This window comes from Streptomyces sp. NPDC057438, assembly GCF_042802995.1.
Taxonomy (GTDB): domain Bacteria; phylum Actinomycetota; class Actinomycetes; order Streptomycetales; family Streptomycetaceae; genus Streptomyces.
In genome coordinates this window covers 1-57335 of sequence record NZ_JBHVDD010000046.1, presented here as the reverse complement: position 1 = coordinate 57335, position 57335 = coordinate 1, and the positions used below count along the sequence as shown (strand labels likewise).

Annotated in this window: 42 protein-coding genes and 7 pseudogenes (1 of these 49 running past the window's edge); 30 read left to right on the top strand and 19 right to left on the bottom strand. The window is 70.7% G+C overall.

Going from position 1 to position 57335, the window contains the following annotated elements:
- The 4 genes from ACFU5F_RS24180 to ACFU5F_RS24165 form a co-directional block, all read left to right on the top strand.
- A protein-coding gene (locus ACFU5F_RS24180) for an ATP/GTP-binding protein (protein WP_383890827.1) crosses the window boundary here: on the top strand, positions 1-559 show its 3' portion. 56 nt of this gene lie to the left of the window's left edge; 559 of the gene's 615 nt are visible here — the last part of the coding sequence; its start codon lies beyond the left edge, outside the window; it ends in the stop codon at positions 557-559.
- A gap of 69 nt (positions 560-628) precedes the next feature.
- Entirely contained in the window at positions 629-985 is a 357-nt protein-coding gene (locus ACFU5F_RS24175; RefSeq protein ID WP_383890824.1) for a hypothetical protein, read from the top strand.
- Positions 986-1076: 91 nt separating this feature from the next.
- A complete protein-coding gene (locus ACFU5F_RS24170) occupies positions 1077-2495 on the top strand; it encodes a M1 family metallopeptidase (RefSeq protein WP_383890822.1) in 1419 nt (472 codons plus the stop codon).
- A gap of 65 nt (positions 2496-2560) precedes the next feature.
- On the top strand, positions 2561-3160 hold the full coding sequence (locus ACFU5F_RS24165) for a hypothetical protein (protein WP_383890819.1): 600 nt from the start codon (positions 2561-2563) through the stop codon (positions 3158-3160).
- A 408-nt stretch (positions 3161-3568) separates the two neighbouring features.
- Here the strand turns inward: ACFU5F_RS24165 and ACFU5F_RS24160 are convergent, their stop codons facing one another.
- Together ACFU5F_RS24160 and ACFU5F_RS24155 are read right to left on the bottom strand one after the other, a co-directional pair.
- Positions 3569-4156 carry an SMI1/KNR4 family protein gene (locus ACFU5F_RS24160; protein WP_383890816.1) on the bottom strand — a complete coding sequence of 196 codons (588 nt, stop codon included), beginning with the start codon at positions 4154-4156 and terminating at the stop codon, positions 3569-3571.
- Positions 4157-4266: 110 nt separating this feature from the next.
- Positions 4267-7920, bottom strand: a complete 3654-nt coding sequence (locus ACFU5F_RS24155) for a LamG-like jellyroll fold domain-containing protein (protein ID WP_383890814.1) — start codon at positions 7918-7920, stop codon at positions 4267-4269.
- Positions 7921-8424: 504 nt separating this feature from the next.
- Between ACFU5F_RS24155 and ACFU5F_RS24150 the strand changes: the two genes are divergently transcribed.
- From ACFU5F_RS24150 to ACFU5F_RS24120, 7 genes are all read left to right on the top strand, one after another.
- Positions 8425-9441: a LacI family DNA-binding transcriptional regulator gene (locus ACFU5F_RS24150; RefSeq protein WP_383890811.1), complete on the top strand. Its 1017-nt coding sequence runs from the start codon at positions 8425-8427 to the stop codon at positions 9439-9441.
- A 256-nt stretch (positions 9442-9697) separates the two neighbouring features.
- Positions 9698-10945, top strand: coding sequence for an extracellular solute-binding protein (locus ACFU5F_RS24145; RefSeq protein WP_383890808.1), 1248 nt, complete (start codon positions 9698-9700; stop codon positions 10943-10945).
- A 21-nt stretch (positions 10946-10966) separates the two neighbouring features.
- Positions 10967-11950: a carbohydrate ABC transporter permease gene (locus ACFU5F_RS24140; protein ID WP_383890805.1), complete on the top strand. Its 984-nt coding sequence runs from the start codon at positions 10967-10969 to the stop codon at positions 11948-11950.
- On the top strand, positions 11947-12771 hold the full coding sequence (locus ACFU5F_RS24135; RefSeq protein WP_383890803.1) for a carbohydrate ABC transporter permease: 825 nt from the start codon (positions 11947-11949) through the stop codon (positions 12769-12771). Before ACFU5F_RS24140 ends, ACFU5F_RS24135 begins: the two co-directional genes overlap by 4 nt.
- A gap of 80 nt (positions 12772-12851) precedes the next feature.
- Entirely contained in the window at positions 12852-14609 is a 1758-nt protein-coding gene (locus tag ACFU5F_RS24130; RefSeq protein ID WP_383890802.1) for an amylo-alpha-1,6-glucosidase, read from the top strand.
- Positions 14610-14934: 325 nt separating this feature from the next.
- Positions 14935-15159 (top strand): hypothetical protein, encoded by a 225-nt coding sequence (locus ACFU5F_RS24125; RefSeq protein ID WP_383890799.1) that lies wholly within the window; start codon positions 14935-14937, stop codon positions 15157-15159.
- A gap of 100 nt (positions 15160-15259) precedes the next feature.
- Positions 15260-16237, top strand: a complete 978-nt coding sequence (locus ACFU5F_RS24120; protein ID WP_383890797.1) for a trypsin-like serine peptidase — start codon at positions 15260-15262, stop codon at positions 16235-16237.
- 247 nt (positions 16238-16484) lie between these two features.
- Here the strand turns inward: ACFU5F_RS24120 and ACFU5F_RS24115 are convergent, their stop codons facing one another.
- Positions 16485-17054 carry a TetR/AcrR family transcriptional regulator gene (locus ACFU5F_RS24115; RefSeq protein WP_383890794.1) on the bottom strand — a complete coding sequence of 190 codons (570 nt, stop codon included), beginning with the start codon at positions 17052-17054 and terminating at the stop codon, positions 16485-16487.
- A 28-nt stretch (positions 17055-17082) separates the two neighbouring features.
- On the opposite strand from ACFU5F_RS24115, the pseudogene ACFU5F_RS24110 reads away from it, so the two are divergent.
- Positions 17083-17379, top strand: a pseudogene (locus ACFU5F_RS24110) (DNA-binding protein); the annotation flags it as partial.
- Between the two features lie 87 nt (positions 17380-17466).
- On the opposite strand, the gene ACFU5F_RS24105 reads toward ACFU5F_RS24110, so the two are convergent.
- On the bottom strand, positions 17467-17931 hold the full coding sequence (locus ACFU5F_RS24105) for a cyclic nucleotide-binding domain-containing protein (protein ID WP_383890792.1): 465 nt from the start codon (positions 17929-17931) through the stop codon (positions 17467-17469).
- Between the two features lie 272 nt (positions 17932-18203).
- Positions 18204-19916: a SulP family inorganic anion transporter gene (locus tag ACFU5F_RS24100; protein ID WP_383890789.1), complete on the bottom strand. Its 1713-nt coding sequence runs from the start codon at positions 19914-19916 to the stop codon at positions 18204-18206.
- Between the two features lie 567 nt (positions 19917-20483).
- On the opposite strand from ACFU5F_RS24100, the gene ACFU5F_RS24095 reads away from it, so the two are divergent.
- The 3 genes and pseudogenes from ACFU5F_RS24095 (at position 20484) to ACFU5F_RS24085 (ending at position 22472) form a co-directional block, all read left to right on the top strand.
- Positions 20484-21389, top strand: coding sequence for a universal stress protein (locus ACFU5F_RS24095; RefSeq protein WP_383890786.1), 906 nt, complete (start codon positions 20484-20486; stop codon positions 21387-21389).
- Positions 21390-21477: 88 nt separating this feature from the next.
- Positions 21478-21588: pseudogene (locus ACFU5F_RS24090) on the top strand (zinc-dependent alcohol dehydrogenase); the annotation flags it as partial.
- Positions 21589-21593: 5 nt separating this feature from the next.
- Positions 21594-22472, top strand: a complete 879-nt coding sequence (locus tag ACFU5F_RS24085; protein ID WP_383890784.1) for a universal stress protein — start codon at positions 21594-21596, stop codon at positions 22470-22472.
- 17 nt (positions 22473-22489) lie between these two features.
- On the opposite strand, the gene ppk2 is transcribed toward ACFU5F_RS24085, so the two are convergent.
- On the bottom strand, positions 22490-23293 hold the full coding sequence (gene ppk2, locus ACFU5F_RS24080) for a polyphosphate kinase 2 (RefSeq protein ID WP_383890781.1): 804 nt from the start codon (positions 23291-23293) through the stop codon (positions 22490-22492).
- Positions 23294-23343: 50 nt separating this feature from the next.
- Here ppk2 and ACFU5F_RS24075 point away from each other — a divergent pair.
- Positions 23344-24338, top strand: a pseudogene (locus ACFU5F_RS24075) (LuxR C-terminal-related transcriptional regulator).
- 63 nt (positions 24339-24401) lie between these two features.
- A pseudogene (locus tag ACFU5F_RS24070) lies at positions 24402-24932 on the top strand (GAF domain-containing protein); the annotation flags it as partial.
- On the opposite strand, the pseudogene ACFU5F_RS24065 reads toward ACFU5F_RS24070, so the two are convergent.
- Positions 24899-25099 (bottom strand): annotated as a pseudogene (locus tag ACFU5F_RS24065) (DUF6325 family protein); the annotation flags it as partial. The pseudogenes ACFU5F_RS24070 and ACFU5F_RS24065 overlap by 34 nt on opposite strands.
- Positions 25100-25318: 219 nt before the next feature.
- Here ACFU5F_RS24065 and ACFU5F_RS24060 point away from each other — a divergent pair.
- Positions 25319-26638, top strand: a complete 1320-nt coding sequence (locus ACFU5F_RS24060; RefSeq protein WP_383890778.1) for a hypothetical protein — start codon at positions 25319-25321, stop codon at positions 26636-26638.
- 139 nt (positions 26639-26777) lie between these two features.
- On the opposite strand, the pseudogene ACFU5F_RS24055 reads toward ACFU5F_RS24060, so the two are convergent.
- Positions 26778-27164 (bottom strand): annotated as a pseudogene (locus ACFU5F_RS24055) (pyridoxamine 5'-phosphate oxidase family protein); the annotation flags it as partial.
- Between the two features lie 368 nt (positions 27165-27532).
- Here ACFU5F_RS24055 and ACFU5F_RS24050 point away from each other — a divergent pair.
- The gene (locus ACFU5F_RS24050; RefSeq protein WP_383890776.1) at positions 27533-27844 is read left to right on the top strand and encodes a hypothetical protein; all 312 of its coding nucleotides are present in this window, start codon (positions 27533-27535) and stop codon (positions 27842-27844) included.
- 320 nt (positions 27845-28164) lie between these two features.
- Entirely contained in the window at positions 28165-28902 is a 738-nt protein-coding gene (locus ACFU5F_RS24045) for a flavodoxin family protein (RefSeq protein ID WP_383890773.1), read from the top strand.
- A gap of 63 nt (positions 28903-28965) precedes the next feature.
- On the opposite strand, the pseudogene ACFU5F_RS24040 reads toward ACFU5F_RS24045, so the two are convergent.
- The 4 genes and pseudogenes from ACFU5F_RS24040 to ACFU5F_RS24025 all read right to left on the bottom strand — a co-directional run.
- Positions 28966-29172 (bottom strand): annotated as a pseudogene (locus ACFU5F_RS24040) (hypothetical protein); the annotation flags it as partial.
- A 631-nt stretch (positions 29173-29803) separates the two neighbouring features.
- A complete protein-coding gene (locus ACFU5F_RS24035; RefSeq protein WP_383890771.1) occupies positions 29804-30955 on the bottom strand; it encodes a hypothetical protein in 1152 nt (383 codons plus the stop codon).
- Positions 30952-32391: a hypothetical protein gene (locus ACFU5F_RS24030; protein ID WP_383890768.1), complete on the bottom strand. Its 1440-nt coding sequence runs from the start codon at positions 32389-32391 to the stop codon at positions 30952-30954. Before ACFU5F_RS24030 ends, ACFU5F_RS24035 begins: the two co-directional genes overlap by 4 nt.
- A gap of 58 nt (positions 32392-32449) precedes the next feature.
- Positions 32450-32932 carry a Tn3 family transposase gene (locus ACFU5F_RS24025; protein WP_383890855.1) on the bottom strand — a complete coding sequence of 161 codons (483 nt, stop codon included), beginning with the start codon at positions 32930-32932 and terminating at the stop codon, positions 32450-32452.
- 190 nt (positions 32933-33122) lie between these two features.
- Between ACFU5F_RS24025 and ACFU5F_RS24020 the strand changes: the two genes are divergently transcribed.
- Together ACFU5F_RS24020 and ACFU5F_RS24015 are read left to right on the top strand one after the other, a co-directional pair.
- Positions 33123-33695, top strand: coding sequence for a DM13 domain-containing protein (locus ACFU5F_RS24020; protein ID WP_383890766.1), 573 nt, complete (start codon positions 33123-33125; stop codon positions 33693-33695).
- A gap of 166 nt (positions 33696-33861) precedes the next feature.
- The gene (locus tag ACFU5F_RS24015) at positions 33862-34728 is read left to right on the top strand and encodes a universal stress protein (protein ID WP_383890764.1); all 867 of its coding nucleotides are present in this window, start codon (positions 33862-33864) and stop codon (positions 34726-34728) included.
- A 118-nt stretch (positions 34729-34846) separates the two neighbouring features.
- On the opposite strand, the gene ACFU5F_RS24010 is transcribed toward ACFU5F_RS24015, so the two are convergent.
- The gene (locus ACFU5F_RS24010) at positions 34847-36442 is read right to left on the bottom strand and encodes a TIGR03086 family metal-binding protein (protein WP_383890761.1); all 1596 of its coding nucleotides are present in this window, start codon (positions 36440-36442) and stop codon (positions 34847-34849) included.
- A 199-nt stretch (positions 36443-36641) separates the two neighbouring features.
- On the opposite strand from ACFU5F_RS24010, the gene tap reads away from it, so the two are divergent.
- Together tap and tpg are read left to right on the top strand one after the other, a co-directional pair.
- Positions 36642-38897: a telomere-associated protein Tap gene (gene tap / locus ACFU5F_RS24005; RefSeq protein WP_383890758.1), complete on the top strand. Its 2256-nt coding sequence runs from the start codon at positions 36642-36644 to the stop codon at positions 38895-38897.
- Between the two features lie 12 nt (positions 38898-38909).
- Entirely contained in the window at positions 38910-39467 is a 558-nt protein-coding gene (gene tpg / locus ACFU5F_RS24000; RefSeq protein WP_383890756.1) for a telomere-protecting terminal protein Tpg, read from the top strand.
- 158 nt (positions 39468-39625) lie between these two features.
- On the opposite strand, the gene ACFU5F_RS23995 is transcribed toward tpg, so the two are convergent.
- Together ACFU5F_RS23995 and sigJ are read right to left on the bottom strand one after the other, a co-directional pair.
- Positions 39626-40852 carry an NAD(P)/FAD-dependent oxidoreductase gene (locus ACFU5F_RS23995; protein WP_383890753.1) on the bottom strand — a complete coding sequence of 409 codons (1227 nt, stop codon included), beginning with the start codon at positions 40850-40852 and terminating at the stop codon, positions 39626-39628.
- 157 nt (positions 40853-41009) lie between these two features.
- On the bottom strand, positions 41010-41954 hold the full coding sequence (gene sigJ / locus ACFU5F_RS23990; RefSeq protein ID WP_383890751.1) for an RNA polymerase sigma factor SigJ: 945 nt from the start codon (positions 41952-41954) through the stop codon (positions 41010-41012).
- A 428-nt stretch (positions 41955-42382) separates the two neighbouring features.
- Between sigJ and ACFU5F_RS23985 the strand changes: the two genes are divergently transcribed.
- From ACFU5F_RS23985 to ACFU5F_RS23975, 3 genes are all read left to right on the top strand, one after another.
- Positions 42383-43495 carry a DUF5937 family protein gene (locus ACFU5F_RS23985; RefSeq protein WP_383890750.1) on the top strand — a complete coding sequence of 371 codons (1113 nt, stop codon included), beginning with the start codon at positions 42383-42385 and terminating at the stop codon, positions 43493-43495.
- Positions 43496-43548: 53 nt separating this feature from the next.
- A complete protein-coding gene (locus ACFU5F_RS23980) occupies positions 43549-44757 on the top strand; it encodes an MFS transporter (protein WP_383890747.1) in 1209 nt (402 codons plus the stop codon).
- A 123-nt stretch (positions 44758-44880) separates the two neighbouring features.
- The gene (locus ACFU5F_RS23975) at positions 44881-45477 is read left to right on the top strand and encodes a hypothetical protein (RefSeq protein ID WP_383890745.1); all 597 of its coding nucleotides are present in this window, start codon (positions 44881-44883) and stop codon (positions 45475-45477) included.
- A 142-nt stretch (positions 45478-45619) separates the two neighbouring features.
- Here ACFU5F_RS23975 and ACFU5F_RS23970 read toward each other — a convergent pair whose 3' ends face one another.
- From ACFU5F_RS23970 to ACFU5F_RS23960, 3 genes are all read right to left on the bottom strand, one after another.
- Positions 45620-47266, bottom strand: a complete 1647-nt coding sequence (locus ACFU5F_RS23970) for a glycoside hydrolase family 27 protein (protein WP_383890742.1) — start codon at positions 47264-47266, stop codon at positions 45620-45622.
- Positions 47267-47351: 85 nt separating this feature from the next.
- On the bottom strand, positions 47352-48764 hold the full coding sequence (locus ACFU5F_RS23965; RefSeq protein WP_383890740.1) for a non-reducing end alpha-L-arabinofuranosidase family hydrolase: 1413 nt from the start codon (positions 48762-48764) through the stop codon (positions 47352-47354).
- 163 nt (positions 48765-48927) lie between these two features.
- Entirely contained in the window at positions 48928-51234 is a 2307-nt protein-coding gene (locus ACFU5F_RS23960) for a beta-L-arabinofuranosidase domain-containing protein (protein WP_383890737.1), read from the bottom strand.
- A 560-nt stretch (positions 51235-51794) separates the two neighbouring features.
- Between ACFU5F_RS23960 and ACFU5F_RS23955 the strand changes: the two genes are divergently transcribed.
- The 3 genes from ACFU5F_RS23955 to ACFU5F_RS23945 all read left to right on the top strand — a co-directional run bounded on the left by ACFU5F_RS23955 (position 51795) and on the right by ACFU5F_RS23945 (position 56402).
- The gene (locus ACFU5F_RS23955) at positions 51795-53747 is read left to right on the top strand and encodes an RICIN domain-containing protein (protein ID WP_383890734.1); all 1953 of its coding nucleotides are present in this window, start codon (positions 51795-51797) and stop codon (positions 53745-53747) included.
- A 152-nt stretch (positions 53748-53899) separates the two neighbouring features.
- Positions 53900-54979: a homoserine dehydrogenase gene (locus ACFU5F_RS23950; protein WP_383890731.1), complete on the top strand. Its 1080-nt coding sequence runs from the start codon at positions 53900-53902 to the stop codon at positions 54977-54979.
- Positions 54972-56402 (top strand): aldehyde dehydrogenase family protein, encoded by a 1431-nt coding sequence (locus ACFU5F_RS23945; RefSeq protein WP_383890729.1) that lies wholly within the window; start codon positions 54972-54974, stop codon positions 56400-56402. The genes ACFU5F_RS23950 and ACFU5F_RS23945 overlap by 8 nt, the downstream gene beginning before the upstream one ends.
- 144 nt (positions 56403-56546) lie before the next feature.
- Here ACFU5F_RS23945 and ACFU5F_RS23940 read toward each other — a convergent pair.
- The coding region (locus ACFU5F_RS23940; protein WP_383890726.1) for a LysR substrate-binding domain-containing protein at positions 56547-57335 on the bottom strand (789 nt) is incomplete at its 5' end.

Below are 57335 nucleotides of genomic sequence, written 5' to 3'. Positions count from 1 at the left end.
GCCGCCGTTGCCGGTCAAGCTGGTCATCGCCGGCGGCTTCGGGGTCGGCAAGACCACCACCGTGGGCTCGATCTCCGAGATTCGCCCCCTCACCACCGAAGCCGCGATCACCGAGGTCGCGGCAGGCGTGGACGACCTCACGCACACGCCGGACAAGACCACCACCACCGTGGCGATGGACTTCGGCTGCATCACCCTCGACCCGACCCTCAAGCTGTACCTGTTCGGGACACCGGGCCAGGACCGCTTCGGCTTCATGTGGGACGACATCGTCGACGGTGCCGTCGGCGCCCTGGTCATCGTCGACACCCGGCGTCTCGACGACTGCTACGCGGCCGTGGACTACTTCGAGCACAAGCGCATCCCCTTCGCGGTCGCGGTCAACGCCTTCGACGGAGAGGTCGCCCACGACCTGGACGAGGTGCGGTGGGCTCTGGACATCGCCGAACACGTCCCCCTGACCGTCTTCGACGCCCGCCGGACGGGCTCGGTCCGCGACGCCCTGCTCGTCGTGCTCGACGTCGCCCTGTCCCGGGCCGAGGCGATCACGACGGCCTGACTCCCTGACTCCCTTGCCCCGCGGCCCGAGCTGTGGCTGACTGGCAGCAGTGCGAGGGGGAGTGGACACATGGGCAACTGGGTCGTGATCGCGCAGTACGGCCACAGCGAGGCGTACAGGACCGACTTCGTCCGTCGGGGGATCGGGACGAGGGAACAGGCGTTGGAGGCACTGCGTGCCGCCGTCCACACGTATGTGCCGAGCAAGCACATCGTGGAGAAGCGGCGCCAGGTGTACCGCTTCGCCGACCAGGAGTCCTTTCTGGTCGTGATCAAGGGCAAGTTGACCGAGTGGGAGTGCACCCTGCGCGTCGCGGAGCTGGTCTCGGACTCGGCCGACCCGGCCGTCGCCGAGCGGGCGGGATGGGACGGCGGCGCTCCCGAGGCGGGGGACGGGCCGCAGGACCGGATCCCGTCCGGCCACTGACGGGCGGACGACACCCCGGACTCGCGCGTTCCACCGCCGAGTCGCGTCAACTCGGCTCTGTTCGGGCCGAGTTGTGGCAGGATCCGATGGCATGTCGCTGTCGGTGATGTCCGTGAAGTCGCTGCCCAGGTCGGTTCGCCGTCCCACTGGTGTGGTGTTCGTGCTCCTCGTGCTGGTCGTGCAGCTCCTCGTGGCCGTCCCCGGCGCGCATCGGGCGGATGCGGCACAAGGAGCGGCGACGGCCGGGACCGCGACGCCGGATCGTGCCCGATACGACGTGTCCCTGCGCGCCGACACCGACGGCAGCCACTGGAAGGGACGCCAGAAGGTGTCGTTCCGCAACGCCTCCCCCCGGCCGCTGCGTGAGGTGTACGTGCGTCTGTGGGGCAACGGCGAGGACGGATGCGGCAAGCCCGGCGCGCCGTCCCCCGTCAGCGTGTCCAAGGTCGAGGGCGGCAGGCCGGACCGGCTCACCGTACGGTGCACGGCGCTGCGCATCGCCCTGCCCAGGCCCCTCGCGCACGGCGAGCGGACGTCCGTCGCCTTCGACGTCTCCCTCACCGTGCCCGACCGCACCGACCGCTTCGGCCGCGACGGCGCCCATCGTTTCCTGGGCAACGCCCTGCCCGTGCTCGCCGTCCGCGACGCGCGTGGATGGCACCTCGACCCGTACGTGGCCGTCGGGGAGAGTTTCTACGCGCTGGCGAGCGACTTCCGAGTCCGCCTCGACCATCCGTCGGCCCTGAAGGTCCCCGCCACCGGTCGCACCCGGGCGCTGCCCGCCGGCCGGGGCCGTACCGTCACGCTGAGCGTCGCGCACCGCGTGCGGGACTTCGCCTGGGCTGCGGGACCGTTCCGCACGGCGACGCAGACCACCCCCGGGGGCGTGCGCGTGAGGTCGTACTGGGCGGCCGACACCTCGGCCGAGGGAGTACGCGTCAATCGCGCCGACGCCGTCGCCGCGATCGACCGCTTCGGCAGGGAGTTCGGCCGCTACCCGTACGGCGAGATCGACCTCGTGATGACCAGTCAATTCGGTGGCGGCATGGAGTACCCGGGCCTGGTCCTGGTCGGCACCACCGAGGAGGGCGGTGCCGTCGTCCACGAGGTGGCGCACCAGTGGTGGTACGGCATCGTCGGCAACGACGAGTACGCCTCACCGTGGCTGGACGAGAGCTTCGCGCAGTACGCCAACGCCCGCTTCTACGGGTGGGAGACCCGCGACTGCTGGTCGGAGGTGGACTGGCCGGACGACAGCACCGCACTGACCAACTCCATGGCCTACTGGTCCCGGCACCGCGGCGAGTACCACCTCGTCTACACGGCCGGGTCGTGCGCGCTGGCCGATCTCGAACGCACGCTCGGCGCCGGCCCCATGGCCCGAATGCTCAAGCGGTACGCCGCGGACCACTGGTACGGCGTCTCCACCACGGCCGCGTTCAAGAAGGCCGCACAGGCGTCGACGGACCAGGACCTCGGCCCGTTCTGGAGGTCCCACCGCATCCGGTGACGGCCCTTCCCGGGCTCCGCGCCGCGTACGGCAGGATACGCGTACGCACGAGGGAGGGGACCACCATGGGAATCGGGTACAAGACGTCCTGGCTGGCTGTGCCCGGCGGTGACAACGGGGAGGTCGCCGACGCGCTCGGATTGCACACGCGCGTGACGATGGACTGGGAGACGGGGACGGAAACCGCGTACCGGCGCGGCGTCTTCGTGGCCTCTCCCGTGGCCGGCTGGACACTGGCCCACAGCCGGGTCCACCTTCCGGCCGGGGTGGCGGACAACGGTCCGTCCCTCCTGGCCTGGCTCCGCTCACTCGGCTCGCGCCTGGGTGATGTCCAGTTCTTCCACACCGATCGCATCGGCGAGAGCCACGCCTGGGCGAGAGTTGAGGCCGGCCGGGTCGTCCGTGCCTATTGCTACGACGGCGACGTGTCCCTGCGCATCGGCGAGCCGACCGAGGTCGAACACCGGCTCGGCGTCGGAGTCAGGGGAACCGAGGAGGGGATGGCCTCCTGGGACGACGCGGCATGGGACGACTGGTACGCCGACATGCCGACCGAGAGACATGTGATGGCCATCGCCGGGGAGTGGGGGATCTGTCCTCTCGCCATCCCGGAGACGCCGTCGCCGGGCGACGGCATCCACGGCCTTCCTCCCGGAGTCCAGTGACCTCAAGTTCCTTGCAGAGCAACGGAGTTGACCCACCGGTCCGCCGAAGCGGAGCGTGCTGTGCGACTTCGGGACGCCCCCCATGGGTGAGGGAGAACATGCGCAGGATAGGCAGCAGTGGCGGAGGCTGTCCGTAGGGGGAGCGGGGGGGCGCGTCGCCTTGACACCCGAGCTTTCCGGAAGGTGCGGGTGTGGTGCTCAAGGGGCGGGTCAGGGAACGGGAAACGCTCGATCGGTTCGTCGGGGAGTTGGCTGTTCCTCTCGGGCGGCTGGACCCCCTCATGCCGCCCAAGATCCAGCAGTCCAACGTCACTACAAGTCGAAGACCGTCACCCGGACCACGCCCTGTCGTGGGCCCTGTCCCACGCCCGCTGAGATCACTGCTCCGCCGCGCGTGGCGAAAAGCCACTACCGTCCCCTGGCGCGTGGGCCCCAGGGGGCGGTCGCGACGGTCGCCGGGGAGGTGAGTCCGAGGGCCCGGTCGTCCTTGCCCTCGCGCATGTGGTCCAGCCAGCGTTCGTACCAGGAGAGGAAGTCCGGGGCGGAGGAGACGTTGGGCGGCCAGAAGCCGTCCGCGTTGCCGGTGAGCACACGGCCGGTGAGCGGGCCTGTCACGCCGATGAGGCACAGATCGGTGCAGCCCATCTCGATGATGTGCAGGAACAGGTCTCCTTGCGCCGCGTCCGGGTGGAGCGCGTGGTGGAAGCCCCGGGGGGCGCCGTCCGGCGGCTGCCGGTCCATGGTGTACAGCCTGCACTCCTCCAGCGGAAGCAGACCGTGGAAGGGCCCGGCGCCGACGCCCAGTTCGACGAGGAACTTCCGGTAGGCCCACGGCAGCGCGATGTGGTGTTCGGCCTCGAAGGCGTCGACCCGGGCCGAACCGATGCGCGGTCCCAGACGGAACGCGTGACGCTCGGCGCCCGCGGAGTGGCTGCGTTGCGGCTGGTACGGGATCTTCGCCAGCTTGGCGCGGATGCGCGCGGTACGGGAGTCCATCGGAGGATCTCTTCTGTCGCCGGCCGCCACTGTACCGGCTCCACCGGGCACGCCCGGGTCCGTCGGCCTGACGGACCCGGGCGTGCGCGCTACGCGCCGCTCACCTCATCTCACCGCACCTGCCTCGCGTACGGCGCGACGGTGATCCGGTCGATCAGCGGCGCGTAGCGGGAGCGGAGCAGGACACCGGGGAAGGTGTCCGAGGCGTAGGTGGTGCCGTCGAAGTTCGGGAGTTCCTCGGAGCGGAAGGTGATCGTGTTCTGTCCCTTCTTCAGCTGGACGGGGACGGTCAGTTCCCAGAAGTTGTTCTGGTGGAAGGTGTGCGGGAAGGTGACCCGCCGCGACGCGCCGCCGTTGACGGTGAGGTCGGCGTGGCGGGCCAGCGGGTCCGGGTTGTAGTGGGTGGCGGGGGACTGTTCGGGGTTGGAGTAGCGGATGCGCAGCGCGTGCGTGCCCGCCTCGTCCGCGGTGACGGTGAACGTGGCCGTGTTGCCGTTGCCCGGGGCGCCGCCGATCCCGGTGATCGCGGTGCCGTCGGTGGCCAGGGAGAGCGGGGTGAGGGCGGCCGAGCCGGACAGTTCGGCGCTCTTGCCCTCGTAGGTGCGGGCCGGGAGCGTGCCCTCCGTCGGAGTGACGGAGAGCCGGTCGACCATGGTGGTGTGCGAAGTCCCGGTCACCGTCACCTTGTTGACGCCACCGGAGAGCGAGACCGCGACGCTGTTGCCACCCTCGTCCAGGCTCAGGACGTCCTGGCCGTTGACGGAGACGCGGGCGCCGGAACCCTTCAGGGTGTCGACCCGGAGGGTGGCCTCACGGTCGGCGGGGGAGTAGACCCAGAACGTGGCGGTCCCCTTCTTCGGCAGGCGGGCGGCGCCCGATCCGGTGGCCGCCCGCCGGGGCGGGTCGTAGGCGGTGCGCGCGCCGCCGCCGAGCCAGGCCAGTTCGCCCTCGTACACCTGCGTACGGGCGGAGGCGTCGGGCAGGGACAGGGTCAGCCGGTCGACGATGGCGTCGCCCTTGGTGGTGCGGTTGCCGTCGAGGCTCTTCGCGGCCAGCGTCAGGGTGTGCCTGCCCTTGGTGAGCTTCACCGTGGTGTCGGTGTGGTCCCACACCACCCACTTGTAGCCGAGCGGCAGGTACAGCTCCCGCTCGCTGTCCGCCTTGCCGTCCACCCGCAGGAAGACATTGGTGGGGCCCTGCTCCTTGACCTTGTCGAAGGTGTTGAGGGAGTTGGCGAAGACGCTCAGGTCGTAGGTGCCGTCCTCGGGCACGTCCACGGTGAAGTCGAGCGTCATGTCCGACCCGGTGCGCAGACCGCCGACGTCGTAGCCGCCGGAGGTGTAGAACTTCGACACGTCGCGCGGTGAGCCCTCGGGGCCGTTCTTCGAGTAGCCGGACCCGCTGTGGGCGGCGTCCTCGGCCTCGTAGGAGTCCTGCCAGCGCACGGGCGCGGTCCGGGTGCCCTGCGCCTTCCCGGCAGGGCTGAGGACGATCTCGTACGCCGAGGACTCCTTCAGCCGGGGCAGCGTGCCGTCGCCGAAGTCGACGGAGACCGTGCCGTCGGCACCGACGTCCAGGTTTGTCTCCGTGAGCAGCTTGGGGCCGGAGCTGTCGCCGAGCTGTCCGCTCCACTCGATCTCGCGGACCCAGGCGTGGACGCTCTTGCCGAAGACCTTCCTGGGCACGTCGGCGAAGGTGATGTGCCCCTTGCCGGTGGAGCCGCCGAAGATCAGGCGGGCCTGCTTCTTCTTCTCGTCGAGTGTGCCGACGCCCTGCATGGTGTAGTTCTCGCCGGGGAATGGCGGGTTCACCTTCACCGTGTGGCCGGTCATCGAGGCGTACGAGTTCAGCAGCCACCACTGGCCGTTGCCCCGGTTCGACTGCACGGCGGAGTCGGAGAGGTTGCCGTCGATGTTCCAGTACGCGATGTCGGCGTCCACCTTGGACTCCTCGATCGCGGAGACCCACTGGATCATCTGGCCCGGGACCGAGGTGTGGTAGTTGAAGGCGTATTCGTTGATGTTGATCGGGAGTCGGGTGCCCTCGCGCGAGGTGCCCTTGAACAGGTCCTTCTCCCAGCCCCGGTACGTGGCCACGCTGTCGCGGACCGCCTCCGGGTGGCTCAGCTCGTGCCAGGTGACGACGTCGGGGAGCGTACCGGCGGCCAGCGAGTGGGACATGAAGCCCTTCACCTGGTCGTACAGGATGCTGGTGTTGGGGCCCGCGATCCGGGCGTCCGGCATCCTGCCCTTGATCAGCTTGTACGCGGAGTCCCAGGCGGCGAAGAAGGCGTCGGGGTCGTCGAGCCAGCTGACCTTGTCGTAGCTCCACTGGCCGGTGCCGAACATGTTGCCCTCGGGCTCGTTGAACGGCACGAAGACGATGTTGTCCTGGTACCGCTTCGGCAGGCGGAGCACCTGGTCGACCTGTTGGGCGATCTTCTGCTCGTAGAGCCTGAGCTTCTCGGCGGGGGTGTCGCCCGGCCATTCGTACGGGAAGCCACGGTGGATGTCGGTCATGTAGATGTACACGTCGCCGTCGGTGGAGTCAGCCAGCGGCTTCACCACCTCCAGCGCGTCGGCGCCCGGGTGCTGCGGGCCGTCCTGCGCCTTGGTGGAGACCGTGCGCAGACCCATGCCCTCGATGAGGTTGTTGGTGGGCACGTCCGGTCCGTAGACGCCGTAGAGGGTGCCGGAGGCGCCGCCGTGGAACGCGCCGGTGTCCGAGCCCAGGTCGACGGTGAGCTGACCCTCGCGGACCACGGTGACCGTCGCCCTGACCGCACGCCCGGCCGCGGTGCCCGCCACGGTGAACGTTCCCGGCCGGTCGTACTTCCCGGCCGGTACGGCGTCCCAGGTGACGGGCGTGTCACGGTCGTAGCCGTCGGAGAAGGCGGCGCGGACGGCTACGGGGAGGGAGGGGGCGGTCCCGGTCGTCGTCCGGACCTCGAAGGACGTCTTCGACAGCTCGCTCAAGGTCGGCACGTCCGCGACGGTACCGGCCACCTGCTCGGGGCTGAGCGCCGCGTGCCACACGGTGAAGTCGTCGATCGCGCCCTTGAGCAGCGGATCCGGCCAGAAGGATTTGCCGATGTAGCCCGCCGCGGTCGCCGAACCGTCCAGCAGTTCCCCGGCCTTGACGCTCGTCGCGGCGGAGGAGACCGCCACGCCGTCGAGGTAGGTGGTGACGCGTCCGGCGGCGGTGTCGAGGGTGACGGTGACCGTGCGCCAGGCGTCGGCGGGCAGCGCCGCGTATCCGGAGACCTGGGCCTCCGCGCCTCCTCCGCCGGTGGTCACGGCGGTGCGCAGCAGCCCGCCGTTGTTCGACGGGGTGGTGAAGAGGTACTTGGTGGTGTCGGTGCCCAGGTCGAAGATCCGCTGCCAGGACGACGTGTCGCCGCCCCACTTCACGCGCGCGGACACCGTCAGGTCGGTCGCGCCGCCGAGCACCGCGGGGGGCAGCCGGACGTACGCCCCGTCGGAGGTGGGCGCCCCGCCGGGCAGGGCGAGCGCCGTGCCGCCGCCCGTGCCCTCGACGGACTTGGCGGTGGACGCGTTGACCAGACTCGCCGTCAGGCCGTTGCCGGAGCTGTCCGTGATCTTCCCGGACGCGAGATCGTCCTCGTCGAAGGTGTAGTGGGCCGTGGGCTTGGGCGTGTCGGCCGCCTGGGCGGGCGCGGCCGGCGCGACCAGCGCGCCCGCGCCGAGGGCCAGGGCGACGGCGGCCGGGGCCCGGCGCCGGGCTGGTCTGTCAGCGGATGACATGGAGTGCGTCCTCAATCCTTTGCGTAACGGGTCCTGGCCGGTCCCGCACCGGCCCCGGCTGCTCGTCGTGGGCCGTGGCGGGTGCGGCGGGTTCGGGGAGGTGCGAGGCGAAGCGGTGCGATCGCCGGCGCTCCGCAGCCGGGGTCGGTCGGTCCGGGTGGCCGTGGTGGCGCCCGCGACAGCACGGGCTGTGGGGCACGGCGCCCGGATCGGCCGGAAGGATCACTTCATCGAACCGGTTCGCAGGAAGCTAGCACCGCGGAATTCTCACAGCAATACATCTGACGCGGCCGAATCGACGACGGCGTGTGGATCGATCGGATTGCTGTTCTGTGGCGGGAAACCCCGTTTCAGGTGTTGACAGCCGTCCGGCTTGTTCCTACCTTCACTTCACGCGAACCGGTTCGACGACCGGAAGTCGCCCTCTCCTCACCCGACTACGTACGCTGGTCGGACGCACCGCCTGGTCGGAGCGTCGAACCGGTTCGAGCAAGGAGTTTCTCCGTGAACATCGGTGAGATCGCCCGGCGGGCCGGTGTCTCGCGGAGCACCGTGTCCTACGCCCTGAGCGGCAAACGCCCCGTGTCCGACGACACCCGCCGGAAGATCCAGCAGGTCATCGACGAACTGGGCTACCGCCCCAATGCCAGTGCCCGGGCCCTGGCCAACGGACGGACCAGCACGATCGGGCTGGTCTTCCCGCCGGCCGGTAACCACTACACAGGCATGCAACTGGACTTCATCGGCAGTGTGGTGGAGGCGGCTGCCGCCTACGACTACGACGTGCTGCTGTCGCCCAGCGGCGTGGACAGCGACCGTTCCTTCCAGCGGCTGCTGGGGGAGCGGCGGGTCGACGGCGCGATCCTGATGGAGATCAGACTGGCGGACGACCGGGTCGATCACCTGGCCGAGCTGGACTTCCCGTCCGTGGCCATCGGCCGTACGGCCCGGCCGGAGGGCAGCTGGTGGGTGGGCCTGGACCACACCGCGCTGGCGGAGGCGTGCGTCCACCATCTGGCGGACCTCGGCCACCGCAGGGTCGCCTTCGTCAACCGGCCCGAACAGCTCCTGCGGGCCGGGTACGAGTCCGCGCACCGGGGGCTGGACGGCTTCACCAAGGCCGCCGCCGAACGCGGACTGACCGTGCGGTCGTACACCTGCGGGGACGACGCGGCTTCGGGGCAGGCGTGCCTGGAGCGGATCCTGCGTGACGACCCGGCGACCACCGGCCTCGTCACCCTGAACGAGGCGGCGCTCGGCGGTCTCTACCGAGGGCTGGCCCTCGCGGGCCGCCATGTGCCGCGCGACTTCTCCGTCACCGGGATCGTGGCCGGCCGGTGGGCGGAGACGGTGACCCCGCAGCTCACCGCCGCGGACGTGCCGGCGGCCGAGATGGGCCGGCTCGCCGTCGACCTCCTCGTCGAGCGGCTGGACAGCCCCGGGGCACCCGCCCGGCACCACCTCCTCGTCCCGCCGATCTCCCTGCGCGCCAGCACCGGCCCCGCCCTCGGCGCCTCCTGACCCGCCCGAAGCCTCAACACCCGGCCCCCGCACTCCCTGAGCGCCACACACCGAGACCACCGCCCTCCCGACCCCGACTCCACCCCACGGGCCCGCCGCCCCCCCCATCCGCCCGGCGGGACCGACCACGCCCCAGAGCCTCCGCGTCCCGGCGCGCCGGGCACCCGAACCCTCACCGACGCCCTCGGTGTGCCCGGCTCTCCCCCGTATCCCTCCCTCTCACGGCACACCTGTGCCAAAAACGAAGGAACCCGACATGCGCAGCACCTCCAGACAGCGCCGTCTGACCGCCGCGGCCCTCACGGCCCTGGCCGTGGCCGTCAGCGCCACCGCCTGCTCCTCCGGCTCGGGCAGCACCGGCGCCAAGGACGAGGACAGCGGCACCTACACCGTCTGGGACCCGTACCCGCAGTTCGCCAAGGGTTCGGCCTGGACGAAGCTGCTGGACAAGTGCGGCACCGACGCGGGCGTGAAGATCAAGCGGACCGGCTTCGACACCAGCGACCTGGCCAACAAGACGCTGCTGGCGGCCCAGCAGGGCAACTCCCCGGACGTCCTCATCGTCGACAACCCGGTCGTCTCGACCCTCGCCGAAGCGGGCGTGCTCACCACGACCGACGACACCAAGCTCGACACCTCCACGGTGGACCCGAACCTGCTCGCGGCCGGCCAGTCCGGCGGCAAGACCTACGGCACCCCGATCGGCGCCAACACCCTCGCCCTCTACTACAACAAGGGGGTGCTGAAGAAGGCCGGCGTGGACATCGCCTCGGTCAAGGACTGGAAGTCGCTGACGGCGGCGCTGGCCAAGGTCAAGAAGGCCGGCAAGAAGGGGATCACCTTCTCGGCGATCGGCACGGAGGAGGGCAGCTTCCAGTTCCTGCCCTGGTTCTGGGGCGCCGGCGCACAGCTCACCGCGCTCGACTCTCCGCAGAGCGTCTCCGCGCTGTCCCTGTGGAAGGGCTGGCTCGACAAGGGGTACGCCCCCAACTCGGTCCTCAACAACACCCAGACCACCAGCTGGCAGGAGTTCGCCACCGGTGACTACGCGTTCGGCGAGAACGGCACCTGGCAGCTCGCCAACGCCGAGAAGGCCGGTTTCGACTACGGGGTGATACCCGTCCCGGCCGCCGGGGGCGGCAACGCGGCCGCCCCGACCGGCGGCGAGTTCGTGACCGTCCCGGCCCAGAAGGACACCGGCCGCTACGCCACCACCCAGAAGCTGGTCACCTGCCTCACCAGCACCGAGAACCTGTACGACACCGACACCACCCTCTCCTACGTCGCTCCCACCGCCGAGGTCCAGGACAAGCAGGTGGCGGCCACCGCCGAGCTGAAGCCGTGGGTGGAGGCGGTCAAGGCGGCCAAGGGCCGTACCAGCGACGACCTGGGGACCAAGTACCCCAAGATCTCCGAGCAGTTGTGGAAGGCCGTCCAGTCCGCGCTCAGCGGCGCCGAGTCGCCGAAGGACGCGCTGACCAAGGCCCAGTCGGCCGTCAAGTAACCAGGGATGCGCGGTCCGTCGATGAACGACACGAAACACGTCCCGGGCCGCCGGTCCGAGCACGACCGGGGCGGGGCGGCCACCGCCGCCCCGCCCCGGGCCCCCGCGCGCGAACGGCGCCGTCCGGCCTCCCCACAGTGGACGGCCTGGGCCTTCCTCGCCCCGGTCACCCTCTACCTCGCCCTCTTCTACGCCTATCCGCTCTACCGCAACCTCGACCTGAGCCTGCGCGACTACACGGTCCGCTCCTTCGTCCAGGGCGACGCGCCGTTCACCGGCCTGGCGAACTACCAGAGGGTCTTCGACGACCCGACCTTCGTGCCCGCCCTGCTGCACACCGTCGTCTTCACCGTCGTGTGCCTGGTCTTCCAGTACGCCATCGGCCTGGCCCTCGCGGTCTTCTTCCACCAGCACTTCCGGCTCTCCACCACCCTGCGGGCCCTGTTCCTGGTGCCCTGGCTGCTGCCGCTGATCGTGTCCGCCTCCACCTGGTCGTGGATGTTCAACAGTGATTCCGGCATCGTCAACGCCGCCCTGCACGCGGTCGGCGTCGGCCCGGTGAACTGGCTGACCTCCCCCGACTGGTCGCTGACCTCGGTGATCATCGCGAACATCTGGATCGGCGTCCCCTTCAACCTGGTGGTGCTCTACAGCGGTCTGCAGTCCGTCCCCGGCTCGCTGTACGAGGCCGCTGCCCTCGACGGGGCCAACGCCTGGCAGCGCTTCTGGCGCATCACCTTCCCCCTGCTGCGCCCGGTCTCCGCCATCACCCTGCTGCTGGGCCTCGTCTACACCCTCAAGGTCTTCGACATCATCTGGATCATGACCAAGGGCGGCCCGGCGGACTCCTCCACCACCTTCGCCACCTGGTCCTACCAACTCGGCTTCGGCAACCTCCTGCCCGCCTTCGGCCCCGGCGCGGCCGTCGGCAACCTGCTCGTGGTCGCCGCCCTGGTGTTCGGCCTCGTCCACGTCCGAGTCCAGCGAAAGCAGGCGCTGTCATGAACCGAAGTGCCTCCCGCTCCTGGTGGAAGACGGCCCTCGGCCTGCTGCTGACCGGGGTCATGCTGTTCCCGGTGTACTGGATGGTCAACGTCTCCCTCACCCGCGACCAGGACATGCGCAAGAGCCCACCGGACCTGTTCCCGGCCCACGGCACCCTGTCCGGCTACCGCACCGTGCTCGCCGAGCAACTGCCCTACCTCGGCACCAGCCTCGTCGTCGCCCTCGGCACCGTCGTGCTGACCGTGGCCCTGGCCGCGCCCGCCGGCTACGCCCTGGCCAAACTGCGCCCCCGCGGCGGCGGCCTGCTGAGCTTCGTCCTGCTGGCCGCCCAGATGATCCCCGGCATCATCATGGCGATGGGCTTCTACGCCATCTACCTCCAGCTCGGCCTGCTCCAGTCCGTCCCCGGCCTGATCGTCGCCGACTCCACCCTGGCCGTCCCCTTCGCGGTGCTCATCTTCACCGCGTTCATGTCCGGCATCCCCGGCGAACTGCTCCAGGCCGCGCAGATGGACGGAGCCAGGCCCCTGCGCGCCTTCTGGTCGATCGTCCTGCCGATGAGCCGCAACGCCGTCGTCACGGTCTCGCTGTTCGCCTTCCTGTGGTCCTGGTCCGACTTCGTCTTCGCCAACACCCTCGTCAACGGCGGCACCCACGAACCCATCACCCTCGGCATCTACCACTACATCGGCAACAACAACCAGGAGTGGAACGCCATCATGGCCACCGCCGTCGTGGCGTCACTGCCCGCCGCGGTCATCCTCGTCCTGGCCCAGCGCTATGTGGCGGCCGGTGTCACCACCGGCGCCGTCAAGGACTGAGCCCCCCGACCCGCCCCGACGACCGGCGCTCTTCCGCGTCGGCCGACGGCATCCCCTGCCCCAGAAACGAGTCACGCCACATGACCGCCGTCCGATCCGGCCCCGCCTTCTCCGTCCACGACATCCCCTTCAGCGCGTACGGATCCTGGTTCGACATCTCCCCCGTCGTGGCGGAGAAGACCTACGCCGAGGACCTCCACCTCGTCTCGCACCAGAACGGCATGCACGGCGTCCTGCGCCTGGTCCCCCTGGACCCGGCGAGCGGCGAGCGGGCCGGAACCCGCGTCGAGGCGACCCCGGGCCTGCTCACCTGGACGGCCGGCGCCGCACGCGTCGAACTCGCCTACGAGACACCGGACACCGTACGGCTGCGGGGCAGCGGCCTGGGCCTCGGCGTTCTCGCCGCCGCACGGACCCTGACCCCGTTCAGCGGCACGTACTTCTTCCACGACCCGGCGGCGGACGCACACGTGTTCACCTCGTACGAGACCGGCCGCCGCTACCGCGTCACCCTCCTGTCCGGCGCCCTCGCCGACCCGGCCGGGGCCCAGGCCCTGGGCGGCGCCGACCGCGGTGTCACCGTGACCGCCCCGGCGGACGGCACCTGGGAGATCGCGATCGAGGAACTCGACGCCGCCCGCCCGCCTTACGCCCCCTCGGCGCCCTTCGCTGCCGTGGTGGCCTCCGCACGGGCCGCCTTCGCGGACTTCGTCGACGCGGTGGCCCCCTGGCGTTCGGACGCCACTCCGGCCGCCGAACTCGCCGCGTACGTCGTCTGGTCGGCGACTGTGGCCGCGAAGGGCCTGGTCACCCGGCCGGGCGTGCTGATGTCCAAGCACTGGATGGACAAGGTCTGGAGCTGGGACCACTGCTTCAACGCCCTGGCCCTGGCCGAGGGTTCGCCGGAGCTGGCCCGTCACCAGTTCCACCTCCCCTTCGACCACCAGGACGAGAGCGGCGCCCTTCCCGACTCGGTCACCCACTCCGAGGTCCTCTACAACTTCGTCAAGCCGCCCATCCACGGCTGGGCCTTCGGCCATCTGCGCCGCACCCTGCCGACCCCTCCGGACCGCACCGAACTGACGGAGGTGTACGAGCGCCTGGAGCGCTGGACCGGCTTCTGGCTCACCGCCCGGCGCGCCCCCGGCGCCGACCTGCCGTACTACCAGCACGGCAACGACAGCGGCTGGGACAACGCCACCACCTTCGACCCCGAGCGGGTGGTCGTCACCGCCGACCTCGCCGCCTTCCTCGCCCTCCAGCTTCATGAACTCGCCTCACTGGCAAGGGAATTGGGCAAGGCGGACGAGGCCGTACGGTGGACGCTGACGGCCGAGGAGATCCAGACGGCCCTGCTCGACCAGCTCTGGACCGGAGACAGGTTCGTCGCCCGCTCGGCCGGCACCGGGGACACGTGGACAAGCGCCAGCCTCCTGGACCTGATGCCCATCGCGCTCGGCGAGCATCTGCCCGCCGAGGTCGCCGGCACCCTCGCCGACCACATCAAGGCCCACCTCACCCCGTACGGCCTCGCCACCGAACTGCCCACCTCACCGCACTACCTCTCCGACGGCTACTGGCGCGGCCCGATCTGGGCCCCCGCCACCGTCCTCGTCGAGGACGGCCTGCGCCGCTCCGGCCACCAGCGGCTCGCGGACGACATCAGCGCCCGCTTCCGCGCCCTGTGCGAGACCCACGGGTTCGCCGAGAACTTCGACGCCCTCACCGGCACCGGCCTGCGCGACCGCGCCTACACCTGGACCGCGAGCAGCTACCTCCTCCTCGCCCGCGCCCACCACCTGCGCGAGGAGGCCGGGACCGGCGACCCCGTCGTCTGACCCGCGAGGAAGAAGCCACCCACACGTTTGGCACGGGGGCCGGCGCAGCACCGACAAGCCCCATCCCTGAAGGAACGTCTGCGCATGCGAAGACTCGGGCAGAGACGCTCGGCCTCCAGACGCCTTCTCCACGGCATCAGGACGGTGCTCCTGCTGACGGTGATGGCCGGTCTCACCACCGCGATCGCGGTACCGGCCGCCGCCACCCCCGCCCTCACCGTCGACCTGGGCACCTCCACCGGGGCCTTCCACGGAGGCGCCTCCGGGGTGCTGTACGGCCTGTACGGGCCGGACGTGCCGACCGGCAACCTCATCGAGGGAGGGGGTGCGGACCACCAACACCGCGTACCAGGACGGCCGGCAGCACCCGGGTTCGGACTCTCTGGAGATCGCCAAGCCGTTCGTCGACAGCGGCGGCGAGGACATCTCCATCTCCATGACGGACGTGTACCGCAGAGGAGAGCGCGACACTCCTGGAGATCACCTGCTGCTTCGCCGGTTCACCAGGACAGTCCTGGCGGCGATCGGCGGGTCGCCTCATCGGGGTTGATTTTGCGCCCATCGTGACGTGTACCTGTCCAAATTGCGGATGGGCTGGCACTCTGCGTTGCGCGCATTCGTCCTCGTCCCCCACAGCACAAGGAGTACGCGTGAGAGACATACGCCGCTCGTCCCGCTCCCCCCGCAGATCCCGCCCCGTCGCCGCCGCCCTGCTTCTCGCCGCCGCGATGATCGGCACCGGTGTGTCCGCCTCGCCTGCCGGCGCGGCCACGGCCGCCGCGGACCCCGCCTCGTTCTGGACCGCCGAACGGATGCGTCAGGCCGCCCCGTTGGAGCTGCCGGCCGTGGACCGGGGCCGGACGAAGGCTCCTTCCCTCGCCAAAGGCCCGGAGAGCACCGTCGCTCCGACGCTCCCGGGCACGACGAGCGAGACCGGGGCGCTGGCCTTCCCCAACGGGGGCGGCGCCTGGACCGGTGGCGGGGCTGTGGTCTCCACGGCCGGACGGGTGTTCTTCTCCTACCAGGGACGCACGGCCTCGTGCTCCGGCAACGCCGTCACCAGCGCCAACAAGAGCACCGTCATCACCGCCGGCCACTGCGTGAAGCTGGAGGGCGCCTGGCACACCAACTGGGTCTTCGTGCCCGGCTACCACGACGGGCAGGCCCCGTACGGCAGATGGAGCGCGACGAAGACGCTGTCCACGCCGCAGTGGACCGCGAGCGAGGACATCAACTACGACATCGGCGCGGCCGTCGTCGCCCCGCTGGACGGGAAGCTGCTGACGGATGTCGTCGGCGGGCAGGGGCTGGCCTTCAACACCGGGTACAACCGGGCGATGTACGCCTTCGGGTTCCCCGCCGCCGCCCCGTACGACGGGGAGAAGTTCGTCTACTGCAGTGGAAACACCAACCGTGACTTCCTGCTCTCCAACGACCACGGCATGAACTGCAACATGACCGGCGGCTCCAGTGGCGGCCCCTGGTTCACCCAGTTCGACGAGGCCACGGGCACCGGCCTGCAGTCCTCGGTGAACAGTTTCAAGTACAACTTCCTGCCCAACCGGATGTACGGGCCGTACTTCGGCACCGACGCGCAGAACCTGTACCAGACCGCGCAGTCCTCCTGAGGCGCGAACGACGGCCGCTGCCGGCCTCCGGCTGTCCGGAAGCCGGCAGCGGGCTCACATATGGACGACGGGTGCCGCGTCGGGGTCCTGCTCGGGGGGACACCACGACGGTAGAACAGGGCGCTGACCACCACTGGACCACCTGCGCAGCGACGACCAGGTCACCACCGCCCGCCTGCGCGACACCTGGACGGACCTGGTGTGAGGGGTGATCGACGCCGACGCCCACTGAGCGGCGACGGACGCGTCAGCGCACGCCGGCCGTGTCGAGCAGGGTGATCACGATCGGTGCGACCACCCCGGTCAGATCGTCGGCCTGAATCCCCGCGCGGGCGCTGGCACCGTCGAAGACCAGACTGAGCTGCCGGGCCAGCAGGCCGGGATCGCCGGCGCCGCCCCGCGCGGCCTCGCCGCGGAAGAACGCGGTAAGGTCCGCCTTGACCCGACGGGCCACCCGGCTCGCGGGATGGCTCTGGTCCTTGAGCTCGATCTGCACGGCCAGATACCGGCACCCCCGGAACTCGGGCGCCCGCGCCTGTGATTCCACCTGCTCGAAGACGTGCAGGATCCGCTGCCGGGGGGAACGGCCGTCGTCCGCCGCGGGCAGGAGCGTCGCCACATAGGTGGAAGCGCGCTCCTTCAGGCTCGCCGCCAGAAGTTCGTCCTTGCTCTCGAACAGCTGGTACATGGAGCGCTTCGACACCCCCGCCGCCTTGCACAGCGCCTCCACGCCGACGCCGACACCGTCTCGGTAGGTGAGCGTGGCCGCCGCCTCCAGCAGACGCTCCCTCGGGCTCGGTTTCACTTCGGTGGTCATGCCGCGAGGTTAACCCGAAGCGGACACAATGGAAACCGATCGGTTTCCAGGGGGTCGCCGCACTGTGCCCCGGAAGCACTACGGCACCGGGGACTTCCCCCGAGTTCGGGCCATGTGGGCCGCGCACGAGGTGCGCGACCGCGCGCCCCCTCCTCGGGATCGACGTCGTCGACGTATCCGAGATGAGGGCGTCAAGCGGCTGCGGCACCCCGAGGTGGGCTGCCTGGAGCTGTCGTACCACTCCCTGGACCCGCCCCTGTCCCGCGGTGCGGCGAACGACCCGACCATCTACACCGCCCCGCCGGGAACCCCTGCCGGGGACCGGCTCAGACTCCTCGCCAGCCGGGCGGCGACACACCCACCGGCCACGGAAACCACCCGGGACGGGAAGCACCGAGACCGGATCGCCGACTCAGCGGGCATTCCCCGCGCCGTAGGGGGCGTACAGGTCCAGCAGCCGGGTGCGTGCGGCCTGGAGGCGGTGGGCCAGCACCTCACCGACCCACAGGCTGACGGCGCGGCCCATGGCCGGGTCCTCCTGGCACATCGTACGGACGACCGTGGCGTCGAACTCGTACGCCCGTACCGGCGTCGTCGCCTCGGCGCCCAGATGCCAGATGTGCGGGGTGAACAGCCAGGACCAGCCGACGAGGTCGTTGTGCCGGAGCGACTCGATGACGGCCGGCCGACGGCCCGGCACCCGCATGTCGAGTTCGACCGTGCCCGTGCGGACGATCCAGAAGCGGTCGGCACGGCTTCCCTCCTCGAACAGCCGCTCCCCCTGGGGGAAGGCCACCTCACGGGCGACGCGCATCAGCCGCTGCCGGTGTTCGGCGGGCAGCGCGCGCAGCATGCTGGGCGTGGGTGTGGTGATCATGGCGTGCCTCCAGCCGGTCTACCGGAACTGCCGTGTCCAGCCTGTGCCCCGCGGCTCCCGGTTCGCCATGGGCCGTCCGGTCCCTCACCCGGGCCGGTCGGTACACCGGAGGAGCCGTCCGGCACCGTGTCGCGGATCCGGCCCGCTGTTCCACGAAGGCATGGGACGCCCGGCCCGACCGAGGGGGACGACCGCCGTGCGCACTTCACCACCGCCCGGCCGCGCCCGCCGACTGAATCACGCGCCCCGGCCCACCGATCACGCCCGCCCGCCTACCGATCGCCGCTCCACCGCCGATACGCGGCCACCGCCGTAGGCAGTGTCGGGAAGATGTGCTCGGTGCCGACCGAGTCGAGGAGGCCGTACGCCTTCAGCTCGAACAGCAGGTCCTGCTTGACGCGGGCGAGGGCGAACACGATGCCGCGGCGGGCGAGCCCGCGGCGCAGTTCTTCCACGGCGTCCAGCGCGGTGATGTCGACCTCCACGTTCGCCTCGGTGTTGAGGACGAACCAGTGGACGTCACCGGTCTGTTCGTCGACGGCGGCCAGCGCGCGGCGCAGGAAGTCCTCGGCGTTGGCGAAGAACAGTGGTGAGTCGTAGCGGTACACGAGCAGACCGGGGATCGTACGGGCCGTCGGATAGTCGTCCACGTCGTGCATGCCCGCCAGCCCCGGCACCAGCCCCTGGACGGCGTCGTGCGGCCGGGCCACCCGCGTCAGCAGCTCCGCAACCGACAGGCCCACCGCGACCAGCACGCCGTACAGGATGTCCAGGACGAGCACACCGGCCAGACAGCCCAGGGCGAGCAGCAGTTCCCGGCGGCGGAACGAGGCCAGCCGGCGGAAGCCGGCGAGGTCGACCATGCGGACGGCGGCGTAGAGGACGAGCGCGCCGAGCACCGCGGAGGGCGTACGGGTGAGCAGCGGACTGAGCAGGAGCAGGACCGCGAGGACCGCGGCACCCGCGACCAGGGAGTACGCCTGACTGCGGGCGCCCGCCGAGGAGGCCAGCGCGGTCCGGCTGGCGCTGCTGCTCACCGGGAAACCGTGCACCGCGCCCGCGCCGAGGTTGACCGCGCCGAGGGCGAGGAACTCCTGGTTGGCGTCGAGGGCGGGGCCTTCGCCTCGCGGGCCGTCGAACGCCCGGGCGGTCAGAATGCAGTCGGTGTAGGCGACCAGCAGGACGCCCAGCGCGGGCAGGACCAGGGCGGGCAGTTCGCCCAGGTCCGGTGTGGCGAGGCTCGGCAGTCCCGAGGGCACCTCGCCGATCACCGCGAGGCCGTACCGGCCGTCGAGGTTCAGGACCACCACGGCCGCCGTACCGAGGACGACGGCCAGCAACGGGCCGGGCACCGCGCGAAAGCGCGCCACCGAGAACAGGAGCACGAGCACGGCCGCCGAGAACAGAACCGCGGGCACGTCGGCCTCGCCCAGGTGGGCGAAGAAGGACCACAGCTGGGCGAAGAACGCCGAGCCGGTCGTGTCCACTCCGGTGAGCTTCGGCAGCTGGTCCACCGTCATGATCAGGGCCACCCCCGCCAGATAGCCGATGAGCACCGGACGGGAGAGCAGGTCCGCGAGGAACCCCAGGCGCACCGCCCGCGCCAGCAGACACAGCAGTCCGACCGTCATCGCGAGGGTGGCGGCCAGCACGGCGTAGCGCCCGGGGTCGCCGGCGGCGAGCGGGGCGACCACGGTGGCCGTCATCAGGGCGGTCGTGGACTCGGGGCCGATCGACAGCAGCCGCGAAGAACCGAACAGCGCGTACAGCGCCAGGGCGGGCAGGACCGCCCACAGTCCCGCGACCGGTGGCAGCCCTGCCACCCCGGCGTAGGCCATGACCTGCGGGACGAGGTACGCCGCCACGGTCGCCCCGGCGATCAGATCACCCTTGAGCCAGGCCCGCCGGTAGCCGAGGAGGGCGACGAGGCCGGGAGCCAGGTCGCGCCACACCGGACCACCCCGCCGGTCTCCGCCGAGTTTCATGCCGTGCCCTTCCCTGTTGCCCACAGGATCCACCGACGGCCGTCCGGCGGCGGGACAATCGTGTCCCGGCGCGGCCAGTCGCCCCAAGAACCGTGCTGACAGGGCCGTTCAGCCCGACGAGCGCAGACCTTCGGCATCCCACGCCCTGACGGCGGACGCGACAGGAGTGAGGGCATCACACCACGTCCGGAGCCTGACCGTAGGGGACATCGCCACGGCCTGCACGCGCACCCGCACCGGAGGCCGGGCGCCGTCACCTGCCGTCGGCCCGACGCAGTCCGTCTTTCGCTCCTGGACGGGCGACCCCTGGGCCGACGGGCTGTTCATGCTCGGTCCGCTCGGTCCGCTCGGTCCGCTCGGTCTGTTCGGCCTGCTCGGTCTCTTCAGGGGCGGGAGCGACGAGCAGGCCCGCCGGCCCCACCCGGACGTCGGACAGGGCCGATCGGCCCTCCGAAGGGACCTGAGGCCCCTGCCCAGGGACCGGCGGAGGGAAGAAGCTCGAATCGGGACCCCGGCGCCCCAGTTCGAACCTGTCGATCAGTACCCCGACCTCACAAGGTGGAGATCATGAACCGTACCGTCACCGTCGGTCTCGACGGATCCCGTGAGAGCCGCTCGGCAGCCGAGTGGGCGGCCCGCGAGGCGCAGCTGCTCGGTGTGCCGCTGAAGCTGCTCCACGTCCTCGAGCCCGTCCCGGTCCCCGTGGCGCAGGCACCGCTGCTCGGCACCCAGACCCAGCAGCACTGGACCGAGCGTGTCCCCCGCGAGGCGGCCGAGGGGGTGCGCCTGCGCCACCCGGGGTTGGAGGTCGTCATCGAGCACGCCTCCGGCCGGCCCTCCGAGGTGTTGCTGGACGGGGCCAAGGACGCCGAACTGCTGGTCCTGGGCTCCCGCGGACTGAGCGGCATCGGCGGCTTCATGGTCGGCTCGGTCGGACTGACGGTCGTGGCCCACGCCGAACGGCCGGTCGTCCTGGTCCGCGCCGCGGAACTGGCCTCGGACGAGCACGAGATGGACCCTGTCGGCATCCCGTCCGCGGCGGCACCCTTCCGGCCCGTCGTCCTGGGCCTCGACACCGACAGCCCCGACGAGGAACTGATCGAGTTCGCGTTCGCGGCGGCATCCCGCCGCAGCACCTCCCTGCGCGTGGTCCACGGCTGGAACCCGCCCCCGTACTACGCCTACGGCCTCGCCGCCGACCTCGAACTGCACCGCGCCCTCGCCCGGCAGGAGAGCACCGCGCTGACCGAGACCCTGCGCCCGTGGCGGGAGAAGCACCCGGACATCGAGGTCAGCGAGGAGTGCCCGTACGGCAGCCCCGGCAACCACCTCGCCGATGCCTCCCGCGAGGCTTCCCTGGTCGTGGTGGGCCGCCGGATCCGCCGGAGCCCCTTCGGCTCCCACATCGGCCCCGTCACCCACGCGGTCCTGCACCACAGCTCCGCCCCCGTCGCCGTCGTCCCGCACCACTGACGCCGCGATCGGAGGAGGAGATCCCATGAAGGCAGCGGCCGTCCGAGCCTTCGGCGAGCCCCGGATCTTCGGGCAACGCCCCGATCCCCGGGTCGTCCGTGAGACCCGCCCGCCGGCCTCGGTCAAGGACTCCATCGACGAGGTGCTGCGCGGTCAGGTCAGGGCCAGGATCGTGTTCGACCTCGACGCGGGACGGTGAGCGAAATGACGAAGGACCTGCCGATCGTCGTCGGCGTGGACGGTTCCGAACCGAGCCTGCGGGCCGTGGACTGGGCCGCCGACGAGGCCGCCCTGCGCGGTGCGCCACTGCGGCTGGTGCTCGCCTCGCTGTGGGAGCGGTACGAGTCCGACGCGCTTGCCGACGACCCGGGCACGCCGTCCGAGGGGATGCGGATCGAGGAGATCGCGGAGACCGCGGCCCTGCGCGCGCGTCTCCGCCGCCCGGAGGTGCAGATCAGCACCGAGGTGGTGCCGGAGGAGCCCGAGTACACCCTGCTCCGAAAGAGCCGTACCGCCGCCCTGCTGGTGACGGGTACCCGGGGCCGCAGCAGCCTCACCGAGGCGCTCGTGGGCTCGGTGAGCCTGACGGTGGCCGCTCACGCGCACTGCCCGATGGTCGTCGTACGCGGCAGCCACGACAACCGTGCCCTGCCCGCCACGCACGGCCGGATCGTCGTCGGCGTCGGCGAGCGGCCGACGTCCTCGGCGGCCGTGCGCTTCGCCTTCGACGAGGCGCGGCGACGCGGCGCCGCGGTCGAGGCGGTACGAGCATGGCGGTACCCCGCGCACGCGACCACCGACCATCCCCTGCTGGCCGGGGAGCCCGCCCGTCTGTACGAGGAGCGGGCCGCGCAAGGTCTTGAGGCGGCTCTCCAGGACGCCCCCGACGACGTGCGGCTGCGGCGCCGTACCGTCGAGGGCCACGCCCGGACCGTGCTCTCGGGGGCCTCCCGGGACGCCGACCTCCTGATCGTGGGGGCCAGGCGCCGTCCGCGGCATTTCGGGCTCCAGCTCGGCCGGGTGACGCATGGAGTGCTGCACCACTCCGCCTGCCCGGTCGTGATCGTGCCCGAGCCGGCGTGAGCGCGGTGACCGGTGCCTCAGAGACCCGCCGCGTGATCCGGGACGTAGGTCCGCAGATCACGCGGCGGACGCTCGTAGCCGGTCGACGCCGGCCGCTCGGGCAGCTCCAGCACCGGCGGCGGCACCTCGTGGTACGGCACGGACGCCAGCAGATGGGCGATCATGTTCAGCCGGGCCCGGCGCTTGTCGTCGCTCTCCACGACGTACCACGGCGCCTCGGTGATGTCGGTGTGCACCATCATCTCGTCCTTGGCGCGGGAGTACGCCTCCCAGTGCGTGAGCGACTCCAGGTCCATCGGCGACAGCTTCCAGCGCCGCAGCGGGTCCTCCAGACGGCGCCGGAAGCGCTCCTGCTGCTCGGAGTCGCTCACCGAGAACCAGTATTTGCGCAGCAGGATGCCGTCCTCCACCAACATGCGCTCGAAAATGGGGCATTGACGGAGGAAAAGTTGGTATTCCTCCTTGGTGCAAAAGCCCATGACGTGCTCGACACCGGCCCGGTTGTACCAGGACCGGTCGAACAGCACGATCTCCCCGGCGGCCGGCAGCTGCTCGACGTACCGCTGGAAGTACCACTGGGTGCGTTCGCGCTCCGTCGGCTTGGGGAGCGCCGCGATCCGGGCGACACGGGGGTTGAGGTGCTCGGCGACCCGCTTGATCGTGCCGCCCTTGCCCGCCGCGTCCCGCCCCTCGAAGATCACGACCAGCCGGGCCTCCTCGGCCCGCACCCATTCCTGGAGTTTCACCAACTCCGTCTGCAGTCGCAGCAGTTCCTTCTCGTACGCCGCGCGCGACACCTTCGTCGCCTTCTTGCCGGCCATGCCGTCCTCCACCGCCCGACGACCCCCGTCGATGAGTTCCGGAGTCACCCATGACCCAGGTCGAACACCAGAACGTCACCGTACTTTCCGACGACGAGCTGCGCACCCTGGACGCGCACTGGCGGGCCGCCAACTACCTCGCGGCCGGGCAGATCTACCTGATGGCGAATGCGCTCCTGACCGAGCCGCTGCTCCCCGAACACATCAAGCCGCGGCTGCTCGGTCACTGGGGCACCTCCCCGGGGCTGAACCTCGTCCACACCCATCTCAACCGGGTGATCAAGGCCCGCCACCTCGACGCACTGTGCGTCTGGGGACCCGGTCACGGCGGGCCGTCCGTCCTGGCCGGCTCCTGGCTGGACGGCAGCTACGGCGAGACCTACCCGGACGTCACACGTGACGCGCCCGGCATGGCACGACTCTTCCGGCAGTTCTCCTTCCCCGGCGGTGTACCGAGCCATGTGGCGCCCGAGGTCCGGGCTCGATCCACGAGGGCGGTGAACTCGGCTACTCCCTCGCCCACGCCTACGGCGCCGCCTTCGACAACCCCGATCTGTTGGTGGCCTGTGTCATCGGCGACGGCGAGGCGGAGACCGGACCCCTGGCCGCCTCCTGGCACTCCCACACGTTCCTCGACCCGGTCCACGACGGTGCCGTCCTGCCGATCCTCCACCTCAACGGCTACAAGATCGCCAACCCGACGGTGCTCTCGCGCCTCCCGCAGGCCGAACTCGACGCCCTGCTCCGCGGCTACGGCCACACCCCCCTCCACGTCACGGGCGACGACCCGGCCACCGTCCACCGCGCCCTGGCCCACGCCTTCGACGAGGCCCTGCCGGGCCTGACCGAACGGGAGCGGGAGATCCTGGCCCTCATCGGTGAGGGCCTGACCAACCGACAGATCGGCGGGCGGCTCTTCCTCGCCGAGAAGACGGTGAAGAACCACATCTCCCGCCTGCTCGCCAAGCTCGGAGTGGATCGTCGCGTCCAGGCCGCCGTCATCGCCACCCAGGCCCAGGACCGGCAGCGGCAGGACGGACAGTAGGCCAGGACACCCACCCACCCACCCACTCACGGGCCGGGCGCGACCGGATCCAGTACCGTCCCCCTGACGGGCCGTTACCGTGGCGCACGGCAACGGTGGAACGGGCGGCTGCCGCAGGTGCGGCTGGACGAGTTGCTGGGGGAGTTGCAGGCCCGGCTGGACGCCGCGCGGGGGACGCGTGACCGGGTGCACAGTCTGCTGGAGGCGGTGCTCTCGGTCGGTCGGGAGCTGGAGCAGGAGCAGGAGTTGCGGAGCATCATGGAGGCCGCCGCGGTGCTGGTGGACGCGGAGTACGCGGCCCTGGGGGTGATCGGACCGGACGGGAAGCGGTTGTCGGCGTTCCACACGGTCGGCGTGAGCGAGGAGCGGATCGCGCGGATCGGCCCGTACCCGGAGGGCCACGGGATCCTGGGGGAGCTGATCCGGCATCCGGAGCCGCTGCGGTTGGCGCGGCTGTCGGAGCATCCGGCGTCGTACGGCTTTCCGCCGAACCATCCGCCGATGAGTTCGTTCCTGGGGGTGCCGATCCGGGTGCGTGAGCAGGTGTTCGGCAACCTCTACTCCACGTCGTCCTGGCCCGGAAGCCCGGACGACGCACCCTCGAAGACGGACAGGTCGAGTTCGCCGTCCCCGGTGAAGTCGGCGATCTCCATGCCGGTCACGGAGCCGTCGTCGTTCTTCCTGACGAACACGAGGTCCAGGATCCTGATGAGGCCGCGGTCCACGAGATCGACCAGGAGGGGAAGACCCTCCCCCGTCATGCGGCTGCCGGGGAACTCGACGACCAGGTAGTCGATCGGGCCCCTTCTTCTTCGCGTGCGTCGCTCATGGTGTCATCCCTGGTGCCGACGGCTGCCCCCTGAGACGTCCCCCACGGACCCATGGCCTCACCGGGCCATGACACCCGCACACCGGCCGCCGTTCACCCGCTTGGTGCCCCCGGGTCGCGCACTGCCCGCCGCGCGAATCTGCTGGTCACCATGAGTGACACTGGTGGTGAGGAGCTCTCCGCCCGGGAGCGCGGCGAACTGGATCAGCTCCGGCACCGGGTGAGCGCCCTGGAGGGCACTCGGTCCGGGCGGCATCACCCGTTCCGGTCGGTCGGCGCGTTCCTGCTGATCCTGCTGGCCGCGATCCTCTCCCTGCTGTCCGTCGTCGCGGTGTGGGCGAACAGCATTGTGCAGGACACCGACCGCTACGTCGCCACCGTCGGCCCGCTGGCCGAGGATCCCGATGTGCAGCGGGCCGTCACCAACCGGGTCACCGACGCCGTGCTGGAACGCGTCGACGTGGACGCGCTGGTGGCTCAGCTGACGGACGCTGCCTCGCAGCAAGGAGTGCCGCCGAAGGCCGCCGACCTGCTGAAGAACCTGGACGGCCCGATCGAGAGCGGCCTGAGGCAGCTGGTCAGCAGCACGGTCGAGCGGGTGGTCGGCAGCAGCGCCTTCGAGAAGGTCTGGGTGGAGGCCAACCGCAGGGCGCACGCGGCGGTGGACGAGGCCCTGACCGGTGAGTCCGATGGTGCCGTCGTGCTGAAGGACAACCAGGTCGTCGTCGACGTCGGCCCCATCGTCCAGCGCGTCAAGGAGCAGCTCGTCGACGCCGGGTTCTCGCCCGCCGCGAAGATCCCGGACGTGAAGACGGACTTCGTGGTGTTCGCCTCGAAGGACATCGGCGAGATCAAGACCTACGTCCGCGTACTGGAGATCCTCGGCGGCTGGCTGCCCGTCATCGCACTCCTCGTCGCGATCGCCGGCGTGTACGTGGCGTTCAACCGCCGGCACGCCGTGATCGGCGCGGGCCTCGCGGTCTTCCTCGCCATGCTGTTCCTCGGCATCTCCCTCACCGTCTTCCGTGACATCTACCTCGACCGACTGCCCCCGGGAACCTCGCAGGCGGCGGCGGGATCCGTGTACGACGCCGTGGTCAAGTTCCTGCGGGCCGGGGCGCGGGCCCTCGGCGCGACGGCCCTCTTCGTGGCCGCCGCGGCCTTCCTCGCCGGACCGTCCCGGCCCGCCGTGCTCACGCGCACCGGCTGCCGCAGGAGCATCGGCGCGCTGCGCGACGTGGCCACCTCGGCCGGGTTCCGTACGGGGCCGGTCGGCCGGTTCGTCCACCGGTTCAAGCACTGGATCGGCATCGCCATCCTGCTGATCGCGGCCGTGGTCCTGTTCACCTGGACCTATCCGACCACGGCGGTCGTGGTGTGGACCGCGGTGATCACACTGGCGGGCTTCGCGATCCGTGAGTTCCTCGACGATCCCTCCGCACCCCCGAGCCGCCCCCCTACGCGAGCTTGACGGTGAACCAGGTGGTCTTGCCGTCGTCCGCGGGGCGCACCACCCAGCTGTCGGACAGCGCGCGGACCAGATGCGGCATCCCGGGCGCGAGGGGCGGCCGTCGTCAGCCACCCGTGTCCGCGCCCACGTCGAGGCCGGCGTCGACGGCCGTCAGGCGGATGCCGGTGACGACCACACTCCAGCCGAGGTGGGTGTCGGGGTCGATGACGTCGGCCTCGTACGCCACCACGACGCCCTGGTCGTCCGCCTCCTGGGTGCGAGCGGTCAGCGCCGTGCCCTCGTGGGTGCGGATGACGATCTCGCCCCCGTCCAGTACATGGTTGACGGGGCGGACGGTCGGGAGCGCGTGCCGGGTGAAGACGATCCGCCCGAAGGACACACTGCCGAGCAGCCGCAGGGCCTCGTCGCTGTCGAGGTCGACCGACCGCCGGGGCTTGGCGGCTCCTTGGGGGTGGTTGCGATCGGCATCGTGGTCTTCCGCGCGGGTCAGGGGGTGCTGTCGGGGTGCGGCATGAACGGTCTCCATGGAACGGCGATCGGCTGGGCCGCGGTAGGGCCGATCGGCCCCGGTCCGCCGGGAGGGCGACGACCCTCCTGGGGGCCGCGGAAGCGGAGGACACGCAGCCGTCCTCGCACGGGCGTGCGTGTCCGGCCCCCACCTCCGGCCGCTCCTCCATGGGCCGGTCGGCCCCACCCGGGGACCTTCGACCCCTGCCTCCGTCGCCACGCCACTGCCCCCGTGCCGCGACCGGGGCGGGCCGACAGCGAGGCCGCGGCGGCCGATCACGGCCGGCCTTGCTCCCGCCCGCACCACCCGCCGTTCCCGGCCACCGGGGCCGCCGCCCGGGCGGTCACCCGTCTGCCGCCGCACCGCACGGCTGAGCCCCTGGGGCCATGGTGGGCACCCTCGACCCCGTCCGGCGCGGCCTCACCGGGCTGGAGACGGGGGAGGAGACGCTATGGCTGGACCCCGTGCCGGTCCCGGAGCTGTCCGCGTACGGGTTCGTACGGGTTCTCCATCCGTGCGGACGCGTCCGCCGCCGGGGCCCCTGGGGCGTGCGCCTGCGGCTCCGGACCGGGCCGCTGCGCAACAACGTGCGCGAGTCCGACCGGGCCCCGATCATCGCCGCGCGCGCCTACCGCACGTTCTCCGTCCGGCCGGGGGAGTCCCGCAGGCTCGCCCTCCCCGGCTGGGGAAGGTGTTGAGCCCCTTCAGCCCGGGATCGGGGATGCGCCCGGGCCTGCCGCCCCAGCGCGGAGAGGCCGGGCGGCCCATGCCCGCGAAACCCCCTCATCCAGTACACGCACGGAAACGGCCACCCCGCCTGTCGGCGGGTGGGACCACGCACATCCCGGTTGACCCACGAGGGGACCGACGCGCCGGCACGGGACGCCGGCCGGTGCGTCGCAGCCGGACAGCGCGCGCACTCCGCGAGAAGCTGCTCCCAGGGCGCGCGGAGCGCCACCCGCCACCCCTTGCCCGCTGCCCGCCACCCCTCGCCCGCTCTCCTCCCCAGGGACCCGCCATGGCCGTACCGCCCGCCACACCCACCGAGAACCGCTACCGCTTCGACGACCTGCGCGCGCTGTTCATCAACTGCACGCTCAAACCAGCACCCCAGGTCAGCCACACCGAGGGACTCGTGGCCAGAAGCAGGGCGATCATGGAAATGCAGGGGGTGGCCACGGAACTCGTCCGAGCGGTCGACGAGGACATCGCGCCGGGCGTGTACCCGGACATGACCGAGCACGGGTTCGCCACCGACGCCTGGCCCGCGCTGTACGAGCGGGTGATGGCCGCGGACATCCTGGTGCTCGCCGGGCCCATCTGGCTGGGTGACAACAGTTCCGTCACCAAGAAGGTCATCGAGCGCCTGTACAGCTGCTCCAGCCTGCTCAACCCCCAGGGCCAGTACGCCTATTACGGGCGGGTCGGCGGTTGCCTGATCACCGGCAACGAGGACGGGGTCAAGCACTGCGCCATGAACGTCCTCTACAGCCTGCAGCACCTCGGGTACGCGATCCCGCCGCAGGCCGACGCGGGCTGGATCGGAGCGGCGGGGCCCGGCCCCTCGTATCTCGATCCGGGGTCGGGCGGTCCGGAGAACGACTTCACCAACCGCAACACTGCCTTCATGACCTGGAACCTCATGCACCTGGCGGCCCTGCTCAAGCGCACCGGAGGCTTCCCTGCCTACGGCAACCAGCGTGCGGAGTGGGACGCCGGCTGCCGACCGGGTGCGGACAACCCCGAGCACCGCTGAGCCGGGCGCCCATGGCCCGGTCGTCGTAGGCGGCCGGGCGACCGAACGGGTCGACGCCGACCCTCACCAGCCCGTCAGCAGCAGGTGGTTGAGGAGCAGACCCAGTGCCGCCTGGGCGGCCAGCCAGACGCGGGGGCGGTCGAGGAGGGCGCCGGACGCGAGCAGCCACCGTGCGAACGGCACCCGGATCCGTTCCGTCTCCGCCTTGTTCATCCCGGACAGGTCGGCGACGCACAGCATGAGCAGGGCCGCGGACAGCAGCAGTCCCATCGGGCGCGGTGCAAGGTAGAGCCACGTCCGCTACCGGTTCCTGTGACGTGCGGTGGGGTCGCGCTCCGCCACGTGCCGGGCGACCGAGTCGACGCCGGGGCGGGCGTACTGTTCCAGTGAGCGGACGGAGGCGTGGCGGGAGCGGGCCGGCAGCATGGGGGGGAGGTGCCGTCCTCCGCATTGTGCGTCAGGGCGCTGCGGCGTAGCCGGTGAAGCGTCCAGCCGTCCAGGTCCTCGATGTCGTCGGGCGAGGCGAGGGGATGTGCCGGCAGCCGGGTGTTTTCCTCGAAGATCTCCTCAGCGCGGCGGCAGGAGAGCCGGGCCCGGCCGGTCTGCGGGCACACGTCGAACGTGGGTGTTCCGGCCGGGGCCTTGTGCGTAGATCCGCGCGGAGGACTTTCGCGATGCCCGCGCCGGTGAGGTACCGCTCGACCGCCGCGGTGTACGACGACGGCGGGGCGGCGGACAGAGGTACGACCCGAGTGCGCGGCAACCGAAGTGCGTGCGCGGTACATGCGTACACCTCGCCCCGGCGGCCGGACTGGTCCGCCGCAGGTCACGGTGATCTCGGTAGGGCTCTGCCGCAGTGAATCCGGTATTTACTGCGACGGGCCAGTTGATTATGCCGCGCTCAGCCGGTCCGGGTTCGTCCTTGCTTGCGGTATCCATCCATAATGTCCTGGCGGAGCAGGAAATTGAAGCCGACAGACGCCAGGCGTATCCCCAGCTGATAGCACTCGATGCCTAGTTCGTGTGCGGTGTTCGCCAGGTGCCAGTCGTTGGCGGCAAGCCTGCTGAGAAGGTGACCGCGACGGACCTGGGTCTCCGACAGACGAAACGTCTTGAGGTAGGCGATCCTGCCCCTGTGGTCGGTGATGGCCTCACCGATGTGGTTCTCCTGCTGAGGACGGAACGTCGGCAGGAAGCGGGAGAGCGTGAAGCCCCGCATCCGGTAGACCGACTGCCAGGTATACGCGTGATCCAGCAGGCCGGCCGCCATGGTTGTGTCGTGAAAACATGTCCAATCATGTTCCTGCTCGGCAACTGCCGTGCGCAGGTGGGCCAGGGAGCGGATCTGCGAGTCGGAGATGCGGGCCCGGAAATCCTGTACCGGTGGCATCAGCATGGCGTAGGTGTAGATCAGTTCGCCGTACAGGTCCTGCAGGAGTGTTGGGTGGAGGGCGCGGTAGTCGTCGGGATGCGGGACCACGAAGGCGGACGCGAGTGCGTCGCCGACGTAGAGCATCACACCGCATTGATCGGGGTGGATCTCGAAGATGCGTAGTGCGTCGGCGAGTCCGCTTACTTCGGCACCCGCATAGGCTTCCTCGACGCGCGGGGAGAGCCCTTGGCTGATCGCACGCTGTGACCACTCCTCCCATGCGATGGAGGGGCCGCCGAAGTGCAGTGCCAGGTAGCCTTCCAGGGCCAGGTGCATGGGGAGGAACCGCAGCCGGTCCCTGGCCTGGCGGCGGGCCATCCTGCGGTGGATGTGCAGGCCCATGGTGGCGGCGGGCGCCGCGTTGCCGTCAGCGGAAAGCTGGGTGCCGTAGGCGGCTGCCGGCGTGCCGTCGTCAGTCCATGTAGCGACGAATCCATGGGGGATGTAGGAGGTATAGACAGCGCGTGGGCCGACCTCGACCAGACCGGCCGCACCGCCGTAGAGCTGAGGGCGCAGGCGGAGGTCGACGACAGGTTCGTCACGTACGAGCGGCACCAGACGGACGGCACCCCAGACCTGTGAGGGGCGGGCGGTCAGGCCGGTCAGGTCCAGTGTGGTCATCGCGCCTGCTCCTGCTGGTGTCGGCTCAGCATGTGAGCGGCACGGGTGTTCATGTACGTGACCAGTTCGGCCAGACCGGTCCGGCCTTCCGCGAACTGGGCGAGTTCCACCAGGGCGGGAAGGTCCTCGGCGTCACGGATACCCGCGGTGGGCACCGTCGGGGACAGCCGACGTACGTCGAAATCGGCCGCGTCGTAGACGGGGTTGAGATGGACGATGCTGGTGCGACGCTCGGGGTCGAGCCGAGTGCGCCAGATGCGCAGCACCTCGGCGGCCAGGCCAGGAGGTGCGTTGTCCCATCCGTCGGAAACGATCACCAGTCTGGACGGTGTGGTGTCCAGCGCGTCGAGGATCCGCCGGCCCAACGGCGTCGGCCCGTACGGGCGGGTCAGCAGTGCGTCGGTCCGCCCGGACGTCCACAGCACGGTGTAGGTGCCGGCAAGGGTCGCGAGCAGATAGTGGCAGGCCAGGGCCACGGCCAGCGGTCGACGACGCTTGTGAACCGAACCGAAGGCGGAAAAACTGTCGTCCAGGACGGCGGTGACCTTGCCCCAGCTCCCTCGGTGGGAGCCGGCCACCCGGTCGGCGGCCGATTCCAGGGCGTGGGTCAGCTCGGCACGTCGGCGCAGGCGGTCCTCGACCGGCAGCGAAAGCACATAGGTTGCCAACCGGGTCAGCGGCATCCGGGACAGGTCTGCCTGTACTCCTGCGATCCCGGTCTTGCGCGCGGACTCCTGCAACCGCAAGGTCTCCAGGCGGGTCATCCGCGGGGCTATGCGCTCCAGGAAAACCTTCCGGGGGATCTTGTGCTTGGCGGCGAAGCCCTCGGCAGTCGTATAGGGCAGCTCGTACAGGGCGGCCTGCTCGTAGTGCGCGCGGCGCCACGCCTCCAGGAGAGGTGTCGCGTAGTGCTTGCGGGTCAGCGGCGCAAATACGAACGCCCCCAGCTCTTCGGTGGCAGGGGCCAGGTGTGCGTGGCGAAGGGCTCGCTTGAGGCCGCTGCGGTACTTCACGGCATCGAACGCCAGGTCCGGGCGGGCGGACAGCCAATCACGCATGATCGCGCGAGTGCGACGGTTGTTCACCCCGGCCCGGCGTAAAGCATTGAACAGCCCGTACACGCGCTGTGGCGGCAGCGTCGCCAGACGGCACGCGATCAGTCGGCCCTCGCTGCGACGCTGGTCGGCAGTGGCCTCACCGGTGGTCTCCAGCAACTGTCTGATGATGAGGACTGCGTTGTGGTCGTTGATGTCGAGCGCAAGCACTCCGGCATACAGGTCACGGTAGTTGCCCAGCATGTATGCATGGAGGAAGTCCAAGGACAGCCGCTGCTCGCCCGCGTCGCTGTGGAATTCACGTTGGCCGGTGGAGGTGGTCGCCGCGTTGACGAAGAGCAGTACGTCGTCGGCTGCGACGAGGTCCCCGTACGAATCCATCCCGTTCTTTCCTCAAGAGTGCGGATGCCGGCCGGGGAATGGGGGCACGAGCTGCGAATCATTGCTGAAATGGCATTCTCCGGAAGTCGCACCGAAGTCCCGCGGCCGGCCCCAGGACCGTAACAGAGCAGGCCTCAGGCCCTCTACTGTTTTCCTTCACCTCGCCTCCACGCGGGGATCTCCGGAGGCCGACGATGTGCGAGGACTGGGTACCACAACCGCAGTTGCACCCCGAGATCGAGCCGCTTGTCCATCTCAAGCCGGAAAGTTCCGTAGGGATTGATGTGAACAGTGCATTCAGCCCGCGCCGGCCCTCTGCGCCGAGTTTCCTGGCCCATTCCGGTTCGACGAAAACGTGCTGGAGCAGCAGGGTGTTGACGTGCACGAGCGCGGACTGGAGCACGTGCAGGGCGAGCATGGAGGTCTCGGCGTGCTTCTTGTCCGGGCCGGTCAGGGCGCCGTCCTTGCCGTAGTGGAGCACGGTGTTCGCCGAATTCCAGTTCTCGACGACCTGGAGGCCGCCGTGGAGCTCCCGGCGCAGGCCGGGACTGGCCAGGTAGTCGGACGCAACGTGGTGCGGACCCTGGCCTTGAACGCTTTCTCGGACGACTGGGGCGGGTCCCGGACGTGACGTAAGGATTTCGTCATCGGGGGAGTCGGGGCAGGAGGACCGTGCTCCCCGTTGAATGGATGACGGCAGCTACACGGAGCAGGAAGAAGGACGGATCACCATGAGGCACACGCCGAGGAAACGACTGTTCACCGGTCTCACGGTGGTGATGGTCCTGGGCGTGACCGCCGGACTGTACTGGTTCCAGCCGTGGAAACTCTGGCAGGACGAGACGGTGACGGAATCCCTGCCCGGTACGGTCGCGGCAGCCTCCCCGTCCTTGGAAGCACAGCAGGAACCGGCCACGGGAACGTCGCCCTCCCCGTCGGCGGCGAGCGGACCCGTGACGGTGGCGAGCGGCGGGCTCATCAGCCACGAGCACACGACGAAGGGGACGGCGAAGCTCGTACGGCTCGCCGACGGCACCCACGTGGTCCGCCTGGAGCACCTCGACACCAGCAACGGGCCCGACCTGCGGGTATGGCTGACCGACGCCCCCGTCAAGGAGGGCCGGGCGGGCTGGCACGTCTTCGACGACGGCGCGTACGTCAGCCTCGGCAAGCTCAAGGGCAACAAGGGAAGCCAGAACTACCCGCTGCCCGATGACGTCGACCCGTCCGAGTACACCAGCGTCACCATCTGGTGCGACCGCTTCGACGTCTCCTTCGGCGCCGCCGAACTCATGGCCACCTGATCAGGAGCGGCTCCACATGCGAGGCCGCTGGGATTGGGGTAGTTGTCGAAGGGGGGAACACAGCATCCGCTCGGCATGTCGGCGAGGTCCGGGCCGGACGGGCGGACGGACTCGGTGCCGTCGGCCACCGGCGTGTCCGGCCTCGTCCGAGAAGGAGGCCGCCGCCATGGAACCAGTCGTCACCGTGGGCCTGGACGGCTCACCGGAGAGTCTCGCCGCCGCCCGCTGGGCCGCGGAGGAGGCCGAGAAGCGCCGGCTCACCCTGCGCCTGATGCACGCATGGCCGCTGCTGGCACCCGAGCCGGCCGGAGCCCCTTCCGAGGTCGACCAGAACTACTGGGCCAAGCGCCTGGTCCACACCGCGCAGGCGGAGCTGAGCGCACGCCACCCCGGGCTGTCCGTCGTCGGCAGCCTGGTCGCCGACGACGCGCGGGAGGCGCTGCTGCGGGCCGCCTCCGAGTCCGAGATGCTGGTGCTGGGCTCGCGAGGGCTGGGGTCGGCCGAGAGCTATCTCATGGGTGATGTCAGCCTGCCGGTCGTGGCTCGGGCCGTACGGCCCGTGATCCTGGTCCGCTCGGAGCCGGCCGGCAGTCAGCCCGCCCCCACCGCCGACAAGGTCGTCGTGGCGATGGAGACGCACGGATCCGGGGACGAGTTGCTCGACTTCGCCTTCCACAGCGCCGCGGCCCGCGACATCCCCCTCCTCGCCGTCAAGGGGCACAGCGTTCCGCTCCACGCGCGCATGCCCTGGGGCGTCGACCACGGCGTCACCGAGGAACTGACTCGAGAGGCGCGCGAGGAGCTGAGCAGGGCGCTGAAGCCCTGGCGCGAGAAGTATCCGCAGGTGGAGGCGGAGGACAGCATTCGCCTCACGAGCCCCGCCAAGGCCGTCGTGCACGCCGCCGAGGGCGCCGCGCTGCTGGTCGTCGGCCGCCGCACGCACCAGCACGGGGCGACGCACCATCTGGACCACGTGGCGCACGCGGCCATCCACCACGCACGCTGCCCCGTCGCGGTGGTCGCCCACGAGTGAGCTGCGGGACGCCGGTGCACGGCCGTCCTGACCGACCGGCGACAGCCACCCCCGTTCCTGAAGGGCACCACCGAGTTCGTCATCGCCGGCACCCTGCCGGAGATGGCCGGGCCGGACCTTATACCGGGCCACCGACGCCCCGGACGCCGCGGCCGAGGAACGCGGCCACCTGGTCGAGGGCCGGGGCGCGCTCGGGTGCGGGCCGGGCCGGGGCGATCGATCCACCCGCGGTGCGCGGGAGGGAGCCGTAGACGTCCCGGACGACCGGCAGGGCGGCGCGTGCGATGTCCGGCTCCAGGTCGCGGTCACGGCCGAGCGCGGTCGCGAGGTCCCAGCCGTGGACGAGCAGTTCGATGAGGAGTTGCTCGACCACGCGTCGGCCGGGGGCGGGGCCGAAGGAGCGCTCCAGCAGGCCCGGTTGCCGGAAGGCGTCGCGGGCCCCGGCCGCGGCGGTTTCGAAGGCGATCATGTGGTCGTCACCGAGGTGGTCCTCGGTATGGCCGTCGGTGGGGGGCGCGCCCTGAGCCAGCCCGCCCCAGATGAGGTGCTCCCACACCAGATGGTCGAGCAGTTCCCGTACGGTCCACTCCGCGCAGGGAGTCGGCAGGCCGAAGTGGTCGGGCGTCGTGGCGTGCACGAGCGTGCGGACGGTGTCCTGGACGCGTGTGAAGGCGTCCAGGACACCGCCCGGCCAGGGGTCGGTGTCGTCCGCGTACAGGGCTTCGAGACGGGCCTCGTACGCGCCCGGCACGGGGTTCGCGCGCAGGGCGGTGGTCAGCCACTGTCCGGCCTCGGCGATCCCCGCGGGCGCGGGGCGGCCCCCGAGAACGCACAGCAGGTGCCAGAAGCGCTCGACCGTGGGCTCGGTGGCCGCGGTGAGCTGGTCGAGCAGTCGTGTGCGCGCGGCGGCACCGTCCGAGGTCAGGGCCGGGTCCGTGTTCGCGCGGCTGGGCAGCCAGGCGGCGACGATGTCCGCGACGACCCGGTCGGCGGCCGGGGAGTCGGCCGCCGTACCGGCCTGTTTCGCCGTGCCGACGCGGGAGGTCCACATGTCGGTCAGGGCGCGCATCTCCTCGGCCATGGCGGGGTCCTGCGCCCCCTGCCCATGACGGGCGGCGTACTCCGCGATGCGGCGCACGGCGCGGCCCAGCTCCCCGTCGGCGACCAGCTCGCCCAACTCCAGCCAGGCTTCGGCCTGCTCGTCGCTGGGACGGTCGGGAAGCTCGGCGCCGGCCGCGAGCAGTCCCTGGCGGAAGTGTGGTACGTCCAGGTCACCGAGGGTCTCGGTGAGGAAATCGTGGACGAGCCTGTGGCGTTCGTCGGGGGACATGTGGGCGGTCCGGGTCATGCGGGCGAGTCCTTCGGCGGTCGTGCGGCGGGTGACGGTGCGCAGGACGGCCTGGCGGGCTCGCAGGCGGCGGATCTGTGTCTCCAGAGCCTCGGCGTGGGCGGCCGCCACCTCGGCGAGTCCGTCCTCGCGGTCCAGGGCCGCTCTGATCTCACCGAGCCCCAGTCCCAGGTCTCGCAGGGTGCGGGCCAGGTGCAGCCGGGCCACGCCCGCGGTGTCGTAGCGGCGGTAGCCCCCGTCGGTCCGGCCGGCCGGCACCACGACGCCCAGGTCCGACCAGTGCCTCACCACCTTCACCGGCAGCCCGACCTGCCGGGCCACGGCACCGATGCTCCACGTGGGCCGAGACCCGTCGTCCGTACGCATGCGCTCCACCCTCGACTCTCCCTCCATAGGAGAGTCAAGCAGCACATGCCTCTGCCCCGGCAGGGGAGCAGCAGGGGAGGAGGCGCCGCGGTGCCGAGCCGCCGCCCAGCCGCGCGAGCGACGCGCGAACGCCTTCCGTACGCGCCTCGTACGTGAAACGTGCGCTTCAGGCTAGGGTTGCGGGACAGGAGGTGTCCGCATGTCCGAGCTGTTCGACGCGGTCGACGCGCTCATCGCATCCCGGTCCCCGCTGCCGCCCCCGGCGGAACGCAGGCGACTGCGCCAGGCGCACGGCCTGACGCTGGACGAGGTGGCCGCCGCACTGCAGGTGCGGCGCGCGACGGTCAGCGGCTGGGAGGCGGGCAAGACCGAGCCCCGCCCCCCGGAGCGCGACGCCTACGCCCGCATGCTCAAGCAGCTCGCCCAGCTCTACCCCGTCGACCCCACCGCCGCGTCGCCCGCGACGGACATGACGGTCCCCGAGCCTGCCGTTCCCGCGCTCCCGCAGACCCCTGCCGTCGCAGCCGCTCCCGCGCCGACGGCGGCTGACACGGCCGAAGCCCGCCCCCGACCCGCGCGCCCGGCCCCGACGCCCGCCTCCGAGAGCTCCGCCCCGCCCAGCGCCGCCCCCGCCGAGCCGCGTCCGGCAGCCACGACCGGGCCAGCGCCGTCCCGCCCGGGCACCAGGTCCGCTGACCCTGCCCGCATGCCGGCCGACGGCATCGACGTCCGGTTCGAGAACGGCCCGCTGGCGGTCGTCGACGTCGAGGACGGGAAGGTACTGGCGTACTGCACCGGCGGCCTGGTCCTGGACGTGCCCGCCAGGAGCCTGCCCGCACTGGTGGACTGGACGCTCAGGGAGGCGAAACTGGGGCAGCCGAAGCTGTCGGGTCCCGGCAAGGACGCCGACCCGTTGCTGGTGCTCACCGAGTCGGCGCTGGAGCGCTACGGCCTGCCGGTCGCCCTCGACGAGCAGGAGCGGCTGGCCGGGCGGATCCCGGAGGCGCACAAGGTCGTCAAACAGCTGATGCGCGCGGAATGGAAGCTCACCAAACGCGGGTTGGGTCCCTGGGCGAGGATCTACCGTCCGGCCACCGGCGCGGAGCGGGCCTGCGTGCAGCTGTGCATCCCGGCATGGAACGCGCTGGACACCCGGCACTGGGGCGAGGCCGCGCGGCTGGCACCGGCGGAACTCGCGCGCGTGCTGGGCGTGTACGCGACCCGGGTGATCACCCCGCGCGGATCGACCGCCGTGACCGGCCTGGAGCTGATGACCGCACTGCACCCGCCGACCCGGGCCTCCGAGCCCGACGCCACGGGCAGGCGGCACTCCCGGCACAACCCCGGCTCGCTGGGGAAGGACCCGGTGGACTGCGCGCCGTGCGAGGCCCCCGACGGACACCCGCTGCTCAAGGACCTGCCGCGCTTCCACGTCCGCGGCCCCGCCGAGAAGCTGTTCGAGGAGGCGTACGACTGGGCGCGGCCGATGACCGATGCCGAGTGCACCCTGCGGCACCTGGTCGGCATCGACGTGAACATGGCCTTCGCGGCGGGCGCCAACGGCCTGGTCGTCGGCCTCGGAGAGCCGACGCACGTCCACGCGCCGGTGTTCGACGCCAAACTGCCCGGCTCGTGGCTGGTCGACCTCAGCCATGTGGACCTGTCCCGGGTCAGGGTCGGCAAGGACAAGTGGGCCGACCTGGACGCGAGTCTGCTGCCCAGCCCGTTCACCCCCAAGGGCGAGCGCCCCGACGGCCCAGCCTGGTACGCCACGCCGACCGTGGCGTACGCCGTGGAACTCGGCTACGAGGTCACGCCGGTCGAGGCGTACCTCCGCTACGACCACGGCCGCTACCTGGACGCCTGGTACCAGCGGCTGCGCGACGCCTACCTCGCCACGATGGCCGACCTCGGCGTCGGCGCCGACCTGCCGCCGGCCGACTTCCTCGCCGCGATGAACGGCTACGCGAGCCGTGACCCGGAGCTGGCGATCGTCGTCTCGGCGGTGAAGGCGACCGTGAAGGGCGGGCTGGGTAAGCTGCGCGAACGCCCGCGTGGCGAGGGCTGGCGACCCGGCGAGCCGTGGCGCGCGCTGTCCCGGCCGACCTGGCGGCCCGACATCCGCGCGGCGGTCATCTCCCGCACCCGGATCAACCTCCACCGCAAGATCGTCAAGCACGCGGCCTTCACCGGTCAGTACCCGGTCGCGATCCTCTCCGACTGTGTCGTCTACGCGGCGGGCGGCGCGAGTCCGCTGGATTTCCTGCCCTACCGTCAGGGCCGGCCGCTGCCCGGCGGCTTCAAGCTCGGCATCAACCCCGGTCTGGTCAAACACGAGGGCACCCAGAGCGTCCTGTGGGGCGAAGAGGTCCGCGAGCGGTTCGACGCCCCGGAGCTCAACCTCGCCCGGTACATCAAGGACGGCACCGTCACCGACGTCGACAACGGAGAGTAGGAAAAGGCGACGATGACCCTGTTCGGGGACGGCCTGGACGCCGCGGTGCAGAAGGCGTTCACCCGCCCGGCGCCCAAGAGCGCGGGCCCGCAGATGCGCTACCTGGTCAAGCGGCTGGGCAGCACCAAGCAGGTCGCCCAGCTGCTGCGGATCTCCCAGCGCACCGTCGAGCGCTATGTGAAGGACCAGATCAGGAAGCCACGACCGGACCTCGCCGCGCGCCTGGAGCGCGAGGTGAAGAAGCGCTGGCAGCCACAGATCCGGGCCAGGGCCCGCCAGAAGGCGGCGACCACCGGCGGCATCGTCATCGACACCCGCGCCCGCCTCGGCTACACCGCCCCGATCGGGTCCACGGACCAGGACCGCATCCGGCACCTGACCGTCGCACTGCCACCGCAGTACGCCGCGCGCCTCTTCGACGCCCAGGACCAGGGCGCCACCGAGCAGCATCTCCGGGAGATCGCCGCCGAGGCGCTCAGGGAGGTGTACTTCCAGGACGGCGGCCGCCGCGCCGGAAGCCTGGAGGAGGTCCGCTTCACCGACATCGAACATCTCGACTTCGACCTGTAGAACCTCTTCGACCTGTAGAACCTCTTCGACCTGGAAACCCTCGCCCGCGGGCCCGGACCCTCGTGTCGAGGGTCCGGTTCCCGTCGTGCGGCGGTGCGGACGCTCAGGCGCTGTACGGACGGGACCACGTCGTCCGGGCCCGGGCCGTGCCGTCGGGGTCAGGCCGAGGCCTCGACCGCCGAGTCCACCTGTGCCACCGGGGCGTACGCCCCCGCCTGGTCCGTCGGCTGCACCGCTCGGCGTCGGCGGACCGGGATGCCCATGGTGGGGTGGGCGACGGTCCAGGCGGCGCCCTTGCAGATGATCTCCTTGTAGAGGGCGGCGAGACGGCCGGTGAGGGCTTGGGGGAGGGTCTGGTCGTCGGCGGTGACGAACTGGATCAGGCCCTCCTTGCGGCCGAGTGAAATGCACTGCTGGAAGTAGCGGATCGAGTTCTTGGGGAGTTCGGTGCCGGTGAGACGGGCCGTGATGGTGTCGGCGGCCAGCCATGCGCTGGGCACGCCGGAGGCGCACGACATCCGCAGGGGCTTGTCGCCGGGGCCCGTCACGAGGGCGGCGTCGCCGATGGCGTAGACCTCGGGGTGCGAGAGTGAGCGCAGGTTCGCGTCGACCACGATCTGGCCCGTGGGGGAGACCTCCAGGGTGCTGGCCGTGGCGATGGGGTGGACGGCGAAGCCGGTGGCCCACACGGTGACCGCGGCCGGCAGGGACGTGCTGTCCGTCTGGACGTGGTCGGCCTGGACGGTGGTGACGGTGGCGTGTTCGTGCACGGTGATGCCGAGTCCGGTGAAGACCTTCCGCAGGTGGTCTCGGCCCTTGTCGGAGAGCCAGTCGCCGAGGCCGCCGCGGGCCACGAGGGTGATGTCCAGGTCGGGGCGGGTCTCGGCGATCTCGGTGGCGGCCTCCAGCCCGGTGAGTCCGCCGCCGACGATCACCACGGGCTGTCCCGCGTCCAGGCGGGCCAGCCGCTCGCGCAGCCGGAGTGCTCCGGGGCGGCTGGAGATCTCGTGGGCGTGCTCGGCGCTGCCGGGGACGCCCTGGGGGTTCCAGGCGCTGCCGAGGGCGTAGAGGAGGGTGTCGTAGTGCAGTTCCTGTTGCCCGGCGCCGTGGGTGTCGGTCAGGGTGACGGTCCTGCGGTCGGCGTCGATGCCGGTGACCTGGGCGAGCTTCACCTCGACGCCGGTGCCCGCGAACATCTTGTCGAGGGGGCGGGGTGCGAGGTCCTGGCCGGCGGCGAGCTGGTGCATGCGGACGCGTTCGACGAAGTCGGGCTCGGCGTTGACGAGGGTGATGGCGACGTCCGCGCGGTGCAGCCGCTTGGCGAGGCGCCCGGCGGCGGAAGCTCCGGTGTAGCCGGCTCCGAGGACGATGATGCGGTGCTGCATTTTCTGCTCCTGTCTGCGCGACTCTGGCGCTTGCTCTGCTCGGTTACGTCCCTTGAACCGGGCAGGGCGCGGTTTCCTGACAGGATCAGAATGTGAACCAGGTCACACTCCCCGTCGGAGAGTGTGACCCCGTGCGCGGAAGGGTGCCGCAAGCGGCTCAGAAGGCGTGGAACAGGGGTTCTCCGTGCTCGGTGGCCGCCCATACCTCGGTCGCGCGTTCCAGCTTGTCGGGGTTGACCTGGCTGCGGAACGCCACGATGCCGTCCGTGCCGATCTCCAGGCAGATGATCCCCACGACCCGGCCGTCGACGACCGCCAGGACAGCGGGGCCGCCGTTGGCCGACGAGATGTGGATCTCGGGTGAACCGCCGACCAGGGCCCGCTTGACCGGGGCCGGCTTGAACAGGCCCCGCATGAACTTCGCGACCGCGAGGGCGCCCTCGAACGCCCTGGAGCGGGCCGGGACCTTCCCGCCGCCGTCACCGACCGCGATGGCGTCCGCCGTGAGCAGCTTGACCAGCGGCTCGGTCCTCCCGCTGGTGGCCGCGGCGAGGAACTCCTCGACGATCAGCCGGGCCGCCGCCTCGTCGATCTCCGTACGGGTCTTGCCCGCCGCCACGTGCTTCTTCGCGCGGTGGAAGATCTGCTGGCTGGCGGCCTCGCTGATGTCGAGGATCTCGGCGATCTCCCGGTGCGGGTAGTCGAAGGCCTCCTTCAGCACGTACACCGCCCGCTCGTTGGGGCTGAGGCGTTCCAGCAGGGTGAGCACCGCGTACGAGACGGATTCGCGCTGCTCTACGGTGTCGGCCGGGCCCAGCATCGGGTCGCCGGCGAGCAGCGGCTCGGGCAGCCACTGGCCGACGTAGGTCTCGCGGCGTGCGCGGGCCGAGGTGAGCTGGTTGAGGCACAGGTTGGTGAGCACCTTCGTCAGCCATGCCTCGGGGACCTCGATGCGGTCCGGGTCGGCTGCCTGCCAGCGCAGGAACGTCTCCTGCACGGCGTCCTCGGCCTCGCCCGCCGACCCCAGGAGGCGGTACCCGATCGCCTCCAGACGGGGTCTCGTCGCCTCGAACCGGTCCACGTCGTGCGTCGTCAGCGCCATGGTGCGGATCTTAGTACCGGGCCGGTTCGCGGGTCGTCGACTTGTCGCGGGGGTTTGTCACGGGAGTTCGTCGCGGGGGTGAGAGCAGGCGCGGTGGTCCGGGGAAGGGCGCGTACCCCGGTGCTGCTGCGCGTCAACCGACCGTGCCACCATCGGCGTTGACCTCCCCGACCTCGCGGTCGGTGGTCGTAGGGACGCATGGTTCCGGCAATGCTGGGGGAGAGATCACTGACGGTGGCTCACGGCCGGGATGCGATCGGGCGGCTGAGGAGGACCGAGACCGCCGCAGCTGACCAGGGCGAGCCATGTGTTCGCCATCGGCAACGACGCGCGTGGACGGGTACACCGGGGCGGCAGGTGGAGGACGCCGCGGCAACGGACCAGTCACGTCCCGGCACGGGCGGTCGGGCAGCGGTCATGATGGCGCCGTGACCATCACTTTCCGGATCCCGGCGTCCGGCGCGGAAGTCGTGGCGTTCTCGTACTCACCGTCGATGGAGGCGGTGCTGAGCCTGCACGTGCTGGTGGAACCCAAGCATCATCCCGTCCACCATGCCTGGGTACGGGCCATGCGGAGGCTGTCGCCGGCGCTGAAACGCGAGATCGACGTGTTCTCCTTCGCCTTCCGTTCCTACTTTCCGGAGTTCTTCTTCCCGTCGCCCACGGGTGAGCTGCTCGGGTTCGAGGACGAAGTGCGCCGACTGCGCTCGCTCGACCCGGAGCTGGTGCGGCTGGAGTTCGCGGTCGCGCTGGGCGGTCAGCCGTTGGGCAGCGGGTCCGGTCGAGACCCCGCCGCCCTCGACGACCCCGACGTCCGCCGTCGGCTGGACGAGCGAGCGGGAGCCGCAGGCGATCAGAGGCTGGCCACGCTGCTGCTCGATGAGCCTGACGCGATGCTGGAGCGGTTTCTGAGGCTGCTGGAGCGCTACTGGGAGGAGGCGTTCTCCCAGGAGTGGCGGCGCGTCGAGCCGACGCTCGCCGACAGCGTCGCCGAGGCCGGTTGCCAGATCGCCGAGCATGGTCTGTACGCCCTCTTGCGTGGCCTGTGGCCGGAGGTGCGCAGCGAACCCGAGGCCGGACGCGTCCGGCTGGAGCGGCCGCATGAGCACGACGTCGAGATCACGCCGGAGAACCAGCTCGTCCTCGCCCCCAGCACGTACGTATGGCCGCACGTGCGCGTCAACTGTGACGGCCCCTGGCCGCTCGGGCTGGTGTTTCCCGCGTCCTCCATCGTCCGACAGGCCCGCCCGCGCATCCCCCCGGCGCGGCTGACGGCCATCCTCAGGGCGCTGGCAGACGACACCCGCCTGCGTACCCTGCGGCTGATCAGCGAACAGCCGCGCAGCACGCAGGAGCTCGCCCCCCTCGTCGGCATCACCGAGGCAGGTCTGTCCAAGCAGTTGCGCGTACTGAGCGAGGCAGGTCTGGTCGAGCGCCGCCGCGAGGGCTACTACGTGCTGTACCGGCTGGTCCAGGGGCAGGTGGCGGCTCTCGCCCCCAGCCTGGAGGCGTTCCTGCACGCGAACGACCTCACTGATTAGCGTCATTCTCAATCAGTTGATCAAGCGCGTCGCTCGTTCCGACAGTGGGGGGCATGACACTCCTGAAGGACCGGAACTTCCTGCTTCTCTTCGCCGGTCAGGGCATTTCGCGCTTCGGCGACGGCATGTTCACCGCTACCACCGCCTGGCTGGCCTGGTCGCTCACCCATGATCCGGCGGCGGTGGCGCTGGTCACCGTGGCCGCGTACGCGCCGGCGTTTCTGGCGACGTTCGTCGCCGCTTCCTACGCCGACCGCTACGACCGGCGACGCCTGATGATCCTCACGGACATCCTCCGGGCGGCGCTGGTGGCCGTCGCCGTGGGAGTGTTCGCGTTCGGATCGATGAACCTGACCGTGCTGGTGGCGGCGACGGCGCTGCTGGCCCTGGTCGGGGCCCCGTTCGCTCCCGCCCGCAACGCCATCGTGCCGCAGATCGTGCCGCCAGCCCTTCTGCAGCAGGCCAACGGACTGCTCCAAGTAGCCTTTCGTGCCGCCTTCTTCGTCGGTCCGCTGGTCCTCGCGCCGGTGCTGGCCGTTGCGTCCCTGACGGCCGCCGTGGCACTCAACGGACTGACCTTTCTGCTCTCGGCAGCCGCCGTTGCGGCCCTCCGGGTCCGCGCTCCCGACCACCGCAGCATGCCGACCGGGCTTCGCTCCGACCTGGCGGCCGGTCTCCGAGCGGTCCGGTCCGAGCCGGACGTACTGCTGGTGATCGTGACCTTCGTCCTCGCTCTCACCCTCACCAGCGGCTTCCTGACCGTCGGCCTGGTGGCCCTGGTGGGGCAGGGCGGCGAGTACGGTCTGCTGCTGGGCATCGCCGGGCTGGCGGAGGTTGCCGGAGCCCTCCTTCTGTCCAGGGTTCCGATCCGCAGGCTCGCCCTGGTCGCCCTGCTCGCCTGGGCCCTGCTGGGTGTCTTCCGCCTTCCGCTGGGCCTGGCCACCTCGTCTGTCGTGGCAGCCGCTCTGCTCGCGCTGACAGGGCTCGCCTCCGCGCTGACCGACATTCCGCTGATCGCCCTGGTCCAACAGCGCATCCCGGACAGCCACCTCGCCAAGGCTCTCGGTCTGTGGGAGGCCGGCATCGCGGGCGCCCTCGCCGTCTCCCCGTTCATCGCGTCGACGACCATCTCGCTGGTCGGAGTGAGGACGGCCTTCGTGCTGTCGGGCGCCGCCCTGGTGGCACTGGCCCTGGCGGCCTCCACGATCCTCGCCGCGACGACCGCCAGACTCGCCCGACCGGCCGGTGAGCTGGGTACGTAGCCTCGTCGGCGGACGCCGAACCGGCAGGCCGAACGTCAGGCGCCGGTCCGCAGGGGTGTGTGACGAGGGAGGGGACGGTGGGGCCGCTGCCCTATGCTGCGGCGGAGGTGAGGGGAGACATGTATGAGCAGGCCCGGTAGTCGCATGCTGACCTGGGGTTCGATGTCGGTGTGGGTGATGGCGGCCGTGGTGGCCTGCGGGCATCCGGACCCGGCGGCGGACGACGCCTCCGGCGGCCCCTCCCGGGATTCCTCGCGGTACACCTCCGAGCTGGGCAGAAGCGACCTCCCCTGGAGCGGCGGGCGCAGTCCGTACAACGCCGAGGTGCGTCTCGACGACGGCCGCAGGGTGGCCATGTACTACCTCCGGGACAAGGGGCTCGCCGAGCAGCACTACAGTCCTCGCGCCAAGGCGTGGACCGAGGCGGCCCTCATTCACCGCACCGAGGCCGACGCCTGCCAGGGCATCGAGCTCCGGGCCAGGGGCGGGACCGTCGCGGCGATCGCGGACTTCGGCCCCTACTGCTACGACGGAGAACCCCCGGCCGCGTCCATCGCGGCCGTCGGCGTGGACAGCTTCACCCGGTGGGACGTCAACGTCACCAAGGATTTCGACGGTTGGGAGCGGGTCTCCGTCTCCGACGACGGGAGTGAGGTCGTCTTCAAGAGGGGCACCACCCTGCGCTGGAGCCGTGCCGACGGGTTCGACGAGCAGCAGTAACCGCCCCCGTCGGCCCCGAGGGGGACGACGGGGGCGGCGGTCACCGCGTGGACGCCAGGAGCCGGGTGGCCGCCGGCCCCTGGAGTACCTGCTCCACGCCGCCACCAAGCCGGTGGAACACGTCCGGTGGGGCCGGGGTGGGCTACGGGAGCGTGGCCCACTTCTGGTTGTTCTGCCCGTTGCAGGTCCACAGGACGACCGGGGTCCCGTTGGCGTTGGATCCCTGTTGGACGTCCAGGCAGAGACCGGCGTGGACGTTGCGGATCGACCCGTCGGCCTGCGCGGTCCACTTCTGGTTGTTCTGCCCGTTGCACGGCCAGATGATGACCCGGGTGCCGTTGGTGGTGCCCTGGTTGTACGCGTCCAGGCACTTGTCGCCGTAGACGCGGATCTCGCCGCCCGCCCAGGTGGTCCAGAGCTGGTCGGCGGCGGTGTGGCAGTCCCGGATCACCGTCGCCGTCCCCGCGGCGGTGGAGGCCCGGTCCACGCCCAGGCAGCGGCCGGACCCGGTGCCGCGCAGGCGTGCGGTGGTGGAGGCCGTCGGACTGCCGCCGGTCATCCTGAACACGGCGACACCGTGCGCCGGTACGCTCGCGGAGATCTGGCCGGAGGTGCTGGACGTGCCGCCGGTCCACAGGTCGGTGAGGGTGAACGACCCTCCGGTGAGGCCGACTTGCGCTGCGGTGGCGGTGACGGTCGTGGCGCTTCCTCCCCGGTTGAGCAGGCCCACCGCGACCGAGCCGTCGGACAGGGGCTTGGCGAACACCTCGGTGTCGCCGTCGTCGCGCACCCTGCGTCCGCCCGCGCCCAGGGAGTCCTGGTTCACCGCCAGCAGTCGGGGGTTGCGCAGGATCGCGCTCACGTCGGCGGACATGGTGCGGATGTCGTTGCCGGCCATGAGGGGGGCCGAGAGCAGCGACCACAGGGCGAAGTGGGAGCGGGACTCGGTCAGTGACAGACCGGGACGGCCGACGACCAGCATGTCGGGGTCGTTCCAGTGGCCCGGACCCGACTGGGCGGCCAGCGGCGCGGTGATGTCCAGGACGTTGCCGACGCCCATCGGATAACTGTTGGTGTTGCCGTTCTGCCAGATGTCGAGCAGGTCCTCGGTCGTCCGCCACAGGTCCGCGACCCGGCCCCAGTCATAGGTGTTGCCGGTGGGGGCGTGGAAGCTGTTGGGGTTGATGCTGTAGACGATCGGGCGGCCGGTGGCGCGCAGGGCGTCGCGCATGATGGAGAACCGTGCGATCTGCTCGTCGAGGGTGCCGTTGCCGGAGCACCAGTCGTACTTGAGGTAGTCCACGCCCCAGGAGGCGAACGAGGCGGCGTCCTGGGCCTCGTGGCCCTTGCTGCCGGTGGAGCCGGGGTAGGTCCCCACGCCCTGGGCGCACGTCTTCTCGTTGGGTGCCTGGTAGATGCCGAACTTCAGGCCCTTGGCGTGGATGTAGTCCCCGAGGGCCTTCATGCCGCTGGGGAACTTGGTCGGGTTGGCCCGGAGCTTGCCCGCACTGTCACGCTGCGGGTCGAACCAGCAGTCGTCGACGACGACGTACTGGTAGCCCGCGTCCTTCATGCCCGAGGACACCATCGCGTCGGCGGCCTGGCGGACCTGTGCCTCGGTGATGCCGCATCCGAAGCTGTTCCAGCTGTTCCAGCCCAGTGGCGGGGTGAGCGCGGGGCTGCCGGGCGCGGCCTCGGCGGTCGTGCCGGCGGAGGCGGTGACACAGGCGGTGAGCGTCAGTGCGGTGGCTGCGAGGAGACGCAGCAGTCGTGTGTGCAGGGGAACCATGGGGGGTCCTTCCTGGCCCGCACGGCGGAAGCCGCCGCGCGGGCCTCGGGGGCACGGTCACGAGCTGGTGATCATGTGCGTACGGTCAGCGCTGCAGGGTGAGCAGACCCGGCCTGTACGGCAGCTCCGCGTAGGGCGTGTTCGACGGTGTGCTGGGGGACAGGCCCTGGTAGAGGAGCTGCAGGTTGCAGGGGTCGATGGTCATGGTCTGGTCGGGGTTGTTGCGGACCAGGTCGCCGTGGCTGATGTCGTTGGTCCAGGTGGCGCCGCTGTTGGCCTTGCCGGCGAAGGGGTTGCTCTCGGTGGCGGCCTGCGGGGTCCACGGACCGTTCAGGCTGGAGGCCGTGAACGAGCGGAAGAACCGCTGCTCGGTCGCGCCCCGCGCCTCGACGATCATGAGGTACTGGTTCTGCCCCTGGACCTTGTAGACCTGCGGTGCCTCGAACAGGTTCTTGACGGTGTCTTTCATGATCGTTGTGTACGACGAGCCGAAGCTGGCCGGGAAGTTCCCGATCGGCATGCTCGACCGGTAGATCTCGCCGTTGTCACCGGCGAAGAACATGTACATGTTCTGGCCGTCGGCGATCAGGGTCGGGTCGATCGCGCTGCCGTTGGGGACACTGCCGGTGAACAGCGGCTGCGCTGCGGACCAGCCGTTGGGGTTGGTGGGGTCGCTCGACGTGCGGTAGACGAAGGGCCATTGCGTGCCCCAGCCGTTCGAGGTCAGCACCCAGATGTTCTTGGGCGCGAAGTAGAACAGCGTGGGCGCCACCGCGCCCTGGTTCATCTGGGTCTGGGAGGCCGAGGCCATGTCGGACCAGTTCGTGAAGGGGCTGAACATCATCGAGCGCCATCCCGATCCGGAAGCGTTCGTCGCGTAGACCAGGTGCTTGCCGTTGTACGTCACGGTGGTGAAGTCCTTGAGCGAGTACCACCCGTTCGCCGGCTGCGCCAACGGGCCCGTCGAGGTCCACCGGTACGTCGATGGGAGAGAGCACGTGCTGCCCGACCCGGACAGCCCGGTCCACTTCTGGTGGGCGGCGCCGGTGCAGTTCCCGAGCTGCACCGCCGTGCCGTTGGCGGTGGCACCGCCCGATGCCTCCAGGCACAGCCCGGACTCCACGCCGACGACCGTGCCGTCGGCGTTGACCCGCCACTGCTGGTTCGTGCCGCCGTTGCAGGCCCAGATCACCGGTCGGGTCCCGGCCGTGGTGGCGTGCCCCGGAACGTCCAGGCACTTGTTGCCGTACACGGTCAGCCGGTTGTCGTCCGTCAGTGTCCACTGCTGGTTGGCCCCGCCCCAGCAGTCCCAGATCTGCAGGTTCGTACCGTCGGCCTGGTTGGCGCCCGGCACATCGAGGCACCGGCCGGAACCAGTACCCCGCAGGGCGCCGCTGGTGGCCGCCTGGGCGGGGTCGGCGACGAGGGTCGCCGCTGCGGCGACCAGGGCCGCGAGCAGCACGGACAGATGTCTGCGGCGGAAAGTACGAGTGGGCATGGGACCTCGTTTCTCTGGCGGAGCGGTGTGCCGATCGGTCCGGCACGGAACGGCCGGACCGAAGTGCTGCGACCGGACCCCGTGTTCGGTCATTCGAACAACGGTCGGAAGGTCGGGCAGGTCGAAGGGCGGGGAGCGATCAGGACCGGGTTGCGCAGTGGCCTCAGTTCCTCACGATGCGCCAGCGGTTGTCGGCGGTCCCGTCGTCCGATGACTGGACCGCGAACGCGCCGACAGAGGTGGAGCTGTTGGCGATGGCGAGGAGCTTGCCGCTGTTCGCGTTGCGGACTTTGTAGGTCCCGTCCCCCTGGTCGAGCAGGGTCCACCGGTGGTCGGCCGTGCCGTTGTCCGACCACTGCAGAACGGGCGCGTCGTCGGCCGTGGACATGTCCTGGACGCCGAGCACCTTGCCGCTGTGGGCGTTGCGCAGACGGACCGCGCTTGCGTCGGGGATCATCTGCCAGTCGTGGTCGGCGGTGCCCGAGTCGTTCCACTGCAGGGCTCGGCCGCCGTCGGCCGTGGACATGTTCTGGATGCCCAGCACGAGTCCGCTGCCGACGTTGGTCAGCCGGACGGTGCCGCTGGTGTTCCAGTAGACCGTGTAGTTGTGGCCGTGCGCGTCGTGGAAGGGGCCGAGGTTGACGGTGGAGCCGTCGGCGGTGGCGGTGAAGGCGAGCGCACTGCCGCTGGTCCGGGTGATCGACGCCGTGTCCAGCGACGGCAGCGAACTGAGCGCGGTGTTGCCGTAGTTGCCGGACAGGACCACCGGACCGTAGGTGATCGCCGCGACGCCCGCGTTGTCGTTGGCCGCGCGCATGACGATCCGCATGGGCAGGCGGACGGTGACCGTGTCGCCGGAGGTCCAGGAGCGGGTCAGGGTGGCGTAGCTGCCGGGTGTGGTGGCGATGTTCTGTGCCACGCCGTTGACGCTGACGGTGGCCCCGGCGGTCCAGCCCGGGATGCGCAGGCGCATCGCCCAGGTTCCGCCGACGTCGCCGGTCACCCGCAGGGTCGTGGTGTCGTCGGCGGGGTAGGCCGTGGTCTGGGTGACCGTGATGCCGCGCTCCGACCAGGTGAGCACCGAAGGCACGAACAGGTTCACGATCAAGGTGTTGTCGGCGCGGTAGTAGATGGAGTCCATCAGCCTGGTGTGCATCTCCAGGCCCGTTCCCTGGCAGCACCAGAAGGTGCCGTAGTCGGTGCTCCAGGTGCCGCCGCCCCAGGCCGGGCCCACCCCGCGCCGGCCTCCGGGCCGGAGCGGAGTGAAGTAGGTGACGTGGCCGTGGTCGTCGGCCGGGTTCTGCTGGCCGATCATCTGGTTCAGCCAGGCCCGCTCGTAGTAGTCGAACAGTGCGACCCGGGTCGGGTCCAGCGCGAACAGCTCCCGGGTGAGGACGAGCATGTTGAAGGTGTTGCAGCTCTCGCAGGTGTCCTGGTTCAAGTAGCCGGCGATGGCGTTCGGGGCGCGGAAGTGCTCCGCCTGGCTGTTGCCCCCGATGGCATAGGTGTGCGCGTCGACGCAGATGTTCCAGGCGTTTGTGGCGATGTCCCGGTACCGGGTGGTGCCGGTGGCCTTGTACTCCCGGGCGGCCCCGATCCACTTGGGTACCTGGGTGTTGGCGTGCAGTCCACTGAGCCGGTCCTGGTTCGACGCCAGCGGGTCGAACACCGTGGCGTGGTCGAACCGCCGCGCGGCGGTGAGCCACCGGGCGTCGCCTGTCTGCTGGTGGAGATCGGTCAGCACGGCGTTCATGCCGCCGAACTCGGTCTGCAGCATGGCCTGCATCTGCTGGCCGCTCAGCCGGCCGGTACGCCGGTCGACCCAGCCCGCCAGGGCGAGCAGCACGTCACGGGCCTGTGTGCTGCCGATGTGGCGCCAGACGTCCAGCAGGCCAGCGAGGGTCTTGTGGATGGTGTAGTACGGCACGTTGCCGTTGCTCAGGGTCCGCTGCTCGAGAGCGGTGAAGTCGGACTCGGGATAGCCGGAGAGGTACCCGGCTCCGAAACCGGCGGCGCTGTTGTTGGCCTGGCACTTGGCCAGCTCCGCGACCATGCGGGTGGCCTTGTCCCGGCAGGTGGTGTCCCCGGTCACCGCGTAGAGCTGCGCCCAGGCCGTGAGGAAGTGCCCTTGGACGTGGGTGCGGAAGGGGAACGTCGGCGCGTCCCAGCCGCCGGTGGCGGCGGCGCCGGCGGTGGACAGCCGGTGGTTGGCACGGAAGTTGTACAGCAGCCGGTCGACATCGACGAAGCGCAGGTAGTTCCGCGTACGGTCCTGGTTGTCCAGCCAGCGGCCGGCGGTGAGCCGGACCTGGTCGAGTCCGAAGGGGTGTGCCAGGACACCGATGTCGGCTCGTGCGGGAGGGACGGCCGCCCGGGCGGTGGGCGTGCCGATGAGGGACCCGGTGGCAGAGGCGGCCGCGGTGGCCCCGGCAGCCTGCAGGAGGCGCCGTCTGCTGACGGAGGAAGCCATCGTGCACCTTTCGGTGAGGATCGGGCTACAGCTCGGTCGTTGGCGCGTCGACTCACGGATCCGGCGGTCGGGTGCGGCACGAACACGGGCGTCGGCGTCGGCATCGCGGTGGGGGCCGGCCCCTTTGCCCTCTCCACTGATACATGGGATGGATTAAGGGACAAGAAGTTGCCCGTGTCTAGTCATGCGACACGAAATGCTCGGCCACTTCGGGAGGTATGTGCTCGGCCGGCGATCTGACGCCGAGGCAGACATTGGATGTGCGGGAAGGGGGTGCGGGAAGCGCAAGAGCTGAATGTGGACAGCGTGAACCGCCGACGGGGCGGTTCCACAGTCGGCCTTCCAGATGCCCGGAGAGTGGTCGGCGCACCCTCGAAACATGGAATGTCTGAGGCGGGACGGGTAGGTTCTACAGCGATGAAAAGGGTCAATTCGGTCTCGATGAAGGCACTTTCATCCTCTTACCCGTTGACACGGGGCAGGCGCGTCACCGAACTTCATGCGTAGCACCTGCCGCCCCGCTCGGAACATCTGAGTCACCCGCAACAGGGAGTGTCCGCATGTCGTTCGGAAGCCTGTCCCGTCGCACGCTGTTGGGTGCCGCGGGGGCCGCCGTGGCCGCGACCGCGCTGCCCGTGGTCCCCGCGCTGTCGCCCCTGCTGGCGGAGGCGACCGCCGCGGACCCGCAGAGCGGCCTGGAGAAGCTGGTGAACATGCGGTTCGGCATGTTCAACCACTTCAGCCTGGGCACGTTCACCGACGAGGAGTGGGCCGCCCCGAACCAGAACCCCGCCCTGTTCGCCCCCACCGCCGTGGACTGCGCCCAGTGGGCGGCCGCCGCCGCGGCGGCGAAGATGAGCTACGGCATCCTGACGACCAAACACCACGACGGCTTCGCCCTCTGGCCCAGCGCCCACGGCACCCAGAACGTCGCGAACAGCTCCTACCGGCACGACGTGGTGAAGGCGTACTGCGACGCCTTCCGGGCGAAGGGCCTGAGGATCGGGTTCTACTACTCCATCTGGGACCGCACCTTCGGCGTCGAGGCATGGGAGAGCCGGCACCAGGTGTCGGGCCTCGAGGTCACCGATGCCGTCCAGCCCGCCGACATGACCTTCATGCTCGGCCAGATCACCGAACTGCTCACCAACTACGGCACCATCGACATGTTCATCACCGACGGTTACGCGTGGCAGATGGGCCAGCAGGCCGCCTCGTACCAGCGGATCCATGAGCACGTGAAGTCCCTCCAGCCGGACATCGTCATGATCGACCACGGTGCCCTGTCGGTGCCGTTCCTCGGCGACGCGATCTACTTCGAGGAGCCGTTGGGCGTCTCGGCCCCGGCCGGGAACACCTACGCCGCCACGCAGGGGCAGACGATCAGCAACGGCTGGTTCTGGCATCCGTCCACGCCCACCGAGGGCCTGATGAGCAAGGACGCGATCCTTTCCCACCTGGCGGATCTGGAGCCGAAGTACACCTCGTTCATCCTCAACTGCCCGCCCAACCGCAACGGCAGGCTGGACACCAACATCGTCAACCGGCTCGCCCAGGTCGGGGCGGCCTGGAGCCCCGACATCTCCAGGCCGCCACTGCCCGCGCAACTGCCGCGCGCCGAACATCCCGTGACCCCCGTCAGCGCCTACGCGACCGCGTACCGCGTCGGTGAGGGCCCGCTCCACGCCATCGACGGGCTGAGCGACAAGGGCTACGAGACCTGCTGGTCGACCTGGGGGCTGTCCACGCCCCTGCCCCACGCGATCACGATCGATCTGGGCGGGGTGTGGAGCAACGTGTCCACCCTGGAGTACCTGCCCAAGCAGTGGAACCGCACCGGTACCACCGACGGTGACATCACCTCCTACACCATCTCCACCAGCACCGACGGCACGAACTTCACCCAGGCCGCCACCGGCACGTGGGCCGGCGACCGTGCCACCAAGGTGGCCGAGTGGCCGGCCCGGAACGTGGGGTTCGTACGGATCCAGGCCCACGCGGCCACCGGCGGTTACGCCAACATCGGCGGCATCCACGTCGGCGGCCGGACGGCCAAGCCGGTCCTGGTGTCGAGAGTGCTGCCGGGCGACGGCACCGTCTACCGCCTCGTCAACCGCAAGAGCGGCAAGGTCGCCGACGTGTACGACTTCGGCACCGCCGACGGCACCGACATCCAGCAGTGGCCGTGGCTGAACAACACCGCGCAGAAGTGGACCTTCGCCTCGACCGGAGACGGCTACTACGAGATCAAGAACGTGAACAGCGGCAAGCTGATGGAGGTGGCTGGGCTTTCCCGGGCGGACGGCGGGAACGTCGCCCTCTACGCCGACCACGACGTGCCGCAGCAGCACTGGGCGGTCACACCGACCGGCGACGGCCACTACTACCTCACCAACCGCTACAGCGGACTCGCCCTGAACGTCGACGGAGGCTCGACCGCCGACGGGGCCGACATCGACCAGTTCACCTACCGTCGAGCCCTCGAACAGCAGTGGCAGATCACCGCCCTGTGACGACGCGGCCCGGGGGCGGGCGAATCGCCGCGGGACATGGCGGATCGGCATGCGCCGCGGCCGTTGTGACATGGAGCGGATGACAGGCGCAGAAGCGAGGCTCTGAGCAGCCGCACCGTCAAGGCGGCGGCGGACTGCGAAGGAGCGATCTCATGGGCCGATACGATCTCGCCCTCATCGGCTTCGGCGGCGTCAACCGCGCGCTCGCCGAACTCATGGTTCACAACGGGGACCGCCTGGCGAAGGAGCTGGGCTTCTCCCTGCGGGTGGTGGCCATCACCGATCTGCGGGCCGGCTCGCTGGTGGACACCGACGGAATCGACCTGGCGCCACTGCTGGCCGCCGAGCCCGGCGAGCTGAGCTTCGCGGACCTCGCCGGCGGCAGCGCGGAGCCGCGCAACGAGTGGGTGATCCGCGAGGTTCCGGCCGACATCGTCGTGGAGGCCACGTTCACCAACCCCACCGACGGTGAGCCCGCCCTCTCCCACGTGCGATGGGCACTGGAGTCGGGCAAGCACGTGTGCACCACCAACAAGGGGCCGGTCGCACTCGCCGGCCGCGCGCTGAAGCGCCTCGCCGCCGCGCGCGGTCTCAGCTTCGAGTACGAGGGCTCGGTGCTCAGCGGCACCCCCGTCCTGCGCACGGCCGAGCGCATGTTCGGCGGCCTGGAGATCACCGGCGTCCAGGGCATCATGAACGGCACCTCGAACTACATCCTCGGCCGTCTCGAAGAAGGCGTCGATCTCGCGGCGGCCATCGCCGAGGCCCAGGACCAGGGGTACGCCGAAGCCGATCCCACCGCCGACGTCGAGGGGTACGACGTCCAGCTCAAAGTCATGATCCTCGCCAACGAGGTCCTCGGCGCGGACCTGCGCCGCGAGGACGTCTTCTGCGAGGGCATCTCCGCGATCACCCCCCACGAGGTGCGGAACGCCGCCTCGAAGGGGCTGCGTTGGAAGCTGGTCGGCTCCGCCACCCGCCACGAGGACGGCAGCGTCGAGGCCCGCGTCGCCCCGCTGGCCCTGCCGGCCCATCACCCGCTCGCCGGGATCTCCGGCCCCGCCAACGCGGTCGCCTTCCACACCGACCTCCTCGGCACCGTCACGGTCTCCGGGCCCGGCGCCGGCCGGGTCGAGACCGCCTACGCCCTGCTGTCGGACCTCATCGCCATCCACCAGCGCCACGCCGACGACGACGCGCGCCCCGCTCTCCAGGAGACCCACCGTGTCTGACACCGCCGTGCCCGCCTCCATCGAACTCGACACCGACACCACGCCCGTGCACAACCCCTACACCGGCGAGGTCATCGCCTCGGTGCCCACCGTCGACGCGGGCGCCGTCGGCGGCATCCTGCAGCAGGCCAGGTGCGGGCGCCGCACCGCCGCCGCGCTGTCCCGCGCCTCCCGGGCCGCGGTCCTGGAACGCGCCGCCCACCTGATCGAGCGGCGTGCCGAGTCCTTCGCCCAGCTGATCGTCAGCGAGGCCGGCAAGACCATCACCCAGGCCCGCAAGGAAGTCGCCCGCGCGGTCAACACCCTCTCCCTGTCGGCGGCCGAGGCCCGGCGCAACGCCGGCGAGGTCATCCCCTTCGACTCCTTCGAGGGCTCGGAGAAACGGCAGGGCTGGTTCACCCGCGAACCGCTGGGCGTCATCGCCGCCATCACCCCGTTCAACGACCCCCTCAACCTGGTCGCGCACAAACTCGGCCCGGCCGTCGCCGGCGGCAACGCGGTCATCCTGAAACCGTCCGCGCTGACGCCGCTGTCCGCGCTGCGCCTGGTCGACACCCTCATCGAGGCCGGCCTGCCCGAGGAGATCGTCACCGTCGTCAACGGCGACGCCGACATCGCCGCCGCGATCGTGACCGCCCCCGACGTGCGCATGGTCTCCTTCACCGGCGGATTCGCCACCGGCGAGGCCATCGCCCGCACGGCCGGCCTGAAGAAGCTCGCCATGGACCTCGGCGGCAACGCACCGGTCATCGTCATGGACGACGCCGACCTCGACGAGGCCGTGAACTCCTGTGTCTCCGGCGCGTTCTGGGCCGCGGGCCAGAACTGCATCGGCACCCAGCGCATCCTGATCGCGGCCGAGGTCTACGAGCGCTTCCGCGAGGCCTTCGTCGCCCGCACCGGGCTGCTGCGCGTCGGCGACCCGCTCGACGAGCGCACCGACGTCGGCCCCATGATCACCCAGGAGGCGGCGGCCGCCACCCGGGCCAAGGTCGACGCGGCGGTGGCCGAAGGTGCGGTGCTGCTGTGCGGCAACGAGACCGTCGGCGCCCTGTACACGCCGGCCGTCCTGGAGGACGTCCCGGCGGCCTGCTCGATCTGGCAGGAGGAGGTGTTCGCCCCGGTCGTCGTGCTGCAGCCGTTCACGTCCTTCGAGGACGCCGTCGAACAGGCCAACGCCATCGAGTACAGCCTCCACGCGGGCATCTTCACCTCCCGCCTGGACCACGCCCTGAACGCGGCCCGGCTGTTGCAGGCCGGCGGAGTCATGATCAACGACTCGTCCGACTACCGCTTCGACGCCATGCCGTTCGGCGGGTTCAAGTACGGCAGCATGGGCCGCGAGGGCGTGCGCTTCGCCTTCGAGGAGATGACCCAGCCCAAGGTCGTCTGCGTCAACCACATCGGCGAAGCGGCACGTTGACGGCCGCCCGTACCGGACACGCGTGACCCTTTCGCGATACCGGGCACCTGCCGGTGCTGTTCGGACCGTGGCGGACGGGTCGTGCGAGAGCACCTGGAACCGGGGCAGTCACCGACGCGTTCGGTGGCTGCCCCGGCCGCGCCGTCAGCCCCGCCGGACCGCGCCGAGCTGGGTCCGGTGCAGGTCCGCGGCGGTGAAGCGTTGCGCCACCGTGCGCAGGACGCGGGCCATGGCCTGGGCGGGCGGGGTGGCGGGGCGTGCCGCGGCGCGCGCGAGGAGGATGCGGCGGGTGGGGGCCGGGACGTCGGAGGCGAACGGCAGGAGACGTACGTCGCTGCGCCGGCTGGTGAGGGCCAGGCGGGGGGCCAGCGCGATACCCAGACCGGCGGCGACCATGGCCTGCGCCTCCTGGTAGTCGTGCGACGAGTAGGCGATACGGGGCTCGAAGCCCGCCTGGCGGCAGCTCCGGCGCAGCACGTCGGCGACGGGATGGTTGTCGGCGCGGATGATCCACTCCTGGTCGGCGAGGTCGCCGAGACGCACGGAGGGGTGCGTGCGCAGGGGTGAGTCGGCGGGAACGACCAGCACGGTGGGGTCGTCCAGCAGATGGGTCAGGGCGAGCGCCGGGTCGTCGAAACGGTTCCACTCGTAGTCCCACAGCAGTCCCTGCTCCACCTCACCGGTGTGCAGCATCTCCCTGAGCTCCGCGAGGACTCCGGCGCGCACCTCGATGCGGATGCCCGCGTGACGACGGCGGAACCGCGTGAGCGCCAGCGGCAGCAGGGACGCGCTCGCGGTGGGGAAGGAACCGAGCCGCAAGGTGCCCTGGTCGAGGGCGGTGAAGGAGTCCAGGTCGGCTTGGGCGGCGCGCAGCTCCCGGCGGATGGTCCGACCGCGCTCGGCCAGCGCGGCACCCGCCGGGGTGGGACGGAC

Bases quoted from the DNA above. Each gene is read 5' to 3' on its own strand.
- ACFU5F_RS24175 (WP_383890824.1), top strand. From the start codon at position 629: ATGGGCAACTGGGTCGTGATCGCGCAGTACGGCCACAGCGAGGCGTAC.
- ACFU5F_RS24170 (WP_383890822.1), top strand. From the start codon at position 1,077: ATGTCGCTGTCGGTGATGTCCGTGAAGTCGCTGCCCAGGTCGGTTCGC.
- ACFU5F_RS24165 (WP_383890819.1), top strand. From the start codon at position 2,561: ATGGGAATCGGGTACAAGACGTCCTGGCTGGCTGTGCCCGGCGGTGAC.
- ACFU5F_RS24160 (WP_383890816.1), bottom strand. From the start codon at position 4,156: ATGGACTCCCGTACCGCGCGCATCCGCGCCAAGCTGGCGAAGATCCCG.
- ACFU5F_RS24155 (WP_383890814.1), bottom strand. From the start codon at position 7,920: ATGTCATCCGCTGACAGACCAGCCCGGCGCCGGGCCCCGGCCGCCGTC.
- ACFU5F_RS24145 (WP_383890808.1), top strand. From the start codon at position 9,698: ATGCGCAGCACCTCCAGACAGCGCCGTCTGACCGCCGCGGCCCTCACG.
- ACFU5F_RS24140 (WP_383890805.1), top strand. From the start codon at position 10,967: ATGAACGACACGAAACACGTCCCGGGCCGCCGGTCCGAGCACGACCGG.
- ACFU5F_RS24135 (WP_383890803.1), top strand. From the start codon at position 11,947: ATGAACCGAAGTGCCTCCCGCTCCTGGTGGAAGACGGCCCTCGGCCTG.
- ACFU5F_RS24130 (WP_383890802.1), top strand. From the start codon at position 12,852: ATGACCGCCGTCCGATCCGGCCCCGCCTTCTCCGTCCACGACATCCCC.
- ACFU5F_RS24115 (WP_383890794.1), bottom strand. From the start codon at position 17,054: ATGACCACCGAAGTGAAACCGAGCCCGAGGGAGCGTCTGCTGGAGGCG.
- ACFU5F_RS24105 (WP_383890792.1), bottom strand. From the start codon at position 17,931: ATGATCACCACACCCACGCCCAGCATGCTGCGCGCGCTGCCCGCCGAA.
- ACFU5F_RS24100 (WP_383890789.1), bottom strand. From the start codon at position 19,916: ATGAAACTCGGCGGAGACCGGCGGGGTGGTCCGGTGTGGCGCGACCTG.
- ACFU5F_RS24095 (WP_383890786.1), top strand. From the start codon at position 20,484: ATGAACCGTACCGTCACCGTCGGTCTCGACGGATCCCGTGAGAGCCGC.
- ACFU5F_RS24085 (WP_383890784.1), top strand. From the start codon at position 21,594: ATGACGAAGGACCTGCCGATCGTCGTCGGCGTGGACGGTTCCGAACCG.
- ppk2 (WP_383890781.1), bottom strand. From the start codon at position 23,293: ATGGCCGGCAAGAAGGCGACGAAGGTGTCGCGCGCGGCGTACGAGAAG.
- ACFU5F_RS24060 (WP_383890778.1), top strand. From the start codon at position 25,319: ATGAGTGACACTGGTGGTGAGGAGCTCTCCGCCCGGGAGCGCGGCGAA.
- ACFU5F_RS24050 (WP_383890776.1), top strand. From the start codon at position 27,533: ATGGTGGGCACCCTCGACCCCGTCCGGCGCGGCCTCACCGGGCTGGAG.
- ACFU5F_RS24045 (WP_383890773.1), top strand. From the start codon at position 28,165: ATGGCCGTACCGCCCGCCACACCCACCGAGAACCGCTACCGCTTCGAC.
- ACFU5F_RS24035 (WP_383890771.1), bottom strand. From the start codon at position 30,955: ATGACCACACTGGACCTGACCGGCCTGACCGCCCGCCCCTCACAGGTC.
- ACFU5F_RS24030 (WP_383890768.1), bottom strand. From the start codon at position 32,391: ATGGATTCGTACGGGGACCTCGTCGCAGCCGACGACGTACTGCTCTTC.
- ACFU5F_RS24020 (WP_383890766.1), top strand. From the start codon at position 33,123: ATGAGGCACACGCCGAGGAAACGACTGTTCACCGGTCTCACGGTGGTG.
- ACFU5F_RS24015 (WP_383890764.1), top strand. From the start codon at position 33,862: ATGGAACCAGTCGTCACCGTGGGCCTGGACGGCTCACCGGAGAGTCTC.
- ACFU5F_RS24010 (WP_383890761.1), bottom strand. From the start codon at position 36,442: ATGCGTACGGACGACGGGTCTCGGCCCACGTGGAGCATCGGTGCCGTG.
- tap (WP_383890758.1), top strand. From the start codon at position 36,642: ATGTCCGAGCTGTTCGACGCGGTCGACGCGCTCATCGCATCCCGGTCC.
- tpg (WP_383890756.1), top strand. From the start codon at position 38,910: ATGACCCTGTTCGGGGACGGCCTGGACGCCGCGGTGCAGAAGGCGTTC.
- ACFU5F_RS23995 (WP_383890753.1), bottom strand. From the start codon at position 40,852: ATGCAGCACCGCATCATCGTCCTCGGAGCCGGCTACACCGGAGCTTCC.
- sigJ (WP_383890751.1), bottom strand. From the start codon at position 41,954: ATGGCGCTGACGACGCACGACGTGGACCGGTTCGAGGCGACGAGACCC.
- ACFU5F_RS23980 (WP_383890747.1), top strand. From the start codon at position 43,549: ATGACACTCCTGAAGGACCGGAACTTCCTGCTTCTCTTCGCCGGTCAG.
- ACFU5F_RS23975 (WP_383890745.1), top strand. From the start codon at position 44,881: ATGAGCAGGCCCGGTAGTCGCATGCTGACCTGGGGTTCGATGTCGGTG.
- ACFU5F_RS23970 (WP_383890742.1), bottom strand. From the start codon at position 47,266: ATGGTTCCCCTGCACACACGACTGCTGCGTCTCCTCGCAGCCACCGCA.
- ACFU5F_RS23965 (WP_383890740.1), bottom strand. From the start codon at position 48,764: ATGCCCACTCGTACTTTCCGCCGCAGACATCTGTCCGTGCTGCTCGCG.
- ACFU5F_RS23960 (WP_383890737.1), bottom strand. From the start codon at position 51,234: ATGGCTTCCTCCGTCAGCAGACGGCGCCTCCTGCAGGCTGCCGGGGCC.
- ACFU5F_RS23955 (WP_383890734.1), top strand. From the start codon at position 51,795: ATGTCGTTCGGAAGCCTGTCCCGTCGCACGCTGTTGGGTGCCGCGGGG.
- ACFU5F_RS23950 (WP_383890731.1), top strand. From the start codon at position 53,900: ATGGGCCGATACGATCTCGCCCTCATCGGCTTCGGCGGCGTCAACCGC.